Origin of the sequence: Kitasatospora sp. NPDC048365, assembly GCF_043200835.1 — a bacterium.
Classification (GTDB): domain Bacteria; phylum Actinomycetota; class Actinomycetes; order Streptomycetales; family Streptomycetaceae; genus Kitasatospora; species Kitasatospora terrestris.
In genome coordinates, this window is sequence record NZ_JBICYJ010000034.1 from 56,077 (window position 1) to 97,824 (window position 41,748).

Here is a 41,748-nt window from a genome sequence, read left to right on the forward strand (position 1 = left end):
ACGGCGTGCGGGTGTGCTGGGTGGGGGTCCACTCCCGGCCGTGGCTGGGCACCGTGCCCTCCGTGATGGCGGCCGCTCCGGGCAGCGAGGGCGCGCCGTGGAAGGTGGTGGGCGGGCTGGCCCGCTTCGACGTGCCGAACTGGTTACCGGCCAACGCCGCGCTGCGCGACTTCGTGGCCTGGGTCCTGGCGGGGCGCGTCGTCGGCCACCGCTTCGCCCGTCCGCAGCGGCTCGACGGCCGCATCCTCTGGCCGGCGGCCTGGACGGCCCCGCGCTACGTCGAGGACGCCGCCGAGTGGGAGCGGCTCCAGCGGCAGCTCGACGGCCGGCGGGTCCAGGCCGTGGAGCGCCAGCTGCGCCCGGGGACGGGGTGGCGCGGTACCGCGGAGTCCCCGCGGCACCTGCTGCGCGATCCGCACCGGGTCATGGTGCGGTCCTGGCGGCTGTCGGTGCCCTCGGACGATCGCCGGCGGATGCGCGAGGCGGCGGCGGAGTGGGTGCGCGTCCACCACGGCACCCAGCCGTACTTCGGACACGAGGACTTCGACCCCCGCTGGGCGGGAGGCATCCCGCTGTGCGCCGGCCACGCGGACGGGCCGGTCGTCGCGCTCCTGCGCCCCAAGCCGGCCCTCCTCGACTGGGAGCGGCTGGACGGGGTCGTCGTCCTCGCCGCGACCGAACCGGACCGGGAGAAGCTGGCCGCGACGGCACCCCGGGGCGCGCGCGTCATCGGCCTCCCGGCGCCGCGCTGAAGCGGAGGTGTCATGGGTCACGCGCACATGGCCGTCCGATCAAGGGTGGATCTCTCCGCCATTACCGCGCCTCCTGACGGGTCGCATGATTCACGTCACAGCCCCGCCGCACAGAGCCCCGACGGTCCCACCCGCCCGGATCCGGCTCGGCGAGGCCCACGGTCGTGTCCACCCCCACCCAGGAGCCCCTCCATGACACGTCTGCCCGGCAAGTCCCGCGCGCGGCAGGGCATCCGCCGCTGGATCTCCGCCGCCGCCGGCGCGGTCGCGCTCGCCGCCGGCCTGCTGACCGTCGGCGCCCCCACCGCCTCCGCCGCCGCCCTCACCCAGGTCACCGGGTTCGGGTCCAACCCCGGCAACCTCGGCATGTTCGCGTACGCCCCGGACGGCCTGCCCACCGGCCGGCCGCTGGTGGTCGCCCTGCACGGCTGCGTGCAGAGCGCCTCCGACTACCACAGCCACTCCGGCTGGGCCCAGTTCGCCGACCAGTACGGCTTCGCGGTGGTCTACCCGCAGACCACCAGCGCCAACAACTCGCTGAGCTGCTTCCGCTGGTTCGACTCCGCTCAGAGCACCCGCGGCAACGGCGAGGCGCTGTCCATCAAGCAGATGGTCGACAAGGCGGTCGCCCAGTACGGCAGCGACACCCGCCGGGTCTACATCACCGGCCTGTCCGCGGGCGGCGGCCAGGCCGCGAACCTGCTCGCCGACTACCCGGACGTCTTCGCCGGCGGCGCCATCGACTCCGGCCTCCCCGCGCAGTGCGCGACCGCGCAGGCGGGCGCGTCCAGCTGCCAGAACAACGACATGGGACTCACCCCGGCGCAGTGGGGCACCAAGGTCCGCAACTCCTACCCGGGATGGACCGGCCCCTACCCGCGGGTGGCGATCTGGCAGGGCAGCTCCGACACCACCGTCAAGCCCGTCAACGGCACCGAGCTGCGCGACCAGTGGACCAACGTCTGGGGCATCCCGCAGACCCCGTCCAGCACCCAGACCCTCACCGGCGGCACCACGCTGACCCAGTACAACGACGCCAACGGCAAGCCCGCCGTCCAGCTGTACTCCATCTCCGGCATGTCCCACGGCCTGGCCGTCAACCCCGGCACCGGCACCGGCCAGTGCGGCACCACCGGCGCGTACTACCTCAAGGCGATCTGCTCCAGCTACTACACCGCCGCGTTCTGGGGCCTCGACGGCTCCGGCACCGCCACGCTGCCGGCACCGACCGGTTTGGCGGTCACCGGGACCACCGACACGACGGCGTCGTTGAGCTGGTCGGCGGTGAGCGGGGCGGCCTCGTACAAGGTGTACCGGGGTGGTGCGTTGGTCGGTTCGGCCACCGGCACGGGCTACACCGACTCCGGTCTGACCAGCAGCACGGCCTACGCGTACACGGTGGCGGCCGTCGACTCGGCCGGGACGGTCGGCGCGCAGTCCGGCGCCGTCACCGCCACCACCACCGGCGGCGGGAGCACCACGCTGCCGGCGCCGACGGGTCTGGCGGTCACCGGGACGACCGACACGACGGCGTCGCTGAGCTGGTCGGCGGTGAGCGGGGCGGCCTCGTACAAGGTGTACCGGGGTGGCGCGTTGGTCGGTTCGGCCACCGGCACGGGCTACACCGACTCCGGTCTGACCAGCAGCACGGCCTACGCATACACGGTGGCGGCCGTCGACTCGGCCGGGACGGTCGGCGCGCAGTCCGCCGCCGTCACCGCCACCACCACCGGCTACACCCCGCAGTGCTTCACCGCGAACAACTACAACCAGGTGGTTGCCGGCCGCGCCCACACCAGCGGCGGCTACACCTACGCCAACGGCTCCAACCAGAACATGGGCCTGTACAACCTCTACGTCACCCACACCCTCAAGGAGACCGCGGACGGCTACTACGTGATCTCCGACAGCGGCTGCTGACCCCCTGCGGCAGCCCCGCCCCGCCCCGTCCGTGCTGACGGGGCGGGGCCTTTCGGGGTACGGACGCGGCCGGACCTACCGGCTGTCGGGGGCGCCGTCGACCAGGAGGTGTTCCAGGACGGGCAGGGCTGCCAGGAGCACGGCCTGTTCGTGGGCGGTGAGCGCGGCGGCGCGGCCGGCCAGCAGTTCGGAGCGCTCCTGGCGGATGGTGGCGAGTAGGTCGGCGCCAGCCGGTGACAGCTCGACCAGGGTGGAGCGGCCGTCGTGCGGATCGGGGACCTTGCTGACCAGGCCGGCGGCCACCAGCGGACCGACGGTGCGGGTCATCGAGGGGGCGGCGACGCGTTCCAGGGCGGCGAGCTCGCCGAGGCGGAGCGGTCCGTGCTGCTCGATCCGTGCGAGCGCCGACTGCTGGGCGAAGGTGAACTCCTGGCCGGTGGAGGCCTGGGCGAGCTGCCGGTACAGCCGGGCGATCACCAGGCGCAGCCGTACGACGGCGGCCGGGTCGATGAGGGCCGGGTCGACGGCGGCGGCCGGGCCGTGCTCCTCGGGCGGCTGCTGGGGGGAGGCCCCCGCGGCGTCCTCTGCGGGCAGGTCCGGGGCGTCCGGTGTCTCGTCGCGGGTGCTCATGCGGTGCCCCGGCCCGCGGCGGCGTCCCGGCCGGTGGCGGGCGGGTCGGCGGTGGGCTCGGCGGCGGGCGGGTCGGTGGCCGCGGGCCGGCCGGTGGTGCGTCCGGTGCGTCCGCGCAGCAGCGAGGCCGCGGCGGCGACCAGGGACATCGCGATGGCGAGCGAGAAGACGACCATCAGGCCGTCGTGGAACGGGCCGGAGATCAGGTGTGGGAAGAACTCCCGTCCGGTGAGCGTCCCGGCGTTGGCGGCGGGCAGCGTGGACAGGACGTGCGGGCCGAGCAGTTCGCGGATCGGGTTGTAGCCGAGGAAGGCGGCGAACAGCGTTCCGACCGGCGGAAGTTGGGCGACGGCGTTGGCGTCGGCGGCGGGCACACCCTGGGCGGTGAGGCCGCCGGTGAGGGCCTCGGGCAGCGAACCGGCGAGGCCCGCGACCATCAGCGAGAAGAACACGCCGATGGAGAGCACCATGCCGGCGTTCTGGAAGGTGGCGCGCATGCCGGAGGCGGCGCCGCGGTCGGCCGCGGGGACGCTGGACATCACGAGCGCGGTGTTGGGTGCGGCGAACAGGCCGCCGCCGAGGCCGTTCAGGAACACCAGCAGGGCGAACGCCGGGTACCCGAAGTCGGTGGGCAGCAGGAGCAGCCCGGCGAACGAGGCGGCCATCACGACCAGGCCGCCGGCCGCGAACAGGCGGGCGCCGAAGCGGTCCGACAGGTGCCCGGCGATCGGGCCGGCGGCCAGGAAGCCGACGGTGAGCGGGACGAGGTAGATGCCGGCCCACAGCGGGGTGTCGGCGTAGTCGTAGCCGTGGAGCGGGAGCCAGATGCCCTGGAGCCAGACGATCAGCATGAACTGCAGGCCGCCGCGAGCGATCGAGCCGAGCAGCGTGGCGAGGTTGCCGCCGGCGAAGACGGGGTCGCGGAACAGCCGGAGCGGGAACATCGGTTCGGCGACCCGGGTCTCGATCAGGCAGAACACGCCGAGCACGGCGGTGCCGCCGATCAGGCCGGCCAGCACCCAGGGGTTGGTCCAGCCCATGGTGTGGCCGCCGTACGGCTGGATGCCGTAGGTGATCGCCGCCAGCAGGGCGGTCAGGCCGACGGCGAAGGTGATGTTGCCCCACCAGTCGATCCGGCCCGGTCGGCGCACGCCGGTCTCGTGCAGGGAGCGGTACGCCCAGACGGTGCCGATGATGCCGATCGGGACGTTCACCCAGAAGATCGACCGCCAGTTCCACTCGGCGAGCACCCCGCCGAGCACCAGGCCGACGAAGGACCCGGCGATCGCGGCGACCATGTTGACGCCCAGCGCCATGCCGCGCTGCCGGGCCGGGAAGGCGTCGGTGATGATCGCGGCCGAGTTGGCCATCAGCATCGCGCCGCCGACGGCCTGCACGACGCGCCACCCGATCAGCCAGAGCGCTCCGCCGGCGCCCTGCAGGGGGTCGAGGGAGAGCACCACGGAGGTGACCGTGAAGATCAGGAAACCGGCGTTGTAGATCCGCACCCGGCCCCAGATGTCGCCGAGCCGGCCCAGCGTCACCACCAGTACGGCGGTGACCAGCATGTAGCCCATCAGCATCCACAGCAGGTAGCTGACGTTGCCGGGCCGGAGCGGGTCGAGGTGGATGCCGTTGAAGATCGCGGGCAGTGAGATCAGCACGATCGAGGAGTTGATCGTGGCGATCAGCATGCCCAGCGTCGTGTTGGAGAGCGCGATCCACTTGTAGCGCGGATGCCCGGCCCCGATCCGGCCGCCGCGTCCGTCGTCGCCGAGTCCGTCGTCGGCGGCCGCGCCGGGCCCGGCCCCGCTGTCCGGTGTCGTCATTGCCCGTGCCTCCCCGCCCCTGATCCTTAGCTGACGTTAACTAAATTTACTCCGCGCCGGGGACACCTGCCAGACCCGGCGACCGGCGGTCCGGGGATCTGTCGGACCCCGGGGATACATTCGGTCGCACGGGGTGCGGCGGCCTTGCCGCGCCGGAGTGTCGACTGCCGGAGGTCCTCACGTGTCGCTGGTACGGGTCCACAACTTCTCGGTCTCGCTGGACGGCTTCGGCACCGGCGAGGGGCAGACCTTCGACGCGCCGTTCGGCCACGCCGGGCACCGGCTGCACGGCTGGTTCTTCAACACCCGGGCCTTCCGGTCGATGCAGGGCGCGGAGGGCGGCGCCTACGGCGTGGACGACGCCATGGCCGGCACGTGGGGCGAGGGGATCGGCGCGGAGATCATGGGCCGGGGCAAGTTCGGTCCGCAGCACGGCCCCTGGGAGGACCACGACTGGAACGGCTGGTGGGGGGAGGAGCCGCCGTTCCGCACGCCGGTCTTCGTGATGACCCACCACCCCCGTCCCTCGGTGGAGATGAAGGGCGGCACCACCTTCCACTTCGTCGACGGCTCGCCGCAGGAGGTGCTGGCGCAGGCCAAGGAGGCCGCGGGCGGCCTCGACGTCCGGATCGGCGGCGGGCCGAGCACCCTGCGCGCCTTCCTCGCCGAGGACCTGGTCGACCACCTGCACGTCGTCGTGGTGCCGATCCTCCTCGGCCGGGGCGAGCGGCTCTGGGGCGGCCTCGAAGGGATGGAGAGCCGCTTCCGCATCGAGACGGTGGCGACCCCCAGCGGCGTCACCCACCTGACGTTCACCCGCGCCTGACGTTCACCTGCGCCCGACGTTCACCCGCGCCCGACCGGGCCGGGCGCGTTACGGAGGCCGGCGGCCCTCGTCCGTCAGGCGGCTTCCGCGATCCGCGGTGCCCGGGACAGGGCCCGGCGCGGGGGGAGCTGCAGCAGCCTGCAGCCGTGCCGGTCGAGGTGGCGGAGCGCCGCCGCCACCTCCTCCTCGCGCAGGCCGAACACGTACAGGCCGGGCACCAGGACCGCGGAGATCCAGCCCTCACCGACGGCCCGCAGCAGTGCGTCGAGGGCCGGCAGGCCGTCGGTGACGCGGTGGCCGTTGTCGATGAACAGTTGCGGCTCGGGAAGCCCCGCGGCGGCGGCCAGGTCGGCGAGCGCCCAGCGTTGGCACTCCATCCCGCTCGGGTCGGCGGGGTAGGCGCGGAGGTAGGCCGCGGTCCGCGGACCTCCGGGGTCGCCGGTTCGCTCGAATGCGTCCATCGGTGCCACCTGCCTGTTCTCGGGACCGCACCGGAGTGCGGCGGCAGGTCCAGCACACCCGGTGGATCGCCGGGTGTTCAATGGCGGCCCTGCCTATTCGCCCCTCACTGATGCGGACGATCCCGGGTGGGCGTTCAGTTGCAGCTGCCCGGGTACCACCGAGTGCGGTGTGACTTATGCGCTCGTGCGGGTGGCCTCGGCGTATCGCTACCGGCGCGTCATGGTTCGTGTGCCTATAAAGGGCCCGTCACGTTGACCGACCGATGGGCTCTCACCATGCTGCAAGCCGCTCTGCGGGTGCTCGCCGCCGCCTCCCTCGCCTCCGCCGTCGCCTCCGTCACGGCCGCCCCGGCAGCCGCCGCCGCTCCGGCCGTGCCCGCGGTGCGGGCGGCGGCCGACGACGACCTGACCACGCCCTGCGGGCCGGTCGTCGACTACCGCGCCTGGGACTGGTGGCGCACCACCACCCAGCCGCAGATCGCCCAGACGGTCGCGGCCTCCGCGGCGAACGAGCGCTGGCAGTGGCGCAACGACGTCAACACCCTCTGGCGCGGTGACACCCGGGAGAACGTGGAGGACATCTTCCGGGCCGGCTTCACGCCCCGCGGCGAGGCCGTGACCCCCCTCGCCGAGTACATCGTCCAGGGCGGCGGACAGAACAGCGCCCACCTCAGCACCAGTTGCGCGATGTGGGTGGCGCAGAAGTTCGCCACCTACGGCGCCGCCAAGACCGGCTGGGTCTACGAGATCTACGCCCCGGGCGGCATCGACGTCAACGCCACCGCCCGCCTCAACGGCTACCAGTCGCCCTACCTCTGGAACAAGGAGATCGACTTCCCCGGCGGGGTCGAGGGCCGGTACATCAAGGGCGCCTGCAAGTACCACCTGACCGGCACCGATCCGGACACCAAGGTCAGCACCTTCGAGAACCTCGGCTGCAAGAACAACGCCGACTTCGCGCCGTTCCGGAGCGAGGCAGCGGTCGCCCACTGACGCGCTCGCCTCCTGTCACGACCCGAAGTGTCGGGGTGCCGCGTCCGGCGCCTGTCGGCAGGTCGTGAACGCGGATCGGCCGCCGGCCCGCCATCTGGCGTGGCTCGCGGCCGATCCGCGCGCCACGTGCCCGAATGCCTTCAATTCTTGTACACAGCGCCACCGTTGACATGTAACATGACCTACTGGCTTCATGGTGCCTGCACATGTGGGAGCGCTCCCAATCCGTCGTGTCCGGCGTCGCGTCGACGCCCCGAAACGAGAGAGGTCTCACCGTGCCAGGTTCCGTGCTCCTCCGAACGCTGCGCGCCGCACTCGCCGCGTTCTCGCTGGTGGCCGCCACCGTCCTCCCGGTGGCGGCCGCCGGCCCCGCCGGTGCCGCCACCACCATCTGCGACAAGTTCGGCAGCGTCGCGGTGTCGAACGGCGCGTACATCGTGCAGAACAACGAGTGGGGCGACTCGATCCAGCAGTGCATCGACGTCTCCGACAACGGCTTCCGGGTCACCACCGGCAACCACAACGTCGGGACGGGCGGCGCCCCCGCCTCGTACCCGTCCATCTACGCCGGCTGCCACTACGGCAACTGCTCCCGGGGCAACGGCCTGCCGCAGCAGGTGTCCTCGTTCACCAACCCGCAGTCCAGCGTGTCGTTCGGCACCGCCGCCGGCTCCTGGGACGCCGCGTACGACATCTGGTTCGACAGCCACCCCAACCCCGCCGGGCAGAACGACGGCGAGGAGCTGATGATCTGGGTCAACCACCAGGGCCCGCCCGCCCCGTTCGGCTCCAAGGTCGCCACCGTGTCCCTGGAGGGCGCGACGTGGGACGTGTGGGAGGGCCGCCAGGGCAGCAACCCCGGCTGGAACACCGTCTCCTACGTGCGGCAGTCCGGCACCGACGCGATCACGGTGAACATCAAGGACTTCACCAACGACTCGATCAGCCGCGGCTACCTGCAGCCCTCCTGGTACATGACCAGCGTCCAGTTCGGCTTCGAGCCCTGGCAGGGCGGCCCCGGCCTCGCCGTGAACTCCTTCTCCTACACGCCCAACGGCACCGGTGGCGGCACCGGCGGTGGCGGCGGCACCAGCATCGTCGGCCAGGGCAGCGGACGCTGCCTGGACGACCAGGAGGGCGGCACCGCGGACGGCACGCCCGTCCAGCTCTACGACTGCTACACGGGTACGGGCGGTTGGCCCAACCAGCAGTGGAGCTGGTCCAACGGCGCGCTGGTGAACACCAGGTCCGGCAAGTGCCTCGACGTGGCCGGCGGCCGCGTCGACAACGGCACCCAGGTCCGGCTGTGGAGCTGCAACGGGCTCGGCGCCCAGAAGTGGCAGGCCAACGCCAACGGCACCCTCACCAACCCCGCCTCCGGCAAGTGCCTGGACGCCGTCGGCCGCGGCACCGCCAACGGCACCCTGCTGCAGATCTGGGACTGCTACGGCGGTGGCGGCACCCAGTCCAACCAGGTCTGGAGCTTCCGCTGACGACTGTCCCGTCCCAGGGCTCCATGACTACCCGGACAGCGAACTACGCGCCGTGATCCGGTACGTCGCACCGGTCTGTCGCCGATGGCCCCGCTCCACCTCGGAGAGTGCTGCTCTGCTCGGGGAGAGATGGGGGAAGCCTGCCGAGCTTGAGCTCTGCGTAGATCGCGTCGGGGGAGGTGCGGCTCACTCGATGGGCGAGATCTTCGAAGTACCGCATGGGGGTCCGCTGATGGGCTTGACGCTCCAGGTAGATGAACGGAGCGAGAATCAGCCACGCCCGCAGGATGCTCCGTCCGTAGGAGCCGATGATGAGGGTCTCGTCGACTACGCGGTGGGCGACGAGCTTTCCGAGGTCGTCGAAGAAGAGTCCGACGCGCCGGACATGGGACTTGTGGGGCTCTGCGAGATCCAAGTAGGAGATCGGCCGCGGGTAGTCGTCGACGAGACGGTAGAGCACGTACTCGATCGCCTCCGAGTACGCGGGATCACGGCTCTCGCTGAAGCCGTCGAGGATCATCGCCAGGACATTCGCCCCCTGGGAGGACCGGAGTTGCCGCAGCGCCAGATACCCGGAGATGAGGAGAGCGAGGACGGATACGGTCAGAGACACGATGTTGACCAGCACGATGGCTCCGAGGTCGGAAGGGTCGCGGAAGGCGGGGCCTCAGTAGCTGGGGCCCTGCTGGGGAGCGGGGGCGACCCGGGTCGGTGGTGTGCCGGCGCTGCGGAGCTCGCGGAGGTGGTGCAGGTTGGCCGCCGTCCAGGCGGTCTGCGGATGGCTCGCTCCGAGTACCCTCGTCCGCAGCTCCAGGACCGTGGCCAGTTCGTGCTCGGCCGTTCCGAGGTCGGTGTGGTCCCAGGCCAGCAGGGCGAGCTCGGTGCGGGTGATGAGGGTGTACGGGTGGCTCTCCCCGAGGATCTCCGTCCTGGCAGCGAGCACCTCTCGGAACCCGGCCTCGGCCTCCTCCCACCGGCCGAGCCTGCGGGCCACCACCGCGAGGCTGTGACGGGTCGCCAGCGTGTCGGGGTGGCGCTCCCCGAGCACGTGGCGGCGTGCGCTGTGGACGATCCGGTACTCCGCCTCCGCATGAGGCAGGTCGCCGCGCTCACGAGCCACCCGGGCAAGGCTGTATCGGGATGTGAGGGTATCGGGGTGCGCCTCGCCCAGGAGGCGGGCCCGGATCTGCCAGACCTCCCGGTGCGCCTGCTCGGCCTCGTCCAGCCGCCCCAGCTCGCGCAGCACCATGGCCCAGGTGTGGCGGACGGAGAGCCCTGCGGCGTCGTCCTCACCGAGGAGTCGGCGCAGCTCGTGCGCGAGGGTCCGGAGCTCCTCCTCGGCCTCCTCCAGCCGGCCCTGCTTGCGCGCGACCCGGGCAAGGTGGTAGCGGGCGTCCAGGGTTGCCGGATCGTGCTCCCCGAAGCGGGCGCGCCGCCCCAGGTAAACCTCCTGGATGCGGTTCTCGGCCTCCGAGTAGAGGCCCCGAAGATCCAGGTATCTGGCGACGAGCAGCGCTGCGGCCCCTGCTCCGAGGACGCCGTCGGCGTCGGCGTCGTCCGCTGCCTCGACGGCCAGTCGGTGGGATCGGAACACGTGCGGTGCCAGCGCGTGCCACTGCGGCCATGAGGCGGGGTCTTCGACACGGTCGCCAAGGGTGCCGACGGCCTGGTTCAACAGCAGGCCGGCTGTCGGTGGCGCCCAGGGCGCCTCCTCCGCGCGCGCGGCGTCGCGCACCAGGGGATGGAGGCGCAGCACGGGCAGAGCCGCCGATACGCCGTCGAGTTCGATGAGGCTCAGGTCGGCGAGTGCCTTGAGGAGTCGCCAGAGCTGGGCACCGTCGGAGATGCCGAGCTGGGGCACGGCGGCGACCCGGTCCGGCCGGAGCACCGTCACATAGGGCAGAGGAGCGCCCGCGAAGGCGGACAACAGTCCGATCAGCGGGCGTGCCTGCGGAAGGCCGCGGCTGGCCAACTGGTCGAGGTTCAGCATGGTGGCGCTCCTGATGACTCCGTTCGGGTCGAACCGATCGGGACGTCCCTCCTCGATGGCCTGCCGGTAGGCCGAGAAGGTCAGGGTGGCGGCAGCATCCGGCCAGGGCTGCTCCGACACGTCGGCGAGGTAGCTGCCCGCAAGCCGGAGAGCCAGCGGCAACCCTCCCAGGCGTTCCGCCAACGCTTCGGCGTCCCGCAGGGGCCCCTTGTCGGGACCCGCGTAGTCGATGAGGACCTGCGCGGCGGGGGACGGGGTCACCGCCTCCTCCCCGCCCGGATCCGCGGACGCCAGGCCGTTGATCTGGTGCAGCCGGAAGCCCGGCCCCCATGCCGCGGCCGTCCCGTTCCGCGTGGTGATCAGCACCAGTCCGGTCCCTCGGTGCGGGCGGATCCAGCCGGTGCCGTCGCTCAGGCGGCCCGTGCCGTCGAGGAGCCCGGGATCGTCGATGCCGTCCACGACGAGCAGCCAGGGCCGGTCGTACCGTTCCAGAGCCTGCCAGAGCACGTCGGCACCGTCGCGGGTGCGGAGATCCTCGTCGGTGGCACTGGCCTGCCGGGCGACCGTCAGCAGACCCGACGCCAGCGCGTCCTGATCCGAGGGCCCGATCCACCAGACCCTCAGGTTGTCCGCGGCGGCGCGATGCGCCGTCTCCAGGGCCAGGGTGGTCTTGCCCGAGCCGCCCATGCCGTGGAGTACGTGGGCCCCGCCGTCCGAGGAGTCGGCCAGCAGGTCTGCCAGGGATTCCAGGAGGGACTCCCTGCCGCGCGGCGGGTGGTCGGGGTTACGTCGTCCCAGGGGCGGGCTGAGGGTCGTCGCGCCCGTTCGTTCGTCGTGCTGGATGTAGACGTTCAGTTGGTCCACCCGTCCGGCGGCCACTCCGGTGTGCCCGACGGTGAGCGCGGTACCGACCGTCCCGGCGGCGAGACCACCGGGCTCGGCAGTGAACCTGGCGTCGCCGCCCAGTGCCAGCGAACCGTTCCCCAACGCCGTGACGGCCGTCGCCGCGCGGGACAGCCCGACCACCTCGCGCAGCAACAGGACGGCCGACTCGCGGTCGGGACCGTCGAGCTGCTGGAGCAGGGCCTCGAAGTGTGACCGCCAGATCGCGGCGGCCGGTTCGAGGCTGCCCGCCGCACTCCCCGGCCCGGCTGAGAGCCGGTCGAGCTCGGCGGACACCGCACCGATGTCCCGCGACCCGGACCGGCTGAAGAGCCGCACGACCCGCTCCCGGACCGCAGCCCACACCTCGGTCCCTGCGGCCTGTGCCACCGCAGTCCCACCCGCGGTCGCGAGCGCCCCCAGCGCTTCCGCCAGCATTCCCGCCCCTGTCAGTCAGCCGTGTGTGGGCAGCCCCTGGCCCGCTCGACCTGCCTACCCGAAATCCGGGTACCGAAGCGCGGGTTCCCTTCGGATTCCAGTCTTCAGGAATGTGACTGACTGCTCGTCAGAAGAGGCGCCTGTCGAACCGGTGCGGACGGGCCGATGCCAGCCGAGGACGGCGGGACTGCCGCGGGATCCGACAACCCCGTGGGGGACGGGTCCGGATCTTAGCGTCGGTGGCACGGTGTCACAGGTGCTTCGGGGGGATTCACCCGAAGGATGAAGGCGCGGTCGCGGTCGTACGCCGCATCAACGCTGCGGTACGCGTCTTACCCGGGCCGTTCCCCGCCGTCGAGACTGGGTGACGTTCGCGGCCTGGTACCCGGGACCGGCCGCCTTCCGGTGGGGGACGCCGATGGCCGAGCCGTTCGAACTGCCCGACTTCTGCCTGCCGCATCCGGTGCGGCCGAATGCCCACCTGGCGCGTGCCCGAAAGCACACCCGGGAGCCGGCCCGCGGCATGGGCATTTTGGAGGGCAGTGGCGTCCGGGGGTCGCCGACCTGGAGGCGCACGACCCGGACGAGGCCGGCCGGGCCCGGTTCCGGGAGAGCACCGGACACCTGCTGCACGAGCCGATCCGAGAGCTCTCCGACATCAGCGAGGGCCGGGTGGCCGACCCGGGCGAGTACAGCGAGCTGTGGCGCACGGTCGGCGGTGCCCCGGGCTGGCTGCCGCAGCCCGCTGACAGCCCCGCGCCGGTGCGCTCCGCCGGCTCGGCACCCGGGTGATCCGCTCACTCCGCTGCCGTAGTCGGAGGGAGCCGACGGCGTGAACGGGAGACGTTGCCCGCATGATCCGAGCTGGTGGGGGCAGCCGAATGACAGGTTCGTTCACTGACCGGAGGTGCGTATGTCCACTGCCACGGTGCTGCTGCTGGCGCCTCTTGCGATCGCCGCGGTGCTGACCGCCACCGCCTCCCGCCCCGGCCCCCGCCACCGCGGGCCGCGGGCCGAGTCCGGCCGCAGCGACAAGGCCGGCCGTCCGCGTCACGCCCGCACCGGCGGCTGACACCCGGAGCGCAAAACGCGCGCGCCGTAGCCGGTGGCGGGGCGGGGCATCCGGTGATGCCGCGCGCCGGCGACGACGACAGCGTGTATGGCGTCGGCTTCGGCGCTGCCCGGCTGTCCGTGACCGCGGTCGGCCGACGTTCCTGATCGACGGTCACGACCCGGTCGTTGAGGCCGACGATGCGGTCGAGGCGCGGGCGCTGGTGGTGACCCAGGTCCGGCAGGCGCGTGAGGCGTCGGCGCGTGGGTGGCCGCCGGAGGCCGCGGTCAGGGAGTGGCGGGCCTCAGTGCCGGTGGTCGGGGTCGTGGGTGGTGGGTGTCGCCCCGGCGGTCGGTGTCGCCGCGGCGGTGGGTGCCGTCCCGGTGGTCTGGGGCGCCGGGGGAGCGGTGGTCGTCGCGGGGAGGGTGAAGGCGGCGGTGTGCACGGTGTCCTGGTGCTTGAAGTCCAGGAAGAGCCGGTAGTCGCCGCTGCTGGGTGCGGTGGTGGTGAAGGAGACGGCGGGGCCGCCGGTGGTGCCCTCGCCGTCGGGGTGGACGTGGAGGTAGGCGAGGTCACCGGCGCGCAGGGCGACCAGGTGGCCGGCGGCGCCGAGGTACGGCTGGAGGTCGGTGACCGGGCGGCCGTCGCGGCTGACGGTGAGGGTGAGCCGGCCGGCCCGGCCCGGGGTGAGGTCGCCGGTCAGGGCGACGGTGTAGCCGTCGGCGGTGACGGTCCGCCCGGTCTGCGGCAGTGCGGAGGGGCGCAGGTCGCCGGCGGCGTGCAGGTCGGCGCCGAGGGTGAGGCCCTCGTCGGTGCCGGTCGGCGCGAAGTCGGCGATGACCCGGTACTCCCCGGCGGCCGGGAGGGCGACGGGCGTGCTCCAGGTGCCGTCGGCGGCGCGGACCGGGTGCAGGTGCTGGAAGGTGGAGAGGTCGCGCGGGGCGACGATCAGGTGCAGCTCCTTCTCGTGCTGCGTGCGGTACTCGGTGACCGGTCGGCCGTCCGGGCCGAGCACGCGGAACCGCAGCTCGGTGGGGGCGCCGGCGGTGACGAAGGGGTTCTCCAGGCCGAGCGTCCAGCCGCGGTCGGAGACCTGGAGGCCGCCCGGTAGGTGTTCGCCGGACTGTGCGCTCGGCGTGGCGGCGGGTGTGTGCCCGGGGTGGGCGGCGCTGTCGGACGTCCGTGACGGCGGTGTGCCGGTGCCGGTGGCGTGGCCGACGCCGTACGAGGCGCCGAAGACGGTGGCGATGCCGGCGACGAAGGCGGTGATCTTCAGCGCGGTGTTCATGAGGGCTCCCTCGTACACGTGGAGTGGTCGGTGCGTCGGACCTCCGACGCCCGCATTACATACCCCCTGGGGGTATGTGGTCAACCTGCGTCCGCGGATCTGCGGGGATGCCGCGGATACCCCTAGGGGGTAGCTGGCGGGGTAGCCCGCTCCGCCGGTCCGCCGTGGTGGTCGATCGGGCAGGCCGTGCGGAAGCGCTCGCGGTACGCGGAGGGTGCGACGGCCAGCGTGCGCTGGAAGGCGCGCCGCATCGTCTCGGCCGAGCCGAACCCCGAGCGCCGGGCGACCGCCGCCGTGTCGGCGTCGGTCTCCTCCAGCAGCCGCTGCGCGGCGCGCACCCGGACTTGCTCCACGTACCGCCCGGGGGTGACGCCGAGGTCGCGGGTGAAGGCCCGGGAGAAGTGGCGCGGGCTCATCCGGGCCCGCTCGGCGAGGCGCTCCGTGCGGTGGTCGCCCGCCGGGTCGTCCGCCACCGCCCGGACCGCCGCGCGCAACCCCAGGTGCCCGACGTCCGCCGGTCGGGCGGTGGTGGCGAACTGGGCCTGCCCGCCCGGACGGCGCAGGTAGACCAGGAAGAGCTTGCCGATCCGGCGGGCGAGGTCGGCGCCGTGGTCCTCCTCGACGAGGGCGAGCGCCAGGTCGATCCCGGCCGTCGTCGCCGCGGCGGTGGAGACGCGCCCGTCGCGCACCACCACCGCGTCGGGGTCCACCCGGACCGCCGGGAAGAGCGCGGCGAGCTCGGCGCAGGACGACCAGTGGGTGGTGGCCCGGCGGCCGTCCAGCAGTCCGGCGGCGGCGAGCACGAACGCCCCCGTGCAGACCGAGGCCACCCGTCGCGCGCCCGCCGCCAGCCGTCGGACCTGGTCGAGCAGGTGCCGGGCCGCGTCGGAGGCGTCGGTGGCCGCCGCCTCGTCGCCGCCCGCCACCACAAGGGTGTCCACCGGTCCGGTGACGGACTCGAGCGCGGTGTCCACCGCGATCCGCACCCCGCCCGAGGCCCGCACCGGCCGGCCGCCCGGCGAGGCGACCAGTACCCGGTACCCGCCGGTGCATCCGGCGGCCTCGGCGAACACGTCCAGCGGGCCCGCCAGGTCGAGCATCTGGACACCGTCGTAGACGGCGATCACCACGAGGCGGACGGGCTTGGGCGCGGCGTCGGCGGCCGCTGCACTGTCGATCATGTGGCCAGCCTGGTCCGCCGCCGGTGGTGGCCGCAATGACATCCGCCCCGCGGATCCGGCCACCGGTCCGATTCGCCGGCCCGCCCGTCCGTGGCCCGGCTGCTGCCTGTCCGTCGCCGGCTCGTTCCCGGCCGGTCGGTCCGGATCTGCGGGGTGGATGGCATTGCCGCGATCTCCGCCGCGCCGCGAGGGTGGATCTGCGGCCGAGGGTTGCGACACATACCCCCTGGGGGTATAAAGAACTCGCCGCAAGAGATACCCCCTAGGGGTATCCATCGAACTGACTGCACCGGAGGAAGCCATGTCCTGCTGCTCGACCGAAGGCACCTGCTCCACCGCCACCGCCACCGCCACCGTCGCGGTCGAGAACGCGCCCACCACCACCGTCTACACGGTCGCCGGGATGACCTGCGGCCACTGCGAGCAGGCCGTCGGCAAGGCCGTCGCCGCACTCCCGGGCGTCACCGCCGTCTCGGTCGACGTCAAGGGCGGCCTGGTGACCGTCTCCGCCGAGACCGCGATCGACGACGAGGCCCTGCGCGCCGCGATCGACGACGCCGGCTACGAGCTCACCGGCCGTGCCTGACGCGCTCGCCGACCCACCCGCCAGGAGGCTCACGGTCCCGTTACCCCCGGGGCAACGGGACCGGCCCCCGGCGCCGCCCCACCGACGACGCGACGCCGCGACGACGACCCGACGACCCGACGACCACGAGGAGCCCAGATGACCACCCAGGCCCCCGCCTCCACCGAGGTGGAACTCCAGATCGGCGGCATGACCTGTGCCTCGTGCGCCGCCCGGATCGAGAAGAAGCTCAACCGGATGGACGGCGTCGAAGCCACCGTCAACTACGCCACCGAGAAGGCCAAGGTGGTCGTCGCCGAGGGCATCGCCGTCGCCGACCTGATCGCCACCGTCGAGGCCACCGGCTACACCGCCGCCCTGCCCCGGCCCCCGGCCGCCGAACGCCCCGCCGGCGAGCAGGCCGAGCCGGCGGACGAACTCGCCCCGCTGCGCACCCGGTTGTTCACCGCGCTGGCCCTCGCCGTGCCCGTCATCGCGATGGCGATGGTGCCGGCCCTGCAGTTCGACAACTGGCAGTGGCTGTCCCTGACCCTGGCCGCCCCGGTCGTCACGTACGCCGCCTGGCCGTTCCACCGGGCCGCGTACACCAATGCCCGGCACGGCGCCGCGACGATGGACACCCTGGTCTCGCTCGGCACCGGCGCCGCGTTCCTGTGGTCGCTGTGGGCGCTCTTCCTCGGCGACGCGGGGATGCCTGGCATGCGGCACGGCTTCGAGTTCACCATCGGCCGCAGCGACGGGGCGTCCAACATCTACCTGGAGGCGGCGGCCGGCGTCACCGCCTTCATCCTGGCCGGCCGCTACTTCGAGGCGCGCTCCAAGCGCACCGCCGGCGCTGCTCTCAAGGCGCTGCTCGAACTGGGCGCCAAGGACGTGACGGTGCTGCGCGGAGGCGGCGAGGTGCGCGTCCCGATCGCCGAACTCGCCGCGGGCGACCGCTTCGTGGTCCGGCCCGGCGAGAAGATCGCCACCGATGGTGTGGTGGTCGAGGGCGCCTCCGCGGTGGACGCCTCGATGCTGACCGGCGAGTCCGTCCCGGTCGAGGTCGGGCCCGGCGACACCGTCACCGGCGCCACCGTCAACGCCGGCGGCCGCCTGGTCGTCGAGGCCACCCGGGTCGGCACGGACACCCAGCTCGCCCGGATGGCCAAGCTGGTCGAGGACGCGCAGAGCGGGAAGGCCGCCGCCCAGCGCCTCGCCGATCGGATCTCCGCCGTCTTCGTGCCGATCGTCATCACCCTCGCGGTCGCCACCCTCGGCTACTGGCTGGGCACCGGCGAGGGCTGGACCGCCGCCTTCACCGCCGCCGTGGCGGTGCTGATCATCGCCTGCCCGTGCGCCCTCGGCCTGGCCACCCCGACCGCGCTGCTGGTCGGCACCGGCCGCGGCGCCCAGCTCGGCATCCTGATCAAGGGCCCGGAGGTCCTGGAGTCCACCCGCCGGGTCGACACCGTCGTCCTGGACAAGACGGGCACCGTCACCACCGGCCGGATGGCCCTGCTCGCCGTCCGCACCGCCGAGGGCACCGACGAGATCGAGGTGCTGCGGCTGGCCGGCGCCCTGGAGCACGCCTCCGAGCACCCGATCGCCCGGGCCGTCGCCACCGTCGCCGCCGAGAAGCTCGGCGCCCTGCCCGCCGTCGACGGCTTCGAGAACGTCCCGGGCCTGGGCGTCCAGGGCGTGGTGGACGGGCACGCCGTGGTGGCCGGCCGGGAAGCCCTGCTCGCCGACTGGGCCCAGCACCTGCCGGCGGACCTGGCCGCGGCGAAGACCGCGGCCGAACGCGCCGGCCGCACCGCGATCGCGGTCGGCTGGGACGGCGAGGCCCGCGCGGTCCTGGAGGTCGCCGACGCGGTCAAGGAGACCAGTGCCGAGGCCGTCGGCAGGCTGCGGGAGCTCGGTCTGACCCCGGTCCTGCTGACCGGCGACAACCGCCTGGTCGCCGAGGCCGTCGCCGCCGAGGTCGGCATCGCCCCCGAGCAGGTGATCGCCGAGGTCCTGCCCCAGGACAAGGTCGACACCGTCCGGCGCCTCCAGGACGAGGGCCGGGTCGTCGCCATGGTCGGCGACGGGGTCAACGACGCCGCCGCCCTCGCCCAGGCCGACCTGGGCCTGGCGATGGGCGCCGGCACCGACGCCGCGATCGAGGCCGCCGACCTCACCCTGGTCCGCGGCGACCTGCTCGCCGCCGCGGACGCGATCCGCCTCGCCCGCCGCACCCTGGCCACCATCAAGGGCAACCTGTTCTGGGCGTTCGGCTACAACGTCGCCGCCCTGCCGCTCGCCGCGGCCGGGATGCTCAACCCGATGATCGCGGGCGCAGCGATGGCCTTCTCCTCGGTCTTCGTGGTCGGCAACAGCCTCCGCCTCCGCACCTTCCGCTGACCCCGCCCCCTGCCGGCCCCGGAACCCCGACGGTTCCGGGGCCGGCGTCGCAGGCTGCCTCCGAAGGGGTGCCCGAACCTCATTGTTGACGGTGCTCACATCGTCTCCTACAGTCATGTGTGCACCGCTTACATGGCCAGCAGGGAGGAGCCGGGCCATGCCGTCGGCGCAGACGAAGGACCCCACCGTCGAGGTCGACCTCGGAGGTCGCACGGTCGCCGTCCCGAAGGGGGGCCTCTACGACCGCTACCGGATGGATCCGGACCTCGACGAGATCGCCCGTGACCCCCGGGTCGGCGGTGTGGACTTCTTCCGGCAGCTGCCGAAGACCAGGGTCGACTCCCCGATCGGGCCGACGCTGACCCCGAACTTCTACTACGCGATCTCGACCGCCCGGGTCACGATGCTGGCGCCCTCCGGCGCGATCCGCGGCCGCCTTCCTCGCGAGCTCGAACCGCTGGAGCTCGTCCCGGGCCTCGGACTGGTCTCGGTGATGTTCTTCCGCTACGACGTCTGCGACATCGACTTCTACACCGAGGCCGCCGTCGGCATCGCGGTGAAGCCCGCGCGGCACGGGAGGCTCGGGTTCTTCGACCTCGTCTCCGGTCTCAAGAACGAGCACCTGGACTCGTACGTGCTCTCCCTGCCGGTGAGCACCGAGATCGCCCGGGTGCGCGGCCGCGACGGCTACGGCTTCCCCAAGTGGGTCACCGGCCTCGACGTCGACATCGACGCCGGGCGGACGAGCGCCCGCGTCGCCAACGACGCCGGCGGCGTCGACCTGTCGCTCCTGGCGGCCACGCCGAAGCAGAGCGCCCACCCGAGCGGCGACCGGGTCGGCTCGCTCACCTCGTACACGCGGATCAACGGCGCCTGGCACTCCACCCTGAGCCAGACCCACGTGCTGAAGGCCGGGACGGCGCGCGTCCCGCGGGACGTCCGCCTGCGGCTCGGCGAGGGCCGGATGTCGGACGACCTGCGCTCACTGAGACCGATCCGGACCGTCCGGTTCGACGTGATGACCGAGGGCCAGCTCGCCCTCCACATGCCGGTGCCCACCTCGGTCCCGCGCCGGACCGCTTAGCGGGCGGCCGTCGCCACGGCCACCGCGCGAACGCGCCGCCACCACCGATCTGTGGGCAAGCTGAGCAGGTCGGTGGGGCACACAGGAAGGCGAGACCATGAACCGAGTCCTCTTCGTCGTGACGGCGGCCGACACCTGGACGCTCAAGGACGGGACCAAGCACCCCACGGGCTTCTGGGGCGAGGAGCTGGCGGTGCCGCACAGGATCTTCGCCGAGGCCGGGTGGGAGGCCACGATCGCCACCCCGGGCGGGAAGCGGCCCACCCTGGACAGGATCAGCATGGGCCGCACCGCCGGCCTGCCCGGCACCCTCCGCGAGGTCGCCGACCACCTCGCCACGATCCAGGGCGAGCTGCGCAGCCCGGCCGCCCTCGGCGACATGGACCCCGACGACTTCGACCTGGTCTTCTACCCCGGAGGCCACGGCCCGATGGAGGACCTGTCGCACGACGAGGTGTCGGGCGCGCTCCTCACCAGGAGGATCGCCTCCGGCCGGCCGCTGGCCCTGCTCTGCCACGGCCCGGCGGCGCTGCTGGCGGCCAGGAACGACGACGGGTCCTGGCCGTTCGCCGGCTACCGGGTCACCGCGCTGTCCAACGTCGAGGAGAAGCTGAACAGCTTCGGCCGCAAGGCTCCCTGGTACCTGGAGGACAGGCTGCGCGAGAGCGGCGCGGACTACGCCAAGGGCGCCCTCCCGCTGGTGCCGCACATCGAGGTCGACCGCGCCCTCTACACCGGCCAGAACCCCGGCTCGTCCAAGCGGCTCGCCAACCGCCTGGTGGCCGACCTGTCCTGACGGCCCGGAGGGCCGGCCCGGCCCCGCCGGAGCCGGCCGGTCAGAAGGTGATCTCCAGCGCCACGACGGGGCGCCGGCGCCGCCGGCCGGTCACGGTGGCGTAGATGTCGCCCACCCGGGCCATCAGGTACTTGCGGCCCAGCAGGCGGCGGACCTTCTCCCTGCCCTCGGCGTCGAGCACCCGCCCGGTGCCCGCCGCCTTGGCGGCGCCGGGCTTGATCCGGCCGCGGACGTCGCAGACCACGACCTCGGCGCGCGGGTCCCGGCGCAGCCGCTTGACCTTCCACGAGTCGGCCTCGGTCCAGACGTACAGCAGGCCGTTGTCGACCACGTGCCACACCGGGGTGGCGACGGGCGTGCCGTCCTTGCGGAAGGTGGTGAGGCTGACGTAGCGGGCGCGCGTCAGTGCGTGGAGGGTGCTCGGGTCGAGCGCGGTCACGGCGGGTCCAATCTCGGGGGCTGGGTGCTTACGGCTGAGCGGTCGGTGCCGGTGGGGTCACGGTGAGCAGGGCCCGGACGGCGGCGTGGACCTGGTCGGAGACGGCCTCGGGGGTGGAGGTGTCCAACTTCCCGTCCAGGTGCAGGAAGGCCAGGCCGTGCACGAAGGCCCACACGGCGGTGGACAGGGCCTCCGGGTCGGAGTCGGGGAAGACGCCGTGGACGATGCCGCGGACGTACTCCCGGATGGCGGTGGTCGCCGCGACGCGCTCCTCGTCCGTCGGGTCGCACGGCTCGGCGAACATCACCCGGAACATCGCCGGGCGTTCCAGCGCGAACCGGACGTAGGCGACCGCGATCCCGGCGAGGTCCTCGGGCGTGCGCGGTGCGGGGTGGGCGGCCGTCAGGTGGCCCGCGAGTTCGACGTAGCCCTCCGCCGCGACCGCGGAGACGAGCGCGTCGCGGTCGGCGTAATGGCGGTAGGGGGCGGTCGCCGAGACGCCCGCCCGCCGCGCCACGGCCCGCAGGGACAGCCCCGCGCTGCCGTCCTCCTCCAGCAGCTCCCGGGCGGCGCGCAGGCACGCGGCGCGCAGGTCGCCGTGGTGGTACGAGGCATTCGCCTGTGTCATGGGTCACCCTCTCCGATGTTTACACCGCCTACATTGCCCCTCTAATGTGAGCGATGTACACATATTAGTCGACAGGAACGAGGGACCGTCCGATGGCCGGCGAACTGTTCACCCCGCTGCCCCTGGGCTCCGGGGCGGTACTGCCCAACCGGATCGCCAAGGCGGCCATGGAGGAGAACCTGGCCGGCACCGGCCAGCTCCCCGACCGGCACCTGATCGAGCTGTACCGGCGCTGGGCCTCCGGCGGCACCGGACTGCTGATCACCGGCAACGTCATGGTCCACGCCGAGGCGCTGACCGGCCCGGCCGGCGTCGTGCTCGACGAGGCCGCGCCGCTGGAGCCCTTCGTGGCATGGGCGAAGGCCGCCAAGTCGGCCGGCGGCGCGGTCTGGATGCAGATCAACCACCCCGGACGCCAGGTCCACGCCGGGATGCCCGGCGTCGTGTGGGGCCCGTCCGCCGTCGGCGTCGACCTCGGCAGGCACAGCGGCCGCTTCGGCCGCCCGACCGCGATGACCCCCGAACAGATCGACGCCACCGTACGGCGCTTCGCGGTCACGGCCGCACGCGCCGAACAGGCGGGGTTCGACGGGGTGGAGATCCACGCCGCCCACGGCTACCTGCTGTCGCAGTTCCTGTCACCCCTCGTCAACAGGCGCACCGACGCCTGGGGCGGATCCCTGCCGAACCGGGCCAGGATGCTGCTGGACACCGTCCGCGCCGTGCGCGCCGCCGTCCCGCCGAGCTTCACGGTCGCGGTGAAGCTCAACTCCGCGGACTTCCAGCGCGGCGGGTTCGACGCCGACGACGCACGCCAGGTGATCGAATGGCTGTCGGTGCTCGACGTCGACGTGGTCGAACTCTCCGGCGGCAGCTACGAGAGCCCCGCGATGACCGGCCGCGCCGCCGACGGCCGCACCCGGGCCCGTGAGGCGTACTTCCTGGAGCTCGCCGAGGACCTGGCCGCGACCAGCCCCGTCCCCCTGATGCTCACCGGCGGCATCACCCGGCGCGAGACCGCCGAGCAGGTCCTGGCCGGCGGCGTCGCCCTCGTCGGCATGGGCACCGCCCTCGCCGTCACCCCGGACCTGCCCAACCGCTGGATGGGCGGCCACGAGGCCGACCGGCAGCTGCGACCGGTCACCTGGAAGGACAAGCCCCTCGCCTCCGCCGCGAGCATGGCACAGGTCCGCCGCCAACTGCGCCGCCTCGCCCGCGGCAGCGAGCCGCGACCCGGCATCCACCCGGCGATCGCCCTGCTGGCCGAGCAGCGACAGCAGCGCCGGGCCCTGCGCCGCTACCGCGTCTGGCTGCCCGAGCGGCAGACGCCCGCCGCCGGGCACCCCGGCCGGTGACCACGCGCCCCGGGCCGGGCACGGGCCCGGCGCGGGCCGGCGCGGTGTCAGGTCAGCGGCGCTCGCCCAGGCACAGCACCAGGGTGGAGCTGCGACGCGTCTCGACGTAGGTGGCCACCAGCGCCTGCTCTGTCTCGCACTCCTTCTCATTGGCGCCGTGGACGACCTTGAGCACGGTGAACTCGGCGTTCGCCGCGCCGCAGTCCACCAGGCTCACGTCCGGCTTGCTGTCGGTGCCGGCGTTGTGCGCGCAGTCACCGGCCTTCGCCGCGGCCGGGTTGTCCCGGGAGACGTACGCGGCCACGGCGAGCGCCGCCGCGATCACCACGACCATCGCGCCGATCTTCAGGATGCCGGGGATCCGGCGGGACTTGGGCGCCTCGACCGGCTCGAACGGTATCGGCGGGGGCGCGAATGCGAACTCGGGCGCGTACTCAGGTGCGGGTGCGGGTGCGGGTGCGGGTGCGGGTGCGGGCGCTGGCGCGGGCGCCGGCGCGGCCTGGTGCCCGGCGGGGCCGGTGACGGCGTCGGGCAGCGGCGGAGTGCTCAAAGGGGTTCCTTCACTCGGACGACGAAGCGGCACGGCAGATGACCGCTGCGCCACCCAACAGCCCCGAGCGGGCTGCGCACAACCCAATTCCTCCCCCTCCCTGTTCGCCCGGCCGGCGCGGACGGCCTGACACCCCGCCAACCCGTGGGTGTCGTGGATGCGGGGAGCAGGTGGAGGTTTCGGGCGGCCTCGACCGACGGACCGCGCTGTGGGTGGCCGCGTGCCTACAGTCGGGCCCGGGGCCGGTACGACGCCGCAAGGAGAGTGCTCGATGATGTCGATGTCCGCGGTCCGCCCGATGCCCGTCACCTTCCCGGACAGCCCGCTGCCCCACCTCCCGGTCCCCGCGGAGCTGCGCTTCGATGCCGACCGGCCCTTCGCCGCCTGCCTGTTCTTCCCGGTCGACGAGTGCGAGTGCATCGACGGCGACGAGCCGGTGTGCTGGTGGTTCGGCCGCGACCTCCTGAACGAGGGCCGGCGCGCGCCCGCCGGGAACGGCGACGTGAGGGTCAGTCCCGGCGCCGAGGGCGAGATCCGCATCACCCTGGTCGGCGAGACCGGGCAGGCGGTGGTCAGTGCCCCGGCCGACGTGGTCACCGCCTTCCTCGCCGACAGCTTCCGGCTGGTCCCGGCCGGTTCGGAGTCCGACCACCTGGACATCGACGCGCTGCTGGCGCAGTGCCTCGGCGCCGGCTGAATCCGGTGAGGGCGTGCGGGCCTTCGGCCGGTGGGCCGACGGCGGCCAGGACGGACCCGGGGCTCCCGAGGACGAGGGCGGCCGGCGCGGGTGGTCAGACGGCGGTGGCGTGGACGGTGACGGGGATGTTGCCCCGGGTGGCCTTGGAGTAGGGGCAGATCCGGTGGGCGGCCTCGGTGAGCTCCTCGGCGGTGGGCTGGTCGACGCCGCCGAGCCGCGGGGCCAGCGTGGCCAGCAGCGAGAACTCGCCGTCGTCGCCGTGGTGGAGGGTGACCTCGGCGCTGACCGCGGCGCTGGTCAGCCTGATCCGGCGCTGGGCGGCGGCGTGGCGGAGGGCGCCGAGGAAGCAGGCGGCCCAGCCGGCGGCCAGGAGCTGCTCCGGGTTGGTGGCGTCGCCGGCCCCGCCGAGCTCCTTGGGGATGGACAGGCGGTGTTCGAGCAGCCCGTCGCCGGAGCGGGCGGTTCCGCCGTTGCGGCCCTCGCCGGTGACGTCGACGGTGGCGGTGTAGGTGACGGCCATGGTGGGTTCTTCCTTCCGGTACGGATCAAGGGCTGGGGTGCGGGGAGCGCGGGTCAGGGTTGGGGCAGCCGGTTGCGGGCCTCGATCGCGCTGATCGTCGTCCTCAGCGCCTTCGCCAGGACGCCCCGGCCGACGGTGCCCAGCAGCAGGCCGGTGACGCGGCCCTTGAGGTTCTTGCCCTCGCGGACGACCACGACGTCCAGCTGCGTCGAGCCGTCGGGCAGCCGGGTGAAGGCGTAGGTGTGCCCGGAGGCGCCGCCCCAGAGGTTGGAGTCGGTCGTGGTCATCACCACGCGGTCCGGGTCGGACCAGTCGTACCGCAGCCGTTCCCACACACCGCCCGACCCCTCGGTGACGTCCGCGTGGTCGACACCCTCCGCGTGGACCCGCAGGTACTCGTCGGCGCTGTTGGGGAACAGGGCCCGGCGCCCCGGCCCGAAGTCGGTGAGGCTCGCCACGAACTGCTCGGGGGTGGCCTGCGTCCGCTCGGTGAAGTGGATGGTTGCCATGGGTTCGCCCTGCGCTCCTCGCATCGGTGGTCCGTACGGCCTGGCGGCCTGAACGGGTGCCCTCAGCCTCCCCGGTGGCGGACCCCGGTCGAGCCGGTGACGAACCCTGGCCCCGCCCGGCCAGTGCCCCGGCCAGTGCCCGGGCCGGTACCCGGGCCGGGACGACCAGGGTCCGGCACCGGCTCGACGCGCCCCGGGCCGCGGGATCGTCGTCGGTGGATGCGGACGGCATCCCTGGCGGCGAAGGAGCTGACGATGGTGGAGTACAAGATCGAGGTTGTGGTCGTCCCGGTGTCGGACGTGGACCGGGCCAAGGACTTCTACACGCGGATCGGGTTCCGCGAGGACGTCGACTTCACCGGCCCCGGCGGCTTCCGGGTGGTGCACCTGACCCCGCCCGGCTCGGCCGCGTCGATCGTCATCGGCAGCGGCGTGACCGACGCGGCGCCGGGCTCCGAGCACGGTGTGCACCTGGTCGTGGACGACGTCGTCGCGGCCCGCGCCGAGCTGGTCGCGGCCGGGGTCGAGGTCGGCGAGGTCTTCCACGACGCCGGCGGCGTCTTCCACCACGCCGGCACCGCAGAGCGCGTCCCCGGACCGCACCCGGCGCGGCAGTCGTACGGCTCGTTCGCCTCGTTCACCGACCCGGACGGCAACACCTTCGTCCTGCAGGAGGTCACCACGCGGCGCCCCGGCCGGATCGGGCACGTGGTCTACCGCGCGGCCGACGAGGTCGAGGCGGCACTGCGCGACGCGGCGCTCGCCCACGGCAGGTACGAGGAGGAACTCGGCCACCACGACCAGGACTGGCCGACCTGGTACGCCGCGCACATGGCCCGCGCGGCCGGGCTGGGCAGCTGAAACGCGCCGACGGGGCGTGGTCGCAGGGACGGGCCGGACGGCAGGACGACGGGGCGGGCGGGCACATGCAATCCATCACCACGACGACGATGGTGGGCCGCGAGGACGAGCAGGCGGAGCTCGCGGCGTTCGTGGGGTCGGCGACCGGCCGGGCCCTGGTCCTGCGCGGGGACACCGGCGTCGGCAAGAGCTCGCTGCTGGGCCACGCCGCCGCGCTCGCGGACCGGGAGGGCCACCGTGTCGTCCGGGCCGCCGGCGTCGAAGCCGAGTCCGCGCTGCCGTACGCGGGGCTGCACCAGCTCCTCCATCCGCTGCTTCCCGACATCGCACGGTCGGACATTGCGCGGCAGGAGGCTGCCGGGCCGGACGGCGGGATACGGGCGGTGTTCGGCGCCGTGTTCGGCGCGGCGCAGGGCGATCCGCCGTCGGTCATGACGCTCGGCATCGCCGTGCTCGGCCTGCTGCTGCGCTCCGCCGCCGAGCGGCCGCTGCTGCTGGTGCTCGACGACGGGCAGTGGCTCGACGACGCCAGCGCCGACGTCCTCGGCTTCGTGGGCCGGCGCCTGAGCAGCAGTCGGGTGAGGCTGCTGATCGCGGTCCGCACCGACCTCGCCTCCCGGTTCGACACCGCCGCCCTGCCCGAACTGCCGATCGCCGCCCTCACCGGCGAGGACGCGGCGCGCCTGCTGGACCGGTGCCACCCGGACCTGGGCCGGCGGATCCGCCGACTCGTCCTGGAGCAGGCCGAGGGCAACCCGCTCGCCCTGGTGGAGCTGCCCGCCCACCTCATCGGCCGGGCGGACGACCCGACGCTCGACGACCTCGCCGGCCCGCACGGCGTCCCGCTGCCCCGGCGGCTGCAACAGCTGTACGGCGCCCGGATCGAGGCCCTCGACGAGCACGTGCGGGCCGAGCTGCTGCGGGGCGCGCTCGACGGCGCCGGGACCACGGCCGGCACCGACACCGTCCCGGGCGCGCGCTACCCCATGCGCGACGCCGACCAGGCCGTGGCCGCCGGGCTGCTGGACGTCGCGGTGACCACCGGCGAGTTCGTCTTCCGGCACCCGCTGGTGCGCTCCGCCGTCGTGCGGACGGCCACCCCCAACCAGCGCCGCGCCGCGCACCTGGCGCTGGCCCGGGTCCACCGGACGAACCTCGAACGCCGGGCGACGCACCTGGCGGCGGCCACGGTCGACCCCGACGAGGAGGTGGCAGGCGTCCTGGAGGCGGCGGCCGGGTCCGCGACCCGGCGCGGCGGCGCGCTCGCGGCCGTGACCTGGCTGACCCGGGCCGCCGAGCTCAGCGAGAACCCCGCCGACCGGTCCCGACGCCTGGCCGACGCGGCCTTCGTCGCCGGCCACGCCGCCCGCCTCGGCCAGGCGCACCGGCTGGTCCGGGCGGATCCCGTCCCCGGTTCGGCGGGGTCGCCGGCCTCGGTGCTGGCGGCCGCCTACCAGGCGCTCTACCAGGACGGGGACGTCCGCTCCACCCACCGTCAGGTGTCGGCCGCGATCGAGAAGCTGCGCGCCGACCGGCCCGCGGCCGCGCCCACCGCCGCGCCCACCGGCGGTGCGGTCGACGGCGGTGCGGTCGACGGCGGCGAACCCGGGGAGGTCCTCACCCGGCTGGTGGTCCTCCTCCTGGCGATCAGCCAGTACAGCGGCGACCGCACGGTCTGGGAGAGCACCCACCGCCTCCTCGCCTCGCTCGGCGACCTCGTCACCGACCGCGCGCGGCTCTACAGCGCCACCTGGAGCGACGTCACCCGGTACGGCGCCGACCGGGCCGAGGCGGTGCGCGCCGCCGCCGCCGACCTGCCGGGCCTGGCACCGTGGGACGTCTCGCGGCTGGGCGCGGCCGCCTACCACCTCGACCTCCTGGACCACTACCGCCCGCACCTGCAGCGGGTCGTGGACCGCGAGCTGGAGACCGGGGCGGTGGCCACCGGCATGGTGATGCTGCACCAGATCCTGCTCGACCAGATGGCGGTCGGCGAATGGGCCGAGGCCGAGTCCACCGGACAGCGCGGCCTGGACCTGGCCGTCGAGCACGGCCACCACCTCTTCGCCGCCCAGAGCCGCGCGTACCTGGCCCAACTCGCGGCGCTGCGCGGACAGCTCGGACGGGCCAGGGACCTGCAGGCCGAGGTGGACGCCTGGGCCCGCCCGCGCGGGGTGGGATTCCTGACCCAGGTCGCCGACTCCGCCGGTGCCACCGCCGCGCTGGGCTCCGGGGACCACGAGGCCGCGTACCTCTACGCCATCGGCATCACCCGGCCGGGCACCTTCCGGCCCTACGCCTACCAGGCCCCGCGCACCCTGCTCGACCTCGTCGAGGCCGCCCGGCACACCGGCCGCGCCGAGCAGGCCCGGGCCCACGCCCTCGCCGCCCGCGACGCCGGCCTGCCGCTGGTCTCACCCCGGCTGGCCCTCATCACGTACGGCGCGCTGGCGATGACCGCCGAGAGCGACGGGGAGGCCGCCGAGATGTTCGGGCGGGCCGAGTCCCAGCCGGAGGCCGGCCGCTTCCCGTTCGAGCTGGCCCGGATCCGGCTCGCGCACGGCATCCGGGTGCACCACGTCCGGGACGGGGCGGCGGCACGGCAGTACCTCGTCCCGGCGGCCGAGGCGTTCGAGCGGCTGGGCGCGGCCGGCTGGGCCGAGCGGGCCCGGGCCGAACTGCGCGCCACCGGCGCCCCGCCGCGCGCCGCGACGCCGAACCTCGCCTCGCTGACCTGGCAGGAACGCCGGATCGCCGACCTGGCCGCGGGCGGCCTGACCAACAAGGAGATCGGCACCCGGATGCACCTGTCGCCGCGCACCGTCAGTTCGCACCTCTACCGGATCTTCCCGAAGCTGGGCATCACCACCCGGGCGGCGCTGCGCGACGCGCTGAGCCGGGCCGACGGGGCGTCACAGCCCTGACGGCCGCGCCCGGTCCTGCGTGACGGCGCCGATGCCGTTCGCGGCCAGCCAGGCGAGCACGTGGTCGGCGACCGCGCGCCGGCCGCCGTCGAACACCAGGGAGTGCCCCCGGTCGGCGAACTGCTTCAGGTCGGTCACCGCGGGGGAGTCGCCGTAGAGCTTGTAGACCGCGCGGGTCACGGCGTCCGGAACGATCCGGTCCTCCTGGCCGGAGACCAGCAGCAGCGGCCCGCGCGCCGGGTCGGCGGTGTTGACGGCAGTGTCCACGGCGGCGTCCGCGGCTGCGTCCACGGCGGTGTCGGCCGGACCGGCGGCGGGACGGTCGAACCCGAGGTCCGCGAGCAGCGGGCGCGGGGCCGGGACGGCGTACCGCTCGAAGAGCTCCGCGGCCTCCCGCTCACCGACCGCGTTGGCGACCAGGTGCCGGAACCGCCCGCGGGTGAGCGGCTCGGTGCCCGGGCCGGGGCCGTCCTGGGGGCTGCCCTCGACGGGCCGTACGCCGCCCGGCGGCAGCGGTGCGAGGGCCACCGCCGCGCGGCCGAGGCCGGCGCCGAGGAGGAGCCGGGCGATCAGGCCGCCCGCCGAGTGCCCGATCAGCACCGGCGGGTCGTCGAAGGAGCGCACGATCCGCTCGTGGTGGGCGGTGAGCGCGGCCAGCCCGAGCCCGTGCCACGGACCCGGACCGCGGCGGACCCCGGCGGCGGTGGGGGCCTCCCCGGGCCAGCCCGGGACCGACACCGCGTAACCGTGCGAGGCGAACTGCTCGGCCCAGCCCTCCCACGAGGACCGGTGGAACCACGCACCGTGGATCAGGACGACGGGGGTTTGCTTCACGGCCAGACCTTCCGACTGCACACGACGGTCCGCCCCGGCGCGGCGGCCCTCGTCCGAGGATCACCGAGCGGTGGGGCGGCGGAAACAGTCGGATGACTGCAGGTGACGGCCCGGCAGGTCCGCGGGCTCGGGCGGGTGTCTCGACGTCATGTGACGGATGCGGCCGGCTGGTGGCCGAAGAAGAGTGGAGGCGTCAGCGAGCCTTCAGGAAGGACCAGACATGATCAGCAGGCGTACGTTCACCCGGGCGGTCGGCCTCGGCGTGGGCGCCACGGCCCTGTCGCTCGGCGCGGCGGCCCCCGCGCCCGCCGCCCTCGCGGCCGGACCCGACCGGTCCGAGGGCCCGGGCCGTGCCGGTCGCCCGGGCCCGGTCGTCCCGACCGTCGCCCCGGGCACGCACACCGCGTTCCCCGCCCTCAAGCAGGTCCGGGCCGGCGTGCTCGACATCGGCTACGCCGAGGCCGGGCCGAAGCACGGGCCCGTGGTCGTCTGCCTGCACGGCTGGCCGTACGACATCCACAGCTTCGTCGACGTGGCGCCGCTGCTCGCGGACGCCGGCTACCGGGTGATCGTGCCCTACCTGCGGGGCCACGGCACCACGACCTTCCTGGCGCCGACCACGGTCCGCAACGCGCAGCAGTCCGCGATCGCCCTCGACATCGTCGCGCTGATGGACGCCCTGAAGATCGACCGGGCGGTGCTGGCCGGCTTCGACTGGGGCTCGCGCACCGCCGACATCATCGCGGCGCTGTGGCCGGAGCGGGTCAACGCCCTGGTGTCGGTGAGCGGTTACCTCGTCACCAACGTCCCCGCGCAGCAGAACCCGCTGCCGCCGAAGGCCGAACACACCTGGTGGTACCAGTACTACTTCGCCACCGAGCGCGGCCGCGTCGCCATGGAGACCCGGCAGAACCGGCACGACCTGTGCCGACTGGTGTGGGACGAGACCTCCCCGACCTGGGACTTCGACGACGCCACCTTCGAGCGCACCGCCGCGGCGTTCGAGAACCCCGACTACGCCGCCATCGTGATCCACAACTACCGCTGGCGCCTGGGCCTCGCCGACGGCGAGCGCCGCTACGACCGCCACGAGCACCTGCTCGCGGCCCGGCCGGCCGTCACCGTGCCGACCATCACCCTGGACCCGGCCCTCGACCCGTTCCTCGCCACGACCGACGGCGCGGCGTACCGGAAGTACTTCACCGGCCCGTACGAGCACCGCGTGCTCCCCGGCGTCGGCCACAACGCGCCGCAGGAGGCGCCGACCGCGTTCGCCCAGGCCGTCGTCGACGCGGACCGGCTGTGACCCGCGAGCAGGCGGCGGAGCTCCGCAGGGCCCGGTTCGGCACGCTCCCGGCACGCGTCGCCTTCGAGGACATGGTCGAGGAGAAGCCGGTGCCCACGGCCCGGCGGACCGCGGAGGCCCACGACCCCGACGCCCTGGCGGTCAGATTCTCCTGCCTGGCCGCGGACTTCGGCCTCTGAGCCCCGGCCGCCCCTGCGGGAGACAGCCTCCACACTCACCGGGGCGACGCGCCGCCGAGGTGACGGGCCAGGAACTCGGCCTCCCGGGTGATGTGCTCGGGCGCGTACCAGCGGGCGTGGTCGTAGTGCGGGTGATCCAGCCACGGCGCCATCGCGACGACCATCTCCGACCAGCCCTCGTGCAGCCGGGCCCGGATGTCGGCGGCACCGGGGCGGGCGGCCAGCGCACGGATCTCCGTCAGCGTGCGCGTGGTCGCCCGGTGGGCCAGCTTGGCCAGCGCCCGGGCCACCTCCTGGGACTGCGGGTCCTCGATGCGGTGCCGCTCGTCGATGAGCCGTTCCAGCAGGAAGTCCTCCGCGGACAGCACGTCGGCCTCGGTGAGGTCGGCGGTGTACCGGAGCTCGGCCGTGGGTGGCCTCGGCACACGCGGCGCGGTCGTCTCGTTCATGGATCCCCCGGTTCGGGGTGGACCGGACGGACGGGTCGTCACTTCCGGCTCATCACCTCGGACACCGCACTCTATGCGAGGTGATGCAGGTCACACGAGAGTTTTGAAGATTTTCTGACAAGTTCGACCGCCGACGACCCCGGGCAGGCGCGATGGGCCGGCACCGGGGGCGTCGGTAGGCTCGGGGTGTGGCCCTGCGTCGTCCCCGACGTCGTCGGGGACGACGGCATCCTGCCCGGCCAGGACAACCCGACGATGGACGAGGTCTTCGGCTCATGATCCACCCGCACGAGCTGCGCATCGCCAAGGCCGTGGCCGACGGTATCCGCGAGCTGCCCGCCCGGGCCCGCGAGGAGTTGCGTGCTGCGCTGCTGCGGGCGCAGGAGGACCCGTACGGCTGGCCCCAGGCGGACCGGTACGACCTGGACGACACCGTCCGTGTCGTCACCACCGGCGCGGTGATCGCGCACTACGCGATCGTCCCCACCACCCCGCACCTGTGGCTGTTCGCGATCACCGTGCTGTGACCGCGCGGTAGGGAGGCGGGTCGGTGCCTCGGGGTCCGTCCCGCCGAGCCGGTGGGACGGACCCCGGGGGCGGGTCAGTCGCGCGGTGGTTGGACGCAGCGGAAGCTGCTCGCGGCGGCCGGGTCGCCGTGGCCGGTGTAGTGGGGGACGGTCGGGTAGCGGCAGAGGTCGCGGGTGACGGTGCGGCCGTCGGCGGTGGTGAGGTCGGCGTGCAGGACGGCGGGTGCCCTGCCCTGCTCGACCCAGGCGGTGAGTGCGGCCAGGTCGTCGACCTTGCCGCCGTTGAGGCCGCAGTGCGGGACGCCGGGTGCGAGGAACAGCCGGTAGAAGTCGTCGACCCGCTTGCTGCCGCCCATCTCGCGTTCCACGCGCTTGCGGTAGTCGACGGTGCCGGCGGTGGGGATCAGCTGGTCGGCGGTGCCGTGCCAGGTGATCAGCTTGCCGCCGGCGGCGCGGAAGGCGGAGAGGTCGGGGTCGCGGGTGCCGATGACCTGGTCGTACTCGGCCCTGGCCGTGCGGAAGATCTCCTCGAACCGGGCGTAGCTGAGGTTCGCGATGTCGAACGCGGGCTGCTTCTGCACGAAGGTGGCGGCCCAGACGGCGGGGACGACGAACGGCGAGCCCGTGGTGACGCCGTTCTCGTCGGTCCTGCTGGCCGCGAGGTAGCGGAAGTCGGCGCCGATCGGCAGGCCGTACCAGAGCCGCTTGCCGCCGGCGTCGCGCGGGCCGTCCCAGATCCTGCGGACCACCTCGGCGTCGGCCGCGGTGACGGTGATCTCCTTGCCGTCGCAGACGATCCGGGTGCCGATCAGGCGGCGCGGGTCGTAGTCGCAGCGCGCCGGGTCGCCGACCAGGCCGTCGGCGGCGCCGTCGAGCCGGTCGCAGGCGGTGAGGGCGGCCCGGTTGAAGGCGTCGAACTCGCAGGCGGTCGGGTAGGTGCGGGTCTCGTGCATCACGACCTGCGGCCACAGGGTGGCGATCTCGAACTGGTTCCAGTTGATGCCGGGCGCCGAGGCGTTGATGCCGTCGAAGTCGTCCGGGTACCGCTGGGCCTCCAGATAGCCCTGGCGGCCGCCGGTGGAGCAGCCGTTCCAGTAGGACCAGGAGGCGGCCCTGCCGTACACGCCGGCCACGACGTCCTTGCCGACCAGGGCCATCTCGTGCGCCGAGCGGGAGGCGAAGTTGTCCAGCAGTGCGGTGTTGACGTGGCCGGAGGCGTCCAGCGCCCAGCTGGTGTCCAGGGCACCGCCGACGCCGGCGTCGGTCGTGGCGGCGGCGTAGCCCTGCTTGACGGCCGCGGCGAGTCCGGCGCCGTTGTCCCCGGCGGCGTACGCGCTGCCGCCGACCGCCTGGAAGCGGCCGTTCCAACCGGCCTGCGGCAGCCAGACGTTCACTTCGGCGTGGTCTCCCGCGCCGGGGTGGGTGAGGGTGACAGTCACCTCGCAGTGCGCCGGGACGTCGGGCACCGGGAAGCCGCCGAGCGGCGGGACCCCGGGTACCTGGAAGGTGCCGGCCGGGACGCCGACGGCGGTCACCGACTCCACCGCGGTGCCGGCCGGGGCGGGAGGCGCGACCGGGGCGCAGGTGAAGGACAGCGGGCCGTGCGGTGCGGTGTCCGCCGATGCGCCGACCGGCGCGCCGAGGGCGGCGGCCAGCGGGACGGCGGCGGCTGCGACGGCCAGGAACCGTCGTTTCATGTTCGCTCCAAGGGTGTTCGGGTAGGGCGCCCTCACTGTCGCCGCCGCACCGGGGCCGGCACATCAGTCACCTGACGGTCGGTCAGTGCGCGGCCTGCCGGGCCCGCCGGTGGCGTCACATGACCGATGTGTCCGGGGCGGACCGCGGGCAACAGTGGGGACCGCCAAGCCCATCGCCCTTGTTCGGACCCCCTGGAGCGTGATCTCCCGTGTACAGCCCTGAGAACGTCCGCAAGCGCCGGTTCACCGCCGCCGCCGTCGCGGTCGGCACGGCCGCGGCCATCGGCGCGTTCGCCGTCGCCGGCACCGCGGACGCCGCCGCCCCCACCTCGGCGGCCCCCACCTCGGCGGCCGCGGACCCGGCGGCCGACCGGGGCCCGAAGCCGACCGTCGTCCTGGAGCACGGCGCGTTCGCCGACGGCTCCAGCTGGGACGGCGTCGTCGCCGCGCTGCGCCGCGACGGCTACCCGGTGGTGGCCGCCGCCAACCCGCTGCGGGGGCCGGCCTCCGACGCCGCCGCGCTGCGCAGCCTCGTCGACCACCTGAAAGGCCCCGTCGTCCTCGTCGGCCACTCCTACGGCGGCTCGGTCATCAGCCAGGCCGCCGTCGGCGAGCCCCGGGTCAAGGCCCTCGTGTACGTCGCCGCGTTCCTGCCCGCGCCGGGCGAGTCCGCGCTGGAGCTGACCGACCGCTTCCCCGGCTCCACCCTGCCGGGCACGCTGGACCCGGTGCCGTTCACCGGCGCGGACGGCAGCACCGGCACCGACCTGTACATCCAGCAGGACAAGTTCCGGGCGCAGTTCGCGGCCGACGTCCCGGCGGACCGGGCCGCCCTGGCGGCGGCGGCCCAGCGGCCGATCGCCCAGGCCGCGTTGACCGAGAAGGCCACCGCCGCGGCCTGGGAGACCGTCCCCAGCTGGGACATCGTCACGACCGAGGACCTCAACATCCCGGCCGCCGCCCAGCGGTTCATGGCCCGGCGGGCCCACGCCCGCACCACCGAGGTGGCCGCGTCGCACTCCGTCGCGGTCTCCCACCCCGACCTGGTGGCCGGCGTCATCGAGAAGGCCGCCCGCGCCACCCGCTGACCGGCCGCCGGGCCTGCAGGGTGACCGGCGGCTCCTGAACGCCGGGAGGGCGGACGTCCCCCCTCCGCCCTCCCGGCCGTCCACCGCGGACGCGGTCGAGGACGGTCACCGCCCGGACAGGGCGCCGTCGATCTCGCGCCGGGAGGAGATCCCCAGCTTCACGAAGACCTTGCGCAGGTGCCACTCCACCGTGCGCGGGCTCAGGAAGAGCTGCGCGCCGATCTCCGCGTTCGGGTGCCCGCCGGCCGCGAGCCGGGCGATCTGCGCCTCCTGCGGCGTCAGGACCGGCGCGCCCACCGTCCGCCTGCGGACGGTCTCGCCGGTGGCGAGCAGCTCCCGCCGGGCCCGCTCGGCGAACGCCTCCATCCCCATCTCCGCGGCCGCCTCGTGCGCCGCGTGCAGCTCGTCGCGGGCCTGGGCCCGCCGGTTCCGGCGGCGCAGCCATTCCCCGAACAGCAGCCGGGCCCGGGCCTCCAACGCGCCGAGCCCGCCCCGACCGTAGTGGTCGACGGCCTCGCGGTAGTGGTCCTCGGCCCGCTCGGGCGCCCCGGTCAGGGCGTCGGCGACGGCGTTCGCCCCGAGCGCCCAGGGCGTGCCGGCCCGGCTCCACTCGGCCAGCCGCTCGCGCGCCCGGGCCGCGACGTCCAGGTCACCGGTGCGGGTCGCGGCCTCGACCAGCTCGCTGCACGTCCAGTGGTGGACGACCAGGTCCCGGTGGTCGATGCCGCGCAGCGCCGCCTCCATCGCGAGCGGGTAGTTGCCCAGCCCGTTGTGGAGCACGGCCCGCGCGCACGCCGCCATCGCGGTGAGCCGGCCGAGGCCGCGCCGTTCGCCCTCGCGCTCCATCGCCTCGATCACCTCCAGCGCCGGCTGCTCCCGGCCCCGGTACGCGCTGATCAGGCCGGTGGTGACCAGGCGCGTCGCGACGCCCGCGGCCTCCTCCACGACCGCCGCCTCGGCCAGCAGGTCCCTGGCCTCGGCGAACCGTCCCGCGTACCCCAGCGAGGCCGCCCGGTACGGCAGCGCCGTGGAGAGGACCGACAGCGTGCCCGTCGTCCGGGCGAAGCGGGCCGCGCGCTCGGTGATGTCCAGCCAGGCCCGGTGATCACCCAGCTCCACGGCGGCGTTCGCGGCCGGCCACAGCACCGCCAGGTCCTCGTCGGCGGTGAGGGAGTGCAGCGCCCGCTCCAGCAGCGGGAAGGCCGCGACCGGCCCGTCCGTCGCCCAGGCGACCAGGGCCCGGAGGAAGACCCCCGCCGTCTCCTCGCCCGGCGGCAGGTCGCGGGCCGCCTCGGCGACCCGCCGCAGCCCGCCCGCGTCGTACCGGCCCGCCCAGATGGCCGCGCCGAACGCGGCGAGGTAGGTCTCCCGCGCGGCGGCCGGGTCGAGCTCCCGGAGCCGTCCCGCCGCGTCGAGCAGGGGCTGCACCGCGCCGAACCCCGGGTCGGTCATGGACGAGGCCCGGGCCCGCAGCCGACTCGCGTCGGCCTGCTGCAGCGGGTCCAGCGGTCCCAGTTCGGCGGCGGCGATCAGGTCGGGCACCCGGGCCGGCGCGCCCGCGGCGAGGTGCGCCGACGCGGCCGCCAGCGCGCGCCGCGCGCGCTCCTTCGGGTCGGGGGTGAGCGCGGCGGCACGTTCCAGGAACGAGGCGGCGGCCGCCCGGCCGCCGCGCGCCAGCGCCCGGTCGGCGGAGCGCTCCAGCGCGGCGGCGACCTGCTCGTCCGGGCCGACGGCGGCGTGGGCCTGGTGCCAGGCCCGCCGGTCGGGGTCGCGCCCGGCGTCGGTCGCCTCCGCGAGGGCGCCGTGCGCGGCCCGCAGCGCGGCCGCGTCCGCGCCCCGCCAGACCGCCGAACGCACCAGCGGGTGCCGGAACCGCACCGGGACGCCCAGGGTGATCAGGTCCGCGGCCTCGGCCGCCGCCGCTGCCTCCAGCCCGATGCCCAGCAGGCGCAGCGCGTGCCACAGCAGCGGCCCGTCGCCGACCGGTTCGACCGCCGCGACCAGCAGCAGGGCCCGGGTGTCGGCCGGCAGCGCCTCCACCCGCCGGCGGAAGCCGTCCTCGACCCGGGTCGCCAGCGGACCGGCGCCCGGCCCGCCGAACCCGAACGCCAACTCCGTCGGCGACAGGCCCCGCGGCAGCTCCAGCAGGGCCAGCGGGTTCCCGCCGGTCTCCGCGACGATCCGGTCCCGCACCCGGGCGTCGACCGGGCCCGGCAGCACGCCGTCGAGCAGCGCCCGGGCATCGGCGTCGGCCAGCCCGCTCAGCGGAAGCTCCGGCAGGCCCGAGAAGCCGTCCTCGTGCCCCTCGCCGGTGATCCGCTCGGCGAACACCAGCGCCACCGACTCGGCGTCCAGCCGGCGCCCGACGAACGCCAGGATCCGGTGGGACATCAGGTCCAGCCACTGCGCGTCGTCCACCAGGCACACCAGCGGAGACCCGGCCGCGGCCTCCGCGAACAGACCGAGCACCGCGATCCCCACCAGCAGCATCTCCGGCGGATTCCCCGCGCTCAGGCCGAACGCGACCCGCAGCGCGTCCTGCTGCACCGGCGGGAGCCCGTCGAGGTGCGACAGGAGCGGGGCGCACAGGCGCTGCAGGGCCGAATAGGCGAAGTCGGACTCGGCCTCGACACCCGCCGCGCGCACGGTCCGCACCGGCGCCGCCCGCTCGGCCAGATGATCGAGCAGCGCCGACTTCCCGACGCCGGCCTCGCCGCGCAGCACCAGCACCCGGCTGCGCCCCTCGCGCACCTCGCGCAGCAGGCGGTCCAGCGCCTCCAACTCCCTGGCCCGCCCGAGCAGTCGGCGGTTCGGCTGTTGCGACATGTCCCCTCCGGCACCAGTTCCTCCCGGAGGAGCTCCACCCATCCTACGAACTGCGGTTTCTCCGGTCCGCCCTGCCCGACACCCACCGACTGGACGTCATGTGACGGAGGCGCGGTGGACGCCCCGCGCAGCAGAGTGGGGACCGGCGGACCTCAGCAACAGAGCGGAAGGATCTCGACATGACCCGTACGTGGTTGATCACCGGAGCGTCCCGGGGCTTCGGACGCCGGCTGGCCGAAGCGGCCCTGGCCCACGGCGACCAGGTCCTGGCGACGGCCCGGCGGCCGGAGCAACTGGCGGACCTGGCCGCCCGCCACGGTGCGCGCGTCCGCACCGCGGCCCTGGACGTCACCGACGCGGACGCGGCCCGCGCCGCGGTGGGCGCCGCGGTCGAGGCGTTCGGCCGGCTGGACGTGGTGGTGAACAACGCCGGGTACGCCAACAGCGGGCCGATCGAGGAGATGACCGACCGGGACTTCCGCGCGCAGTTCGAGGCGAACTTCTTCGGGCTGGTGAACGTCACCCGGGCCGCGCTGCCGGTGCTGCGCGCGCAGCGGTCGGGCGTGTTCGTCCAGTTCTCGTCCGTCGGCGGCCGGGTCGGCGGCACCCCGGGCATGGGTGCGTACCAGAGCGCCAAGTTCGCCGTCGAGGGCTTCTCGGAGGTCCTGGCGAACGAGGTCGCCCCGTTCGGGGTGAAGGTCCTCGTCGTCGAACCCGGCGCCTTCCGGACGGACTGGCAGGGCTCGTCCATGGAACTGCACGCGGTGGGCCCCGACTACGAGGAGACCGTCGGTGCCATGAACCGCTACCGGCAGGAGAACGACGGCACGCAGCCCGGCGACCCCGCCCGCGCCGCCCAGGTGATCATCGACGTCCTCGGCCACGACGACCCGCCGCGCCGACTCCTGCTCGGCGCCCAGGCCGTGACCGCGGCCCTCGCCGCCGGCGAGGCGCGCGCCGAGGAGGCCCGGACCTGGGCCGCCGCGAGCGCCGCCGCCGACTTCCCGCCCGGCGGGTGAGCGGTACCCGTGAACGGACCGGCAAGCACCACGGCCGCCGGCGTGACGTCGTCCTCCTCGAACGCCGCAGCCCCGTCGTGTCCTGACATCTGATCAGGCCGTTGCGGTGCGGAGCTGTCCGAGCTCGTCGAGTCCGTCCAGGGCTTGTTGGACGTAGGCGGGGAGCCGGTGCTCGCGGGCGAGGTCGAGGGCACGCCGGAACGAGGTGGCGGCCTCCTCCCAGTGGCCGAAGTGGAGGTGGGCGCGGCCGGTGATCAGCAGGCAGTCGGTGATGCCGTTCGTACTGCCGATCTGCTCGTTGATGCGGCTGGCCTCGCCGAGGGCGGCCAGCGCCTCCTCGCGCCGGCCCAGCCCCCGCAGGCAGTCGCCGTGGTTCGCCAGGGCCACGGCGGTGTTGAACCGGTTGCCGTGCCGCCGCCAGATCTCGACTGCTCGCCGGAACCCCGCCTCGGCCGCCGCGAAGTCCTTCAGGTGCAGATGGGCAGCCGCCATGACGGTCACCAGGAGGTCGTCGTCCTCCGGGACGCCGAGCTCGAGTGCGCGCCGCGCGAAGGCCAGCCCGGCCGCGCCGTCGTCCATCTGGTTGTGGAGAACGGCAAGATTCTTCAGGACGCTTGTCACGAGGTCGTTGTGGCCCGTCCGTTCGGCTCTGTCGAGGGCTGCCGTGAGCGCGGCGGACGACTCCGGATAGCGGTCGGACATGCCGTGGAGCACACCGATCCGTTCGAGCATCAGGGCCTGGCCCAGCAGGTCGCCGGTCCGCTCGGCGCTGCGCAGCGCCAAGCCGTGGCATTCGTCGGCGGCGCCGGTCCACCAGCCGGCGGTCATGTGACCGGAGAGGCCGTGGGCGATCCGCCAGGCGAGGTCCGGGCGGGAGGAGTCCGCGGCCTGACGGACCACCGCGGAGATGTTGCTGAGTTCCTGGGTGCACCACGCCCGCACCTGCGGGCCGTCCGCGAAGTCCGGCGGTCCGGCGGCGGGCTCGTCCGGCAGCGAGGCGATCCGCCACGTGCCGGGGAGGATGGTGCGGTGGGCGTGCTGGAGTGCGGCGTAGTACCAGACCATGAGCCGGACCTGGGCTGCGTCGCGGTCCTGGTGGCTTTCCTCGGTGGTGGCGGTCTCTGCGGCGAGTTCGCTGAGGAGGTCGTGGAAGCGGTACCTGAGGGGTTCGGGGCTCTGGAGGAGTTGGTGGTCGACGAGGGTTTCGAGGAGTTCGGCTGCGGTGTGCTCGGGGTGTTCGGTGAGTGCCGCTGCCTGTTTGACGCCGAAGACGAGGCCCGGCCACAGGCCGAGGAGTCGGAAGAGGCGGGCCGCGTCGCGTTCGTCGGGGTTGTCGCTGTCGCGCAGGGCGGTGTAGCCGGAGGCGAGGGTGGTGCGCACGGACAGGTGTCCGGCGGTGAGTGAGCGCAGGCGTGAGCCGTCGGCGGTGAGCAGGTCGGCGAGGATGCGAAGGGACCAGGAGGGTCGGGAGGCGAGTCGGGCGGTGGTGATCCGCAGGGCGAGTGGCAGTCCGCCGCAGGCGGCGAGGAGCCGGAGGGCGTCGTCGGGTTCGGCGTTGACGCGTTCGGCGCCGCACACCCGGGCCAGCAGGTCGCGCTGTTCGTCGACGTCCAGTGGTTCCAGGGCGAGGTGGTGGGCGCCCGGCAGGCCGGTCAGCGTGGTGCGGCTGGTGACCAGGACGGCGCAGTGGCCGTGGCCGGGCAGCAGGGGCAGGACCTGTTCGGCGTCGCGGGCGTTGTCCAGGACCAGCAGGACCCGTCGGTCGGCGAGGTGGCTGCGCAGGTGGGCGGCGCGGTCGTCGGTGTGCTCGGGCAGCACGGCGCCGCGCAGCTCCGGGTCGAGATCGCCCAGGAAGCGGGCGACGACGTCGTGCGCGTCGCGCGGGCGGGCGTTGCCGAAGCCGTGCAGGTCGACGTAGAGCTGCCCGTCCGGGAACAGGTGCCGCACCCGGTGTGCGGCATGGACGGCCAGGGCCGTCTTGCCGACCCCGCCCATCCCCGACACCGCCAGCACACAGGAACCCGCGCCGGACGCGGCCGCCTCCAACCGGCCCGTCAGCGCGGCCAGCCCGTCGGCGCGCCCGGTGAAGTCGGACGTGTCGGCCGGGAGCTGGGCGGGTGAAGGCCGGGGTGGGGCTTCTGCAGGCTCGGGTGCCGTCGGGAGATCCGGGTCGGTGGTCGGTGCCGGTGCTCGGAGGAGGTCGGGGTCGGCCTGGAGGACCTGCTGGTGGACGGTGCGGAGGGCCGGTCCGGGGTCGATGCCGAGTTCTTCGGCGAGGCGGTGGCGGATGCCGTCGTAGGCGTCGAGTGCTTCGGCCTGCCGGCCGTTGCGGTAGAGCGCGGTGACCAGGTGGACGTGGAGGGCTTCGTGGAGGGGGTTGAGGGCGGCCCAGCGGGTGAGTTCGGCGAGTGCGCTCGCGTGCCGGCCGAGGTGCAGCTCGGCCTCGAAGAGCCACTCGGCGGCCTGGAGACGCGCCTCCTCGAAGGACCGGACGGACGGTAGCGCGTCCTCGGCCGGCAACGGGAGATCGCCGAGCGGTGTGCCGCGCCACAGGCCGAGCGCGGCCTGCGCGGAGTGGCTGACGGCGTGCCAGTCGGCCTGCCTGCGGGCCGCGCCGGCGGCGGTGACCGCCCGGGTGAAGTCCTCGGTGTCGAGTTCGGCCGGGCCGGTCCGCAGTTGGTAGCCGGAGGGGACGGTCCGAAGGCGGTCCGGGCCGAGGAGGCGGCGCAGCCGGGAGACCTGGTTGGTGAGCGCC

At 74.1% G+C, this 41,748-nt stretch carries 36 protein-coding genes (1 of these 36 only partly in view); 19 read left to right on the forward strand and 17 right to left on the reverse strand.

Features of this window, described 5'->3' with window-relative positions; genetic code table 11:
* Nucleotides 1-752, forward strand: the 3' portion of a protein-coding gene (locus tag ACGFX4_RS29320; protein ID WP_393080509.1) for a competence protein CoiA. 433 nt of this gene lie to the left of the window's left edge; 752 of the gene's 1,185 nt are visible here — the last part of the coding sequence; its start codon lies off the left edge, out of view; its stop codon occupies nt 750-752.
* 192 nt (nt 753-944) lie between these two features.
* Nucleotides 945-2,672 (forward strand): PHB depolymerase family esterase, encoded by a 1,728-nt coding sequence (locus ACGFX4_RS29325; protein WP_393080511.1) that lies wholly within the window; start codon nt 945-947, stop codon nt 2,670-2,672.
* Nucleotides 2,673-2,747: 75 nt separating this feature from the next.
* Here ACGFX4_RS29325 and ACGFX4_RS29330 read toward each other — a convergent pair whose 3' ends face one another.
* Nucleotides 2,748-3,302 (reverse strand): MarR family winged helix-turn-helix transcriptional regulator, encoded by a 555-nt coding sequence (locus ACGFX4_RS29330; protein WP_393080514.1) that lies wholly within the window; start codon nt 3,300-3,302, stop codon nt 2,748-2,750.
* On the reverse strand, nt 3,299-5,131 hold the full coding sequence (locus ACGFX4_RS29335) for an MFS transporter (protein ID WP_393080516.1): 1,833 nt from the start codon (nt 5,129-5,131) through the stop codon (nt 3,299-3,301). The genes ACGFX4_RS29330 and ACGFX4_RS29335 overlap by 4 nt, the downstream gene beginning before the upstream one ends.
* A gap of 181 nt (nt 5,132-5,312) precedes the next feature.
* On the opposite strand from ACGFX4_RS29335, the gene ACGFX4_RS29340 reads away from it, so the two are divergent.
* Entirely contained in the window at nt 5,313-5,957 is a 645-nt protein-coding gene (locus tag ACGFX4_RS29340; RefSeq protein ID WP_393080519.1) for a dihydrofolate reductase family protein, read from the forward strand.
* Nucleotides 5,958-6,031: 74 nt separating this feature from the next.
* Here the strand turns inward: ACGFX4_RS29340 and ACGFX4_RS29345 are convergent, their stop codons facing one another.
* Nucleotides 6,032-6,418 (reverse strand): hypothetical protein, encoded by a 387-nt coding sequence (locus tag ACGFX4_RS29345; RefSeq protein WP_393080522.1) that lies wholly within the window; start codon nt 6,416-6,418, stop codon nt 6,032-6,034.
* 276 nt (nt 6,419-6,694) lie between these two features.
* Here ACGFX4_RS29345 and ACGFX4_RS29350 point away from each other — a divergent pair, with 276 nt between their 5' ends.
* Together ACGFX4_RS29350 and ACGFX4_RS29355 are read left to right on the forward strand one after the other, a co-directional pair.
* Nucleotides 6,695-7,411: a hypothetical protein gene (locus tag ACGFX4_RS29350; RefSeq protein ID WP_393080524.1), complete on the forward strand. Its 717-nt coding sequence runs from the start codon at nt 6,695-6,697 to the stop codon at nt 7,409-7,411.
* Nucleotides 7,412-7,698: 287 nt separating this feature from the next.
* Complete coding sequence (locus tag ACGFX4_RS29355; RefSeq protein ID WP_393080527.1) at nt 7,699-8,904, forward strand: ricin-type beta-trefoil lectin domain protein; 1,206 nt, start codon at nt 7,699-7,701, stop codon at nt 8,902-8,904.
* 43 nt (nt 8,905-8,947) lie between these two features.
* On the opposite strand, the gene ACGFX4_RS29360 is transcribed toward ACGFX4_RS29355, so the two are convergent.
* Both ACGFX4_RS29360 and ACGFX4_RS29365 read right to left on the reverse strand, forming a co-directional pair.
* Complete coding sequence (locus tag ACGFX4_RS29360) at nt 8,948-9,532, reverse strand: hypothetical protein (protein ID WP_393080530.1); 585 nt, start codon at nt 9,530-9,532, stop codon at nt 8,948-8,950.
* Between the two features lie 39 nt (nt 9,533-9,571).
* Nucleotides 9,572-12,115: a tetratricopeptide repeat protein gene (locus ACGFX4_RS29365; protein WP_393080532.1), complete on the reverse strand. Its 2,544-nt coding sequence runs from the start codon at nt 12,113-12,115 to the stop codon at nt 9,572-9,574.
* 1,012 nt (nt 12,116-13,127) lie between these two features.
* Between ACGFX4_RS29365 and ACGFX4_RS29370 the strand changes: the two genes are divergently transcribed.
* Nucleotides 13,128-13,286 carry a hypothetical protein gene (locus ACGFX4_RS29370; RefSeq protein ID WP_393080535.1) on the forward strand — a complete coding sequence of 53 codons (159 nt, stop codon included), beginning with the start codon at nt 13,128-13,130 and terminating at the stop codon, nt 13,284-13,286.
* 283 nt (nt 13,287-13,569) lie between these two features.
* On the opposite strand, the gene ACGFX4_RS29375 is transcribed toward ACGFX4_RS29370, so the two are convergent.
* Together ACGFX4_RS29375 and ACGFX4_RS29380 are read right to left on the reverse strand one after the other, a co-directional pair.
* Nucleotides 13,570-14,553 carry a hypothetical protein gene (locus ACGFX4_RS29375; protein ID WP_393080538.1) on the reverse strand — a complete coding sequence of 328 codons (984 nt, stop codon included), beginning with the start codon at nt 14,551-14,553 and terminating at the stop codon, nt 13,570-13,572.
* 122 nt (nt 14,554-14,675) lie between these two features.
* Nucleotides 14,676-15,734, reverse strand: a complete 1,059-nt coding sequence (locus tag ACGFX4_RS29380; RefSeq protein ID WP_393080541.1) for a GlxA family transcriptional regulator — start codon at nt 15,732-15,734, stop codon at nt 14,676-14,678.
* Nucleotides 15,735-16,035: 301 nt separating this feature from the next.
* Here ACGFX4_RS29380 and ACGFX4_RS29385 point away from each other — a divergent pair, with 301 nt between their 5' ends.
* From ACGFX4_RS29385 to ACGFX4_RS29400, 4 genes are all read left to right on the forward strand, one after another.
* A complete protein-coding gene (locus ACGFX4_RS29385) occupies nt 16,036-16,320 on the forward strand; it encodes a heavy-metal-associated domain-containing protein (RefSeq protein WP_393080544.1) in 285 nt (94 codons plus the stop codon).
* A 138-nt stretch (nt 16,321-16,458) separates the two neighbouring features.
* A complete protein-coding gene (locus tag ACGFX4_RS29390) occupies nt 16,459-18,705 on the forward strand; it encodes a heavy metal translocating P-type ATPase (protein ID WP_393080547.1) in 2,247 nt (748 codons plus the stop codon).
* 157 nt (nt 18,706-18,862) lie between these two features.
* Nucleotides 18,863-19,789, forward strand: coding sequence for an acetoacetate decarboxylase family protein (locus ACGFX4_RS29395; protein ID WP_393080550.1), 927 nt, complete (start codon nt 18,863-18,865; stop codon nt 19,787-19,789).
* Nucleotides 19,790-19,886: 97 nt separating this feature from the next.
* Entirely contained in the window at nt 19,887-20,585 is a 699-nt protein-coding gene (locus ACGFX4_RS29400) for a type 1 glutamine amidotransferase domain-containing protein (protein ID WP_393080553.1), read from the forward strand.
* A 40-nt stretch (nt 20,586-20,625) separates the two neighbouring features.
* Here ACGFX4_RS29400 and ACGFX4_RS29405 read toward each other — a convergent pair whose 3' ends face one another.
* Together ACGFX4_RS29405 and ACGFX4_RS29410 are read right to left on the reverse strand one after the other, a co-directional pair.
* Complete coding sequence (locus tag ACGFX4_RS29405; RefSeq protein ID WP_393080556.1) at nt 20,626-21,024, reverse strand: PPOX class F420-dependent oxidoreductase; 399 nt, start codon at nt 21,022-21,024, stop codon at nt 20,626-20,628.
* A gap of 28 nt (nt 21,025-21,052) precedes the next feature.
* Nucleotides 21,053-21,652, reverse strand: coding sequence for a TetR/AcrR family transcriptional regulator (locus tag ACGFX4_RS29410; protein ID WP_393080558.1), 600 nt, complete (start codon nt 21,650-21,652; stop codon nt 21,053-21,055).
* 92 nt (nt 21,653-21,744) lie between these two features.
* On the opposite strand from ACGFX4_RS29410, the gene ACGFX4_RS29415 reads away from it, so the two are divergent.
* The gene (locus ACGFX4_RS29415) at nt 21,745-23,007 is read left to right on the forward strand and encodes an NADH:flavin oxidoreductase/NADH oxidase family protein (RefSeq protein WP_393080561.1); all 1,263 of its coding nucleotides are present in this window, start codon (nt 21,745-21,747) and stop codon (nt 23,005-23,007) included.
* 52 nt (nt 23,008-23,059) lie between these two features.
* Here ACGFX4_RS29415 and ACGFX4_RS29420 read toward each other — a convergent pair whose 3' ends face one another.
* On the reverse strand, nt 23,060-23,557 hold the full coding sequence (locus ACGFX4_RS29420) for a hypothetical protein (RefSeq protein WP_393080564.1): 498 nt from the start codon (nt 23,555-23,557) through the stop codon (nt 23,060-23,062).
* Nucleotides 23,558-23,828: 271 nt separating this feature from the next.
* Between ACGFX4_RS29420 and ACGFX4_RS29425 the strand changes: the two genes are divergently transcribed.
* The gene (locus ACGFX4_RS29425) at nt 23,829-24,254 is read left to right on the forward strand and encodes an SsgA family sporulation/cell division regulator (protein WP_393080567.1); all 426 of its coding nucleotides are present in this window, start codon (nt 23,829-23,831) and stop codon (nt 24,252-24,254) included.
* A 94-nt stretch (nt 24,255-24,348) separates the two neighbouring features.
* Here ACGFX4_RS29425 and ACGFX4_RS29430 read toward each other — a convergent pair whose 3' ends face one another.
* Complete coding sequence (locus ACGFX4_RS29430; RefSeq protein ID WP_393080570.1) at nt 24,349-24,774, reverse strand: organic hydroperoxide resistance protein; 426 nt, start codon at nt 24,772-24,774, stop codon at nt 24,349-24,351.
* Between the two features lie 53 nt (nt 24,775-24,827).
* Nucleotides 24,828-25,283 carry a hypothetical protein gene (locus ACGFX4_RS29435; protein WP_393080573.1) on the reverse strand — a complete coding sequence of 152 codons (456 nt, stop codon included), beginning with the start codon at nt 25,281-25,283 and terminating at the stop codon, nt 24,828-24,830.
* A 219-nt stretch (nt 25,284-25,502) separates the two neighbouring features.
* Between ACGFX4_RS29435 and ACGFX4_RS29440 the strand changes: the two genes are divergently transcribed.
* Together ACGFX4_RS29440 and ACGFX4_RS29445 are read left to right on the forward strand one after the other, a co-directional pair.
* Entirely contained in the window at nt 25,503-26,144 is a 642-nt protein-coding gene (locus ACGFX4_RS29440; RefSeq protein WP_393080575.1) for a VOC family protein, read from the forward strand.
* Nucleotides 26,145-26,209: 65 nt separating this feature from the next.
* The gene (locus ACGFX4_RS29445) at nt 26,210-29,068 is read left to right on the forward strand and encodes an AAA family ATPase (protein ID WP_393080578.1); all 2,859 of its coding nucleotides are present in this window, start codon (nt 26,210-26,212) and stop codon (nt 29,066-29,068) included.
* Here ACGFX4_RS29445 and ACGFX4_RS29450 read toward each other — a convergent pair.
* Nucleotides 29,057-29,902, reverse strand: a complete 846-nt coding sequence (locus ACGFX4_RS29450; protein ID WP_393080580.1) for an alpha/beta hydrolase — start codon at nt 29,900-29,902, stop codon at nt 29,057-29,059. The genes ACGFX4_RS29445 and ACGFX4_RS29450 overlap by 12 nt on opposite strands.
* 220 nt (nt 29,903-30,122) lie before the next feature.
* Between ACGFX4_RS29450 and ACGFX4_RS29455 the strand changes: the two genes are divergently transcribed.
* A complete protein-coding gene (locus ACGFX4_RS29455; RefSeq protein WP_393080583.1) occupies nt 30,123-31,208 on the forward strand; it encodes an alpha/beta fold hydrolase in 1,086 nt (361 codons plus the stop codon).
* On the forward strand, nt 31,205-31,387 hold the full coding sequence (locus tag ACGFX4_RS29460) for a hypothetical protein (RefSeq protein ID WP_393080586.1): 183 nt from the start codon (nt 31,205-31,207) through the stop codon (nt 31,385-31,387). Before ACGFX4_RS29455 ends, ACGFX4_RS29460 begins: the two co-directional genes overlap by 4 nt.
* Nucleotides 31,388-31,422: 35 nt before the next feature.
* Here the strand turns inward: ACGFX4_RS29460 and ACGFX4_RS29465 are convergent, their stop codons facing one another.
* On the reverse strand, nt 31,423-31,836 hold the full coding sequence (locus ACGFX4_RS29465) for a hypothetical protein (protein WP_393080589.1): 414 nt from the start codon (nt 31,834-31,836) through the stop codon (nt 31,423-31,425).
* Nucleotides 31,837-32,111: 275 nt separating this feature from the next.
* Here ACGFX4_RS29465 and ACGFX4_RS29470 point away from each other — a divergent pair, with 275 nt between their 5' ends.
* Nucleotides 32,112-32,363 (forward strand): hypothetical protein, encoded by a 252-nt coding sequence (locus ACGFX4_RS29470; protein ID WP_345695472.1) that lies wholly within the window; start codon nt 32,112-32,114, stop codon nt 32,361-32,363.
* 74 nt (nt 32,364-32,437) lie between these two features.
* Here the strand turns inward: ACGFX4_RS29470 and ACGFX4_RS29475 are convergent, their stop codons facing one another.
* Nucleotides 32,438-34,060, reverse strand: a complete 1,623-nt coding sequence (locus ACGFX4_RS29475; RefSeq protein ID WP_393080592.1) for a tannase/feruloyl esterase family alpha/beta hydrolase — start codon at nt 34,058-34,060, stop codon at nt 32,438-32,440.
* A gap of 209 nt (nt 34,061-34,269) precedes the next feature.
* Between ACGFX4_RS29475 and ACGFX4_RS29480 the strand changes: the two genes are divergently transcribed.
* Nucleotides 34,270-35,148 (forward strand): alpha/beta fold hydrolase, encoded by an 879-nt coding sequence (locus ACGFX4_RS29480; RefSeq protein WP_393080594.1) that lies wholly within the window; start codon nt 34,270-34,272, stop codon nt 35,146-35,148.
* A gap of 105 nt (nt 35,149-35,253) precedes the next feature.
* On the opposite strand, the gene ACGFX4_RS29485 is transcribed toward ACGFX4_RS29480, so the two are convergent.
* Complete coding sequence (locus ACGFX4_RS29485; protein ID WP_393080596.1) at nt 35,254-37,974, reverse strand: ATP-binding protein; 2,721 nt, start codon at nt 37,972-37,974, stop codon at nt 35,254-35,256.
* A gap of 179 nt (nt 37,975-38,153) precedes the next feature.
* Here ACGFX4_RS29485 and ACGFX4_RS29490 point away from each other — a divergent pair, with 179 nt between their 5' ends.
* Nucleotides 38,154-38,993: an oxidoreductase gene (locus ACGFX4_RS29490; RefSeq protein ID WP_393080599.1), complete on the forward strand. Its 840-nt coding sequence runs from the start codon at nt 38,154-38,156 to the stop codon at nt 38,991-38,993.
* Between the two features lie 93 nt (nt 38,994-39,086).
* Here the strand turns inward: ACGFX4_RS29490 and ACGFX4_RS29495 are convergent.
* The coding region (locus ACGFX4_RS29495) for a BTAD domain-containing putative transcriptional regulator (protein WP_393080601.1) at nt 39,087-41,748 on the reverse strand (2,662 nt) is incomplete at its 5' end.

Coding starts and splice junctions, on each gene's coding strand:
- ACGFX4_RS29435 (WP_393080573.1), bottom strand. CDS start 25,283: ATGGCAACCATCCACTTCACCGAGCGGACGCAGGCCACCCCCGAGCAG.
- ACGFX4_RS29470 (WP_345695472.1), top strand. CDS start 32,112: ATGATCCACCCGCACGAGCTGCGCATCGCCAAGGCCGTGGCCGACGGT.
- ACGFX4_RS29490 (WP_393080599.1), top strand. CDS start 38,154: ATGACCCGTACGTGGTTGATCACCGGAGCGTCCCGGGGCTTCGGACGC.
- ACGFX4_RS29325 (WP_393080511.1), top strand. CDS start 945: ATGACACGTCTGCCCGGCAAGTCCCGCGCGCGGCAGGGCATCCGCCGC.
- ACGFX4_RS29350 (WP_393080524.1), top strand. CDS start 6,695: ATGCTGCAAGCCGCTCTGCGGGTGCTCGCCGCCGCCTCCCTCGCCTCC.
- ACGFX4_RS29335 (WP_393080516.1), bottom strand. CDS start 5,131: ATGACGACACCGGACAGCGGGGCCGGGCCCGGCGCGGCCGCCGACGAC.
- ACGFX4_RS29330 (WP_393080514.1), bottom strand. CDS start 3,302: ATGAGCACCCGCGACGAGACACCGGACGCCCCGGACCTGCCCGCAGAG.
- ACGFX4_RS29380 (WP_393080541.1), bottom strand. CDS start 15,734: ATGATCGACAGTGCAGCGGCCGCCGACGCCGCGCCCAAGCCCGTCCGC.
- ACGFX4_RS29455 (WP_393080583.1), top strand. CDS start 30,123: ATGATCAGCAGGCGTACGTTCACCCGGGCGGTCGGCCTCGGCGTGGGC.
- ACGFX4_RS29390 (WP_393080547.1), top strand. CDS start 16,459: ATGACCACCCAGGCCCCCGCCTCCACCGAGGTGGAACTCCAGATCGGC.
- ACGFX4_RS29385 (WP_393080544.1), top strand. CDS start 16,036: ATGTCCTGCTGCTCGACCGAAGGCACCTGCTCCACCGCCACCGCCACC.
- ACGFX4_RS29400 (WP_393080553.1), top strand. CDS start 19,887: ATGAACCGAGTCCTCTTCGTCGTGACGGCGGCCGACACCTGGACGCTC.
- ACGFX4_RS29410 (WP_393080558.1), bottom strand. CDS start 21,652: ATGACACAGGCGAATGCCTCGTACCACCACGGCGACCTGCGCGCCGCG.
- ACGFX4_RS29475 (WP_393080592.1), bottom strand. CDS start 34,060: ATGAAACGACGGTTCCTGGCCGTCGCAGCCGCCGCCGTCCCGCTGGCC.
- ACGFX4_RS29375 (WP_393080538.1), bottom strand. CDS start 14,553: ATGAACACCGCGCTGAAGATCACCGCCTTCGTCGCCGGCATCGCCACC.
- ACGFX4_RS29440 (WP_393080575.1), top strand. CDS start 25,503: ATGCGGACGGCATCCCTGGCGGCGAAGGAGCTGACGATGGTGGAGTAC.
- ACGFX4_RS29370 (WP_393080535.1), top strand. CDS start 13,128: ATGTCCACTGCCACGGTGCTGCTGCTGGCGCCTCTTGCGATCGCCGCG.
- ACGFX4_RS29425 (WP_393080567.1), top strand. CDS start 23,829: ATGATGTCGATGTCCGCGGTCCGCCCGATGCCCGTCACCTTCCCGGAC.
- ACGFX4_RS29430 (WP_393080570.1), bottom strand. CDS start 24,774: ATGGCCGTCACCTACACCGCCACCGTCGACGTCACCGGCGAGGGCCGC.
- ACGFX4_RS29395 (WP_393080550.1), top strand. CDS start 18,863: ATGCCGTCGGCGCAGACGAAGGACCCCACCGTCGAGGTCGACCTCGGA.
- ACGFX4_RS29415 (WP_393080561.1), top strand. CDS start 21,745: ATGGCCGGCGAACTGTTCACCCCGCTGCCCCTGGGCTCCGGGGCGGTA.
- ACGFX4_RS29485 (WP_393080596.1), bottom strand. CDS start 37,974: ATGTCGCAACAGCCGAACCGCCGACTGCTCGGGCGGGCCAGGGAGTTG.
- ACGFX4_RS29465 (WP_393080589.1), bottom strand. CDS start 31,836: ATGAACGAGACGACCGCGCCGCGTGTGCCGAGGCCACCCACGGCCGAG.
- ACGFX4_RS29345 (WP_393080522.1), bottom strand. CDS start 6,418: ATGGACGCATTCGAGCGAACCGGCGACCCCGGAGGTCCGCGGACCGCG.
- ACGFX4_RS29445 (WP_393080578.1), top strand. CDS start 26,210: ATGCAATCCATCACCACGACGACGATGGTGGGCCGCGAGGACGAGCAG.